The sequence below is a fragment of the Vibrio sp. SCSIO 43155 genome, from assembly GCF_023716605.1.
GTDB lineage: Bacteria > Pseudomonadota > Gammaproteobacteria > Enterobacterales > Vibrionaceae > Vibrio > Vibrio harveyi.
On sequence record NZ_CP071852.1, the window covers coordinates 1,842,790 to 1,900,460 of the forward strand.

At 43.1% G+C, this 57,671-nt stretch carries 53 protein-coding genes and 1 pseudogene (2 of these 54 only partly in view); 18 read left to right on the top strand and 36 right to left on the bottom strand.

Annotation, left to right across the window (positions count from 1 at the left end; genetic code table 11):
- The 3 genes in view from J4N44_RS08250 to J4N44_RS08260 are tightly spaced (at most 11 nt apart) and all read left to right on the top strand, a layout consistent with a single transcriptional unit that may run on beyond the window.
- Window positions 1–783: the 3' portion of a response regulator gene (locus J4N44_RS08250; RefSeq protein WP_252044182.1), read on the top strand. The gene continues 2,379 nt to the left of window position 1, outside the view; only the last 783 of its 3,162 coding nucleotides appear in the window; the start codon falls outside the window, past its left edge; it ends in the stop codon at window positions 781–783.
- An 11-nt stretch (window positions 784–794) separates the two neighbouring features.
- On the top strand, window positions 795–1,274 hold the full coding sequence (locus J4N44_RS08255) for a hypothetical protein (protein ID WP_005445931.1): 480 nt from the start codon (window positions 795–797) through the stop codon (window positions 1,272–1,274).
- A gap of 1 nt (window position 1,275) precedes the next feature.
- Window positions 1,276–2,379 carry a porin gene (locus tag J4N44_RS08260; RefSeq protein WP_252044184.1) on the top strand — a complete coding sequence of 368 codons (1,104 nt, stop codon included), beginning with the start codon at window positions 1,276–1,278 and terminating at the stop codon, window positions 2,377–2,379.
- A 71-nt stretch (window positions 2,380–2,450) separates the two neighbouring features.
- Here J4N44_RS08260 and J4N44_RS08265 read toward each other — a convergent pair whose 3' ends face one another.
- From J4N44_RS08265 to J4N44_RS08290, 6 genes and pseudogenes are all read right to left on the bottom strand, one after another.
- Window positions 2,451–3,065, bottom strand: coding sequence for a sugar O-acetyltransferase (locus tag J4N44_RS08265; protein WP_005445935.1), 615 nt, complete (start codon window positions 3,063–3,065; stop codon window positions 2,451–2,453).
- 342 nt (window positions 3,066–3,407) lie between these two features.
- On the bottom strand, window positions 3,408–3,728 hold the full coding sequence (locus J4N44_RS08270; protein WP_005445937.1) for a hypothetical protein: 321 nt from the start codon (window positions 3,726–3,728) through the stop codon (window positions 3,408–3,410).
- Between the two features lie 152 nt (window positions 3,729–3,880).
- Window positions 3,881–4,429, bottom strand: a complete 549-nt coding sequence (locus J4N44_RS08275) for a class IV adenylate cyclase (RefSeq protein ID WP_047516717.1) — start codon at window positions 4,427–4,429, stop codon at window positions 3,881–3,883.
- 103 nt (window positions 4,430–4,532) lie between these two features.
- On the bottom strand, window positions 4,533–4,967 hold the full coding sequence (locus tag J4N44_RS08280) for an Mpo1 family 2-hydroxy fatty acid dioxygenase (protein WP_005445940.1): 435 nt from the start codon (window positions 4,965–4,967) through the stop codon (window positions 4,533–4,535).
- Between the two features lie 116 nt (window positions 4,968–5,083).
- Window positions 5,084–5,302: pseudogene (locus J4N44_RS08285) on the bottom strand (MmcQ/YjbR family DNA-binding protein).
- A gap of 71 nt (window positions 5,303–5,373) precedes the next feature.
- Window positions 5,374–5,856, bottom strand: a complete 483-nt coding sequence (locus J4N44_RS08290) for a MarR family winged helix-turn-helix transcriptional regulator (RefSeq protein WP_005445949.1) — start codon at window positions 5,854–5,856, stop codon at window positions 5,374–5,376.
- Window positions 5,857–5,977: 121 nt separating this feature from the next.
- Here J4N44_RS08290 and J4N44_RS08295 point away from each other — a divergent pair, with 121 nt between their 5' ends.
- Window positions 5,978–6,883, top strand: a complete 906-nt coding sequence (locus tag J4N44_RS08295) for a DMT family transporter (RefSeq protein ID WP_005445950.1) — start codon at window positions 5,978–5,980, stop codon at window positions 6,881–6,883.
- Window positions 6,884–7,059: 176 nt separating this feature from the next.
- On the opposite strand, the gene J4N44_RS08300 is transcribed toward J4N44_RS08295, so the two are convergent.
- Window positions 7,060–7,620 carry an HdeD family acid-resistance protein gene (locus J4N44_RS08300; protein WP_005445951.1) on the bottom strand — a complete coding sequence of 187 codons (561 nt, stop codon included), beginning with the start codon at window positions 7,618–7,620 and terminating at the stop codon, window positions 7,060–7,062.
- A gap of 292 nt (window positions 7,621–7,912) precedes the next feature.
- Here J4N44_RS08300 and J4N44_RS08305 point away from each other — a divergent pair, with 292 nt between their 5' ends.
- Window positions 7,913–9,196, top strand: a complete 1,284-nt coding sequence (locus J4N44_RS08305; RefSeq protein WP_009697516.1) for a mechanosensitive ion channel family protein — start codon at window positions 7,913–7,915, stop codon at window positions 9,194–9,196.
- Window positions 9,197–9,216: 20 nt separating this feature from the next.
- Here the strand turns inward: J4N44_RS08305 and J4N44_RS08310 are convergent, their stop codons facing one another.
- The 16 genes from J4N44_RS08310 to J4N44_RS08385 all read right to left on the bottom strand — a co-directional run bounded on the left by J4N44_RS08310 (window position 9,217) and on the right by J4N44_RS08385 (window position 23,133).
- Complete coding sequence (locus J4N44_RS08310; protein WP_005445954.1) at window positions 9,217–9,405, bottom strand: hypothetical protein; 189 nt, start codon at window positions 9,403–9,405, stop codon at window positions 9,217–9,219.
- Between the two features lie 424 nt (window positions 9,406–9,829).
- Entirely contained in the window at window positions 9,830–10,921 is a 1,092-nt protein-coding gene (locus J4N44_RS08315) for a linear amide C-N hydrolase (RefSeq protein ID WP_053053435.1), read from the bottom strand.
- A gap of 247 nt (window positions 10,922–11,168) precedes the next feature.
- Window positions 11,169–11,558: a chromosome segregation ATPase gene (locus J4N44_RS08320; protein ID WP_226982087.1), complete on the bottom strand. Its 390-nt coding sequence runs from the start codon at window positions 11,556–11,558 to the stop codon at window positions 11,169–11,171.
- A gap of 336 nt (window positions 11,559–11,894) precedes the next feature.
- Window positions 11,895–12,458 carry an OmpA family protein gene (locus J4N44_RS08325; protein WP_005445957.1) on the bottom strand — a complete coding sequence of 188 codons (564 nt, stop codon included), beginning with the start codon at window positions 12,456–12,458 and terminating at the stop codon, window positions 11,895–11,897.
- A 1-nt stretch (window position 12,459) separates the two neighbouring features.
- The gene (locus tag J4N44_RS08330) at window positions 12,460–13,842 is read right to left on the bottom strand and encodes a TadE/TadG family type IV pilus assembly protein (RefSeq protein ID WP_005445959.1); all 1,383 of its coding nucleotides are present in this window, start codon (window positions 13,840–13,842) and stop codon (window positions 12,460–12,462) included.
- A gap of 1 nt (window position 13,843) precedes the next feature.
- Entirely contained in the window at window positions 13,844–14,422 is a 579-nt protein-coding gene (gene tadF, locus J4N44_RS08335) for a tight adherence pilus pseudopilin TadF (protein WP_017190205.1), read from the bottom strand.
- A complete protein-coding gene (locus J4N44_RS08340) occupies window positions 14,412–14,954 on the bottom strand; it encodes a TadE family protein (protein ID WP_005445962.1) in 543 nt (180 codons plus the stop codon). The genes tadF and J4N44_RS08340 overlap by 11 nt, the downstream gene beginning before the upstream one ends.
- Window positions 14,951–16,039, bottom strand: coding sequence for a tetratricopeptide repeat protein (locus tag J4N44_RS08345; RefSeq protein ID WP_009697510.1), 1,089 nt, complete (start codon window positions 16,037–16,039; stop codon window positions 14,951–14,953). Before J4N44_RS08345 ends, J4N44_RS08340 begins: the two co-directional genes overlap by 4 nt.
- On the bottom strand, window positions 16,039–16,905 hold the full coding sequence (locus tag J4N44_RS08350) for a type II secretion system F family protein (RefSeq protein WP_017818104.1): 867 nt from the start codon (window positions 16,903–16,905) through the stop codon (window positions 16,039–16,041). Before J4N44_RS08350 ends, J4N44_RS08345 begins: the two co-directional genes overlap by 1 nt.
- The gene (locus J4N44_RS08355; protein ID WP_050937460.1) at window positions 16,905–17,819 is read right to left on the bottom strand and encodes a type II secretion system F family protein; all 915 of its coding nucleotides are present in this window, start codon (window positions 17,817–17,819) and stop codon (window positions 16,905–16,907) included. Before J4N44_RS08355 ends, J4N44_RS08350 begins: the two co-directional genes overlap by 1 nt.
- Window positions 17,816–19,081 (bottom strand): TadA family conjugal transfer-associated ATPase, encoded by a 1,266-nt coding sequence (locus tag J4N44_RS08360; RefSeq protein ID WP_005445970.1) that lies wholly within the window; start codon window positions 19,079–19,081, stop codon window positions 17,816–17,818. The genes J4N44_RS08355 and J4N44_RS08360 overlap by 4 nt, the downstream gene beginning before the upstream one ends.
- Complete coding sequence (locus J4N44_RS08365) at window positions 19,078–20,277, bottom strand: CpaE/TadZ family protein (RefSeq protein ID WP_050939132.1); 1,200 nt, start codon at window positions 20,275–20,277, stop codon at window positions 19,078–19,080. Before J4N44_RS08365 ends, J4N44_RS08360 begins: the two co-directional genes overlap by 4 nt.
- A 3-nt stretch (window positions 20,278–20,280) precedes the next feature.
- Window positions 20,281–20,730: a hypothetical protein gene (locus J4N44_RS08370; protein ID WP_005445974.1), complete on the bottom strand. Its 450-nt coding sequence runs from the start codon at window positions 20,728–20,730 to the stop codon at window positions 20,281–20,283.
- Window positions 20,730–22,073 (bottom strand): type II and III secretion system protein family protein, encoded by a 1,344-nt coding sequence (locus J4N44_RS08375; RefSeq protein WP_009697506.1) that lies wholly within the window; start codon window positions 22,071–22,073, stop codon window positions 20,730–20,732. The genes J4N44_RS08370 and J4N44_RS08375 overlap by 1 nt, the downstream gene beginning before the upstream one ends.
- Window positions 22,074–22,075: 2 nt before the next feature.
- Window positions 22,076–22,831 (bottom strand): CpaB family protein, encoded by a 756-nt coding sequence (locus tag J4N44_RS08380; RefSeq protein ID WP_009697505.1) that lies wholly within the window; start codon window positions 22,829–22,831, stop codon window positions 22,076–22,078.
- Between the two features lie 56 nt (window positions 22,832–22,887).
- Entirely contained in the window at window positions 22,888–23,133 is a 246-nt protein-coding gene (locus J4N44_RS08385; protein WP_009697504.1) for a Flp family type IVb pilin, read from the bottom strand.
- A 192-nt stretch (window positions 23,134–23,325) separates the two neighbouring features.
- On the opposite strand from J4N44_RS08385, the gene J4N44_RS08390 reads away from it, so the two are divergent.
- Window positions 23,326–23,772: an A24 family peptidase gene (locus J4N44_RS08390; RefSeq protein WP_017818101.1), complete on the top strand. Its 447-nt coding sequence runs from the start codon at window positions 23,326–23,328 to the stop codon at window positions 23,770–23,772.
- Between the two features lie 47 nt (window positions 23,773–23,819).
- On the opposite strand, the gene J4N44_RS08395 is transcribed toward J4N44_RS08390, so the two are convergent.
- The 3 genes from J4N44_RS08395 to J4N44_RS08405 all read right to left on the bottom strand — a co-directional run bounded on the left by J4N44_RS08395 (window position 23,820) and on the right by J4N44_RS08405 (window position 29,404).
- On the bottom strand, window positions 23,820–24,728 hold the full coding sequence (locus tag J4N44_RS08395) for a LysR family transcriptional regulator (protein WP_009697503.1): 909 nt from the start codon (window positions 24,726–24,728) through the stop codon (window positions 23,820–23,822).
- Window positions 24,729–25,341: 613 nt separating this feature from the next.
- Window positions 25,342–26,322 carry a GlxA family transcriptional regulator gene (locus J4N44_RS08400; RefSeq protein WP_017190213.1) on the bottom strand — a complete coding sequence of 327 codons (981 nt, stop codon included), beginning with the start codon at window positions 26,320–26,322 and terminating at the stop codon, window positions 25,342–25,344.
- A gap of 46 nt (window positions 26,323–26,368) precedes the next feature.
- Complete coding sequence (locus J4N44_RS08405; RefSeq protein ID WP_252044186.1) at window positions 26,369–29,404, bottom strand: M6 family metalloprotease domain-containing protein; 3,036 nt, start codon at window positions 29,402–29,404, stop codon at window positions 26,369–26,371.
- Window positions 29,405–29,669: 265 nt separating this feature from the next.
- On the opposite strand from J4N44_RS08405, the gene J4N44_RS08410 reads away from it, so the two are divergent.
- The 3 genes from J4N44_RS08410 (at window position 29,670) to J4N44_RS08420 (ending at window position 34,067) form a co-directional block, all read left to right on the top strand.
- Complete coding sequence (locus tag J4N44_RS08410) at window positions 29,670–32,015, top strand: M9 family metallopeptidase (protein WP_252045090.1); 2,346 nt, start codon at window positions 29,670–29,672, stop codon at window positions 32,013–32,015.
- Between the two features lie 173 nt (window positions 32,016–32,188).
- A complete protein-coding gene (locus tag J4N44_RS08415; RefSeq protein ID WP_050908520.1) occupies window positions 32,189–32,899 on the top strand; it encodes an EAL domain-containing protein in 711 nt (236 codons plus the stop codon).
- A 229-nt stretch (window positions 32,900–33,128) separates the two neighbouring features.
- On the top strand, window positions 33,129–34,067 hold the full coding sequence (locus J4N44_RS08420) for a universal stress protein (RefSeq protein ID WP_009697497.1): 939 nt from the start codon (window positions 33,129–33,131) through the stop codon (window positions 34,065–34,067).
- Window positions 34,068–34,245: 178 nt separating this feature from the next.
- Here J4N44_RS08420 and gnd read toward each other — a convergent pair whose 3' ends face one another.
- The 3 genes from gnd to zwf are packed head-to-tail and all read right to left on the bottom strand — an operon-like array spanning window position 34,246 to window position 37,950.
- Entirely contained in the window at window positions 34,246–35,694 is a 1,449-nt protein-coding gene (gnd, locus tag J4N44_RS08425; RefSeq protein WP_005445995.1) for a decarboxylating NADP(+)-dependent phosphogluconate dehydrogenase, read from the bottom strand.
- A gap of 40 nt (window positions 35,695–35,734) precedes the next feature.
- Window positions 35,735–36,451, bottom strand: a complete 717-nt coding sequence (pgl, locus tag J4N44_RS08430; RefSeq protein WP_009697496.1) for a 6-phosphogluconolactonase — start codon at window positions 36,449–36,451, stop codon at window positions 35,735–35,737.
- On the bottom strand, window positions 36,448–37,950 hold the full coding sequence (gene zwf / locus J4N44_RS08435) for a glucose-6-phosphate dehydrogenase (RefSeq protein ID WP_005445999.1): 1,503 nt from the start codon (window positions 37,948–37,950) through the stop codon (window positions 36,448–36,450). The genes pgl and zwf overlap by 4 nt, the downstream gene beginning before the upstream one ends.
- Window positions 37,951–38,495: 545 nt before the next feature.
- On the opposite strand from zwf, the gene J4N44_RS08440 reads away from it, so the two are divergent.
- Together J4N44_RS08440 and J4N44_RS08445 are read left to right on the top strand one after the other, a co-directional pair.
- Window positions 38,496–39,434 (top strand): AraC family transcriptional regulator, encoded by a 939-nt coding sequence (locus tag J4N44_RS08440; RefSeq protein ID WP_252044189.1) that lies wholly within the window; start codon window positions 38,496–38,498, stop codon window positions 39,432–39,434.
- Between the two features lie 122 nt (window positions 39,435–39,556).
- A complete protein-coding gene (locus tag J4N44_RS08445; RefSeq protein WP_252044191.1) occupies window positions 39,557–41,692 on the top strand; it encodes a TonB-dependent siderophore receptor in 2,136 nt (711 codons plus the stop codon).
- A 160-nt stretch (window positions 41,693–41,852) separates the two neighbouring features.
- On the opposite strand, the gene J4N44_RS08450 is transcribed toward J4N44_RS08445, so the two are convergent.
- Together J4N44_RS08450 and J4N44_RS08455 are read right to left on the bottom strand one after the other, a co-directional pair.
- Complete coding sequence (locus tag J4N44_RS08450) at window positions 41,853–42,539, bottom strand: response regulator (protein WP_017818094.1); 687 nt, start codon at window positions 42,537–42,539, stop codon at window positions 41,853–41,855.
- Window positions 42,536–44,155, bottom strand: a complete 1,620-nt coding sequence (locus J4N44_RS08455; protein ID WP_252044194.1) for an ATP-binding protein — start codon at window positions 44,153–44,155, stop codon at window positions 42,536–42,538. The genes J4N44_RS08450 and J4N44_RS08455 overlap by 4 nt, the downstream gene beginning before the upstream one ends.
- Before the next feature lie 580 nt (window positions 44,156–44,735).
- Here J4N44_RS08455 and J4N44_RS08460 point away from each other — a divergent pair.
- The 5 genes from J4N44_RS08460 (at window position 44,736) to J4N44_RS08480 (ending at window position 49,867) form a co-directional block, all read left to right on the top strand.
- Window positions 44,736–44,963: a hypothetical protein gene (locus tag J4N44_RS08460; RefSeq protein ID WP_005446009.1), complete on the top strand. Its 228-nt coding sequence runs from the start codon at window positions 44,736–44,738 to the stop codon at window positions 44,961–44,963.
- Between the two features lie 150 nt (window positions 44,964–45,113).
- Window positions 45,114–46,529, top strand: coding sequence for a TolC family protein (locus J4N44_RS08465; RefSeq protein ID WP_252044197.1), 1,416 nt, complete (start codon window positions 45,114–45,116; stop codon window positions 46,527–46,529).
- A gap of 3 nt (window positions 46,530–46,532) precedes the next feature.
- A complete protein-coding gene (locus J4N44_RS08470) occupies window positions 46,533–47,513 on the top strand; it encodes an HlyD family secretion protein (protein WP_005446013.1) in 981 nt (326 codons plus the stop codon).
- 18 nt (window positions 47,514–47,531) lie between these two features.
- On the top strand, window positions 47,532–48,719 hold the full coding sequence (locus J4N44_RS08475; protein ID WP_045489129.1) for an ABC transporter permease: 1,188 nt from the start codon (window positions 47,532–47,534) through the stop codon (window positions 48,717–48,719).
- Window positions 48,716–49,867: an ABC transporter permease gene (locus tag J4N44_RS08480; RefSeq protein WP_252044198.1), complete on the top strand. Its 1,152-nt coding sequence runs from the start codon at window positions 48,716–48,718 to the stop codon at window positions 49,865–49,867. The genes J4N44_RS08475 and J4N44_RS08480 overlap by 4 nt, the downstream gene beginning before the upstream one ends.
- 296 nt (window positions 49,868–50,163) lie before the next feature.
- Here the strand turns inward: J4N44_RS08480 and J4N44_RS08485 are convergent, their stop codons facing one another.
- Window positions 50,164–51,537: an LAGLIDADG family homing endonuclease gene (locus tag J4N44_RS08485; RefSeq protein ID WP_252044199.1), complete on the bottom strand. Its 1,374-nt coding sequence runs from the start codon at window positions 51,535–51,537 to the stop codon at window positions 50,164–50,166.
- Between the two features lie 235 nt (window positions 51,538–51,772).
- Between J4N44_RS08485 and J4N44_RS08490 the strand changes: the two genes are divergently transcribed.
- A complete protein-coding gene (locus tag J4N44_RS08490) occupies window positions 51,773–51,928 on the top strand; it encodes a hypothetical protein (protein WP_155485584.1) in 156 nt (51 codons plus the stop codon).
- 404 nt (window positions 51,929–52,332) lie between these two features.
- On the opposite strand, the gene J4N44_RS08495 is transcribed toward J4N44_RS08490, so the two are convergent.
- Window positions 52,333–53,214, bottom strand: a complete 882-nt coding sequence (locus J4N44_RS08495; RefSeq protein ID WP_005446023.1) for a LysR family transcriptional regulator — start codon at window positions 53,212–53,214, stop codon at window positions 52,333–52,335.
- A 191-nt stretch (window positions 53,215–53,405) separates the two neighbouring features.
- Between J4N44_RS08495 and J4N44_RS08500 the strand changes: the two genes are divergently transcribed.
- On the top strand, window positions 53,406–54,602 hold the full coding sequence (locus J4N44_RS08500) for an MFS transporter (RefSeq protein WP_029788129.1): 1,197 nt from the start codon (window positions 53,406–53,408) through the stop codon (window positions 54,600–54,602).
- Between the two features lie 205 nt (window positions 54,603–54,807).
- Here J4N44_RS08500 and J4N44_RS08505 read toward each other — a convergent pair whose 3' ends face one another.
- From J4N44_RS08505 to msrP, 3 genes are all read right to left on the bottom strand, one after another.
- Window positions 54,808–56,316: a DUF3360 domain-containing protein gene (locus J4N44_RS08505; RefSeq protein ID WP_252044200.1), complete on the bottom strand. Its 1,509-nt coding sequence runs from the start codon at window positions 56,314–56,316 to the stop codon at window positions 54,808–54,810.
- Window positions 56,317–56,732: 416 nt separating this feature from the next.
- On the bottom strand, window positions 56,733–57,350 hold the full coding sequence (gene msrQ, locus J4N44_RS08510; protein ID WP_038897895.1) for a protein-methionine-sulfoxide reductase heme-binding subunit MsrQ: 618 nt from the start codon (window positions 57,348–57,350) through the stop codon (window positions 56,733–56,735).
- A protein-coding gene (gene msrP / locus J4N44_RS08515; RefSeq protein ID WP_252044201.1) for a protein-methionine-sulfoxide reductase catalytic subunit MsrP crosses the window boundary here: on the bottom strand, window positions 57,347–57,671 show its 3' portion. It continues 680 nt past the right edge of the window; only the last 325 of its 1,005 coding nucleotides appear in the window; the start codon falls outside the window, past its right edge; it ends in the stop codon at window positions 57,347–57,349. Before msrP ends, msrQ begins: the two co-directional genes overlap by 4 nt.

The window sequence follows — 57,671 nt, forward strand, 5'->3', positions numbered from 1 at the left end:
TTTACTTTTGACCTAGCAGCAAATGGACTAGAAGCGGTCGAGATGTTCAAAAAGAATCAATACTCCTTGATTCTTATGGATTGCATGATGCCAGTTATGGATGGATTTGAGGCCACGCAGAAAATCCGACAGCTGGAACACGAACAAAATCGCAGTGTGAAGATCCCAATTATCGCGTTAACGGCAAGTGTGGTCGATGACGACATCCAGAAATGTTTTGATGTTGGCATGGATGATTACGTACCGAAACCTTTCAAAGCCAACATATTGAAAGAGAAATTAGCAAAAGCGACGGCTGTTCCAATCGTTGAAGACAACGTATCGTCTGCCTTCTCTGGTACTGGCATTAGCGCGAAATCTAAACCGCAAGATAAACCGGAACCGACCTCTATCAATACGCTTCCAAGTCGTTCTGAGCGCATTTTGCTTGTAGAAGATAATACGGTGAACCAGAAAGTTGCCTCGTTATTGCTGAGTAAAGCTGGGTATCAGTTTGAGATTGCCGAAAATGGTCAGATCGCCGTTGATATGTTTCAACAAGATAACGGTTTCGACATCATTTTGATGGATTGCATGATGCCTGTAATGGACGGCTTCGAAGCGACGAAAGAAATCCGTGCTTACGAAAAAAATTCGGGATTACCCAAAACGCCGATTATTGCACTGACAGCAAGTGTTGTGGACGATGATATCCAGCGTTGCTACGACTCTGGCATGGATGCATACGTACCGAAGCCTGTCAGAAAAGAAAAACTTCTGCACCAGATTGAAAGCGTCATTTAAGGGGTAATAGTATGGATACCCACTTCTCTATAGCTAAAAATAACGTTCTCAAATCGCTCTCTACAGCTTTGATGGCTTTTGCTTTGCTGATGTCGTTCGATAGTGAAGCTCTCGCAGCCGATAGCTATGCGATTTTTTCCCTCGACTCTAATTTTGATGAGCTCAACATAACCAAAGCGAGAAAACTGTATCGTGGTAAAACCAAGCGTTTACAAGGTAAGCGAATCGAGCTGTCTGATTGGCCGGATGCATCATCTGAACGTTCAGAGTTCTACCGTTATTTACTCAATAAAAACGCGGCGCAAATGAATGCGCACTGGGCGAGCTTGTCGTTTTCAGGAAAAGCTCGCCCACCGAAAGTCATTGATAATTCCAGTATGGAAGCCCTTTTAGAATGGATGAAAGAAAAGCCTAACCGCATTGGGTATGCACCAGTGAGTAGCCTTCCTTCAAATGCTCAAATCCTCTACGTTGTAAGTTCGGAGAAATAATATGAAGAAAACACTCATCGCATCCATCACGGCAACAACACTAAGTAGCGTCGCTTTCCCGAGCTTGGCAGCAATCGAACTCACCGATAACTTATCGTTAAGTGGCTTTGGCTCAACCTCATGGGCGACAACAGACAACAAAACGCCAGTATTAGTGAATCGTTTTATCGATGACGAAAACTGTTATGACTGTGACACAACATTAGGTGTTCAACTGGATTTTTACTACGACGCGTTTAAAGCATCCGCGCAGGTGGTGAAAAGACCGCAAGACCATTGGAGTGACCCGCAACTAGAGTGGGCTTACCTCGCCTATACCTATGGCAATATTGAGTTTCGTGGCGGTCGCCTGAGAATGCCCGTGTTCTTAGCCTCTGAATACTACTATGTCGGACACGCATTTACCCCTGCTCGCCCACCTAATGAAGTTTATGACAGTATCTTAGGCATCACCGCGTTTAACGGCATTTCATTCTTGTGGAACTATGACATCAATGACAGCATGACACTGACGACTACACCATTTGTCGGCTTCCACGATGAAAGTACGGTCGACTTCAATGACAGTACTGAGCTCACCTTCAAGACCAATAAAATGTACGGTATTAACTTCATCTTAAGTGGCGATTACTATCGTTGGAATTTCACGTATTTGGATTCGAACTATGACCAAGAAACCAAGTTAACTAACTTCCCGGTTCAATCCCCTGATGGCTCAATCATTATTCTTCCGTCATACACTGATAAGTTGAAAAATGAGAGCATTAAATTGTATTCATTAGGTGCTGAGTACGAGTTTGATGCCTTCACGTTAACCGTCGAAGGTCAAACCAACGATATCGCTTCCGCTTGGTACGCTCAAGGCGCGTATAACCTGAACAAATTTACCCCTTACGTGACTTATGGTCAGCAGTTTGATGACCACGAGCACAAGGTTGGGGACAGCTACCTACTTGGTGTGAGATACGATCTTCACTACAACGTGTCACTCAATGCAGAATGGCAACACTTCAAAGCTTATCGCAATGCATCTGGCGCATTCGTCGATACACCAGAGGATGATAATGCAAACATGTACACCATCATGGTGAACTTTGTCTTTTAGCGCCATGGCGGGTCGAGTAATACCGACCTGCCCGCTTTTCCGAAATGCTCAAACGATGTTCATGTAACGGGCTAACCATTAAACATGTTTTGCTCAATCTTACGATCTCTAAAGTAAAACTCTTTATCGTGCTCGCCGATTTCTCGTAATACTCGACAAGGATTGCCAACCGCAACAACATTAGCTGGGATATCCTTTGTCACGACACTCCCCGCGCCAATTACGGAGTTTTCGCCGATTGTCACGCCCGGTAATACCACCGAGTTCGCCCCTATCCAAACGTTATTACCAATATGAACTGGGATATTAAACTGAGCGATGTCGCGCCTTAGTTCCGGATCAATTGGGTGCCCAGCAGTCGCGATGGTGACATTCGGTCCAATCATGACATGATCGCCGATATAAATATGAGTGTCGTCAACTAAAGTCAGATTAAAGTTAGCGTAAACATTGTCACCTAGGTGGGTATGGCAGCCCCAGTTAGCTCTCAATGGCGGTTCGATGTAGCAATTCTTTCCAACCGATGCGAGCAAGTGATTCAATATGTTAGAGCGCTTCTCTCCCTCCGAAGGACGTGTTTGATTGTAGTCGTATAAGGTCTCTAGACATTCAGTTTGCATTGCTGCCAACGCTTCATCATTGCAGAAGTACACCTGTTGGCTGTGTAGCATGATTTTCTTATCCATTGTCGTTCCTGTTTAGGATGTTCTTTGCAAAAATTTAGCAAAGAGACGCTCAAAGAATCTTGGCAAAAATCATGAAAGTAGCACCGCATCGCAATCAGAAATAAATAATGCCATCAGGCGCACAATTTCACGCGATACGAGCAACAGACAAAAATGGGAGATGGTTAAACACTAATTGAATGGAGATGAGACAAGACGAAAGAATGAAACGTTGAAATGAAAGTTGCCATCAAAAATGCCGCGAAAATCGAATCTTACGGCTTATGCCCAAGTGACTTTGATATGCGGAGTTCAGAGTGTTGTCATTGATTCGAGGTTACTTGGGTATGTTATCAAACGGTCTTATTTCTTCTTTTTGCGGTTTTCTAATCGAGCTTTAAACTTCTTGTTTCGACGCTTTAGAGCACGGAAAAATTTAGACTCTTCGTGATACCAACCTATCACGCTAATCGGAAAGCCCACCAGCATCACGATAAATAAATCCGCAGGAAACTGCTCCGTGATGTCTTTAAAGGTTTGCAGCTCACCGAATATAAACAAGCCAATGACTTTGCCAAGCAGCAACGCACAGCAGATCATCAAGAAAGACTTAATAATATAGTGCCACTTGCCTTTCTTGCGCTCTTCTCGCCAATACACGTATTTGTGCTCGCGGTTGTACATTGCCCCTCCAAGTTCGTGACATTGTCACGGACACTATCGCGAATGGTTACCTATTTTGTTAATGGGCGTAGGCTCATTGCTTACGCACTACTTCTAATCATAGTGCTGTTAGAGGGAGTTGCTTGTCAGACCAATAAGAAATGACGTGAATTTTACCTAGACTGCCACATCTGCTTGTATGAACGGAACTCCTTGTTCGACTCATCCAAACCAAAACGTGCCGCAAGCGCTTCTAACTCTTGCTTATAACGAACAAGTGAACTTTCGTCATCGGTCATAATGGCGAATTCCGCAAAGTGCCCAATGCCTTCTAGATGGTCGAGAGTAATATGGAACGAGCCGATAAAGTAAATGCTGCGTACTTTTTTGGTTTGAAGAATCACTTCGTAGCCCATGTTTCCTAGCATACTTTTGGCAGCATGTGACTTAGTAATATCGGTGGCTTCACAGCGATCCTCTTCCGGTCCTTTGACAATCCAAAGTTTGATACCAGACGGCTCGATTTCTCGGATTACCAGACTTTTTCCTTCATGACTGAGTTTGCGTTCTGGCGTGTCGTAGAACCAATCAGACTCTTGATTGTCTTCAAACATGACTTCATGTTCTAAACCACTCAACACAGCTAAAAAAGCTTGTTTATCTTGTACACGGTATTTCAATTCGACTTCAAACTGACCTTGAAAATGCTGATCTGCACTCATGTGGCAACCTCATTACTGCTCTACACCTCATACCTCTGGGTGTTTCAAAGCAGCAGGATGGTAGCACAGCCTAAGTCGCGAATCTGATAAACAGACCTTTCTTTTAATGTTTACGAAAGACCCAGATTGGTCCTATCAAAAGAAACTGAATATCTTCGAAAAACGAGGGCTTCTTCCCCTCTATCTTGTGCCCGATAAACTGGAATATCCAAAGGATTCCAAATAGCAGCATTGAGATGTGGAGTACCGGCCAACCGAGTATCTCCATTGACCATATCAAGCCAATACACGCAACCGTGTAGCCAATCATCATCATAAATACGCTTAGTGAGAGTCGGAAATAAAAGATCCAAGCTGGTAACGCCGCCAGCCATACCCAATTGAGATTGAACCCAAACAAAGGAATCTGCGGAATGGACCATATCAACCCGACGACAGAAAGAAAGATGCCAGGGACAGCAACTTTATGAATTTTCTGGTTGATTGGATTTTGATGGCTTTCACCGTAAGCTTCTAACCATTCAGAGAGTGCACGCATAACTTCACCTTTAACATCACCATAACATTTATATAGTCGGTGCGAGTTAAAGGTGCGAGTTTTTGTTTATTGATATTGATAATAAGCCGAATATCTGTGAGCAATAACAAACTATCTTACTGATATCCAAATGAAATACGCTGAGCTTTGGTTAATTTGGCGACCACAAGATCATATGAGCGTTCACACAAATTTTGTACTAACCCGTCTTCAGGCGTTACTTTAACGCTTACGTACTCTCTCCCATTTCACTCGGCTAGAATGGCGAGCATCTTCTCTTTGATTTTAAAAACCAACGCATCAGGACCGAACGGAAAGTCACTTTCTGCACACATCAATGTATCGAGAAACTGCGCTAACTATCTAATGCTCGCGATTCATCCCTATCCTAAACCTTTGAATTCATTTATTCATATTGAGGCAATAACAATTTTAATGCCTGATTAACCTGTGCTCTTTCATCACGAGTCAACGACCCCATTAATTCATGCTGAGCCTGTAAATGTTGCTCAATCAGCGCATCGATCAGCTCAAAACCTTTTGAAGTAAGCTGAACACTCACACTGCGGCGATCTTCTTTGCTGTGCTCGCGAGCGATCAATCCTTTTTTTTCCAGCTTGTCGAGTCGATTGGTCATGGCACCAGACGTCAGCATCATCGATGAGATCAACTCCGAAGGGGTTAAACGATAAGGTTCACCACTACGACGCAACGTAGCTAATACATCGAACTCACCCATTTTAAGATCGTAGCGCTTATGCACTTCGGCAACGTGGTTTTCCATATATTTAGCAATCCGCATTAAACGCCCCATGATCGCCATTGGCTCGGTATCGAGATCAGGCTTTTCCTTAGCCCACTGACTTACCACTCTATCAATTGCGTCCATTTATCCTTTTATCTCCAAAGACATTTTGATTGACCAATTTATTTTAACATAAAGATACTTTACAAGAAGCAATAACGAGCGTACCTTTACAACAAATTATCTCAACGTAAAGATATTTAACATGAACATTTTACTCGCGATGATTCCGGCGTTCTTCTGGGGTACAACGTACGCTGTGACACAGTTTACTTTGCCAGACTGGCCGCCAGTGTTACTTGGTGCACTGCGAGCATTGCCAGCTGGTCTATTGCTACTTGCTATCAAACCTTCTTTACCAAAGAAACAAGATTGGAAGATCTTGCTTGTGCTTGGCACGATTAATATTGCCCTCTTTTTTGGTCTCATTTTCGTGATGGCGTTAACCTTACCTTCTGCAATCTCTGGTGTGGGTATGATTTCAGTACCTGTCTTTGCCATGCTGTTTGGGTGGGTGGTTTACAAGCGCCAACCGAGCCTTATTCAAGGAGTCAGCGGGGCCACCCTTATCGCCCTGGCTTGGTTTTTGTTCGACCCAAGCTCGATTACGCTAAACCCGATCGGTCTAGTGGCTATGCTCTCTGCCATTATGTGTATTGTGATCGGCAGCAGCGTAACTAAGTCTCTAGGTTCAAGAATGCATTGGTGGACGGTACTCACTTGGCAACTTATTTTAGGCGGCGTTGTTTTATCTATCGCGGCAGGTGTACTAGCAAGCATTAACCCTGAGCCATACGTTCAAGCAGTCGAAAACATCACTCTAAAAAACCTAAGTGGACTACTGTGGGTAATCATACTCAACACCGCACTCGGCTACGGCATGTACGTGTGGTTATTGCAGCGTATGTCGGTTGTGGACTTTACTTTCGGTGGCATTGCTAACCCTGTTGCGGGCATTGTTTCTGGTTTGGTTTTGATGGGTGAAAGCTTCACGCCTATTCAATACAGCCTAATGATCGGCATGATTACGATGTCACTTGTGCCTCAGTTGGTTCTTTCATTCAAAGAAAAGCGCAATGTCAGCCTCACTAAACCTTGTGAATCCAAATAACACAGAGCGTTAACAGATCTCATTAATTCACAATAAAAGCCCGAGTTGATGATCGGGCTTTTTGTTGTTTCGTTAATCCCTTCACCTTTATCGTTCTATAAAAAATGCCCACCGAATCGGCAGGCACTTTGTACTGTTCTATACCCAAGTAACCTCGAGATAGTAGATGGCACTCTTTAAGAGAGCTTCTTCATTTGCATCCCCATAAAGATAAAGCTAATGCCTTCAATCAATAATGAGATACCAACAAAAGTGCCTAGCAATGTAGTCGAGAACGCAGGATCGTCGAGCAACATAAAGAAGTAGCCACCAATCAGAACAGAAATCACGCCACTGAACACGATCACATTACTGCTTGGTAGACTGCGATTACTTAAGCCGAAAAATACACGGGTTAAACCATTTAGAATCATCACGATCACCATCAACATAGTAATGGTCACCAAACCTGCCAATGGTTTAAACAGAATGAACAGACCGCCGACAATATACAGCACAGCACTTAATACGTACCAAAGCTTCTCTTTCCACACATTAATAGAAAACGTGTGGTATGCCTGAACCAAACCACTGAACAGTAGTACCGCACCTACTATAGTCGATATCGTTACGCCCGCAAGCACTGGCAAACTCATAGCACCAATGCCCATTAAAGAGATAATAACGCCAACGATAACGAAGTATTTCCAGCCTTTAGACAAAAATGTAGGCTGTTGTGATTGATTAGAATTTTCCATTGAATGCCTCTTGAATTAAACGCGAGCCGCCTTTTCAGTCTAGTCTAATAAAACATAGGGAGTTCACAGACTTAACAGAAATACGTGTCCCGTTTGCATAATTGGATGTTAAACCTGTATCACATCATCGGCTATACGCTATTTTTGAATAATAAGTTTCAAGATTGCTGGATTAAACCAGTGCAAAACAAAGAGATGGAGAGTAGGATGAGCGGCTTTCTAACGCCTGTTGCCTGACCTCTTCAAAGAAGTTCTCACTTCTTCATTCAGGTTACATTTTGAGGATGACATTTTGCTCGATCATCACATTCGCACTTTCATAGCAGACAAACTCAGTTCCGTGGGTATCAATAGTGACCCTTATGGCATCGAACTCACAACCGTTTTCATTCTTGCGAGCTTAACCGCAGCAGCGATCAGCTACTTGATAGTGCATCACCTGATCGTGCGGTCAGTCAATAATGTTCTACAAAAAGCCAATAAACCACTCGCTGAAAGCTTGGCGAAGTATGATGTCTTAGAAAAGCTCTCATTACTGATCCCAATCATGGTGTTGGATGTCTTTATCCCTCTCGCCGTAGGTCACTACGATTGGTTAGCGAACATCTTTGACCGGATTCTAAGCATCTCTATTTTAGTCATTTTTATCTGGATGATCTTTGCCCTGCTTGATGCGTTAAATGACATTGCGACGTTTAAAGGCATCACGAGAAGAATGCCGATCAAAAGCTTCGTCCAACTGATAAAACTGTTCACCTTCTTTGTTGGTGTTGTGGTTTCCATGTCGATTCTTGCCAACGAATCACCGGTGATTTTCCTATCAGGTTTAGGCGTTGCGACGGGCTTCGTCATGTTGGTGTTTAAGGATACGATATTGGGCTTTGTTGCAGGCATTCAACTATCTGCAAACCGCATGATCAGCCTAAACGATTGGATTCAAATGGACTCTTACGGTGCGAATGGCACAGTAGAGGAAATCTCACTCACCACAGTAAAAGTTCGAAACTTCGATAACACCGTGAGCATGCTGCCTGCTTACGCATTGGTGCAAAACGCCTTCATTAACTGGCAAGGCATGTCAGATTCTGGCGGTCGCCGTATCAAGCGGTCCGTGAATGTTGATGTCACATCAATTCGCTTCTTATCTGATGAAGAAATTGAAAAGCTAAAAAGCATCCGAATCCTTCGTCAGTACATTTATGAAAAATCGCGTGAAATCAGTGATTACAATCAAGAAATGAGTGAAGAACCTGCCTTCGGTAACCTACGTCAAATGACCAACTTAGGTATGTTTCGCGCTTACATTAATGCTTACTTGAAAGCGAACAAAGACATTCACCAGTACATGCTGATTATGGTGAGGCAGCTAGAGCCGACGCCAGAGGGTATTCCGTTGCAGGTTTACGCTTTTACCAACAATACTGACTGGGCTTACTATGAAGGTGTGCAAGCGGACTTGTTCGATCATATCTACTCAATCATGCCTTTGTTTGGTCTGCGTCCATACCAAATGTTCACAAGTAATGATGCTAAACAAATCGCTTTAGAAAAAGTAACCAGCAAAAGCAATTCATAAGACATCTTAGAGAGTGGAGCTTACTCTTCACTCTCTAAATTTAGGCTAAGACGTTTTCGATCATAACGATGCTCGGCAAGCACGCCCCCTTCTACCTTATATCTCAAGCCATATTTACCAATACAGCCTCGCAACCTTAAACGGGTTAAATCCGACAAATCAGAAGCAGTGCCAGCTTTATCAACCAACTGAATCCAATATCTCTCCATTTTATCCTTCACGCCACTTCCCCAACTAACATTTATATATTTAGGGAGATTCTGGCAAATATCCGAGGAAGTCTGGATAGCATACGCTAGAACATTTCTGAAAGAATGCCTATGAGAATCGCATAAAACCGAATTAAAAGGCTAAAAACAGCACTTTCTGCCTGATTTTCTAATCTTAGCTATATACCTCGAGATACCTGATTCAGCGAGAACGACTGGGTTTAAACACGCGGCGGCGATTTAAAGGTTTAGGTCTAAATCAAGAATCGGCTATAAAGCATGCAAGCCAAGCCCCTTACTATTTGCAAAGAGTGCCCTTTGGGAGCGTGTCGTTGAAAAAGAGAGATTTACGAAAAGAGAAGGGAAAGAAAAGGAAAATGACTGAAAGAGAACAGGCTCTCACCTGCTCTCTTGGGTTTATGAATTAAAGACGGATTTCTTCAACTGTAAACGAGCCGTTATCAAGCTGACGTTTAAGCTCCTGCTTTTGGTTAAAGTCTATCTTTTTCAAATCAACCTTTTTAATTCGGCTGTCATGCATGGTTGTGTAGTAAAGCGCACCATTTCCTTGGTCGATCACTGATGTCCATTGAGTGGCACTTGGCAAATTTGGGATATGTTCACGATATTCGGCGTTAAACTCAGTACCAATTGGAATATCGAAGTTGTTTAGAATATGGAACGCTTGAGAGACCGCTTCTTGCGAGTTTTTTGATTCTGGCGCGGTATTAATAAAGAACGCAGCACGAACAAAACGTGATGGCGGCGTAATGTCTCCCGGCAAACCTAAGAAACCAGAGCCAATACCAAAAGATTTCGCTTCAACGTCACCAAACTTGGTCGGCGCACTGGTGCCAGGTTGCAGATGGATGTAGTTGTTCAAGTTCGTTACTTGCCATGGGAAGGTTGGCGAATTAGTCAGTACACCCACCTCATTGTCGTAAATATGTACCTGACCACCATCCATAATTTCAATTACGATGTTGTTGCCTGCTTTATCAGTAACACGCCAATGTCCGGTTGGTGATGGCTGCCCTTTTTCATCGATATACACTGGCACAATATCGATGTTTTTCATTGCGGTTTTCACTTCTTCAACGGTTTTAAATTGTGACAACATCCAACGGACAAAGTCCATATCAGCGATACTATTTGCGCGATCTTTCGGGTTGTAAGCCTTTAAAGAACCGTACCCTTTAAAGTAGAACAAACCAGCTGTTAGCCCTTCTTCGTTAATACCTTCGCCAATAAAGCGGTCATCACTCACTGAAATACCAACAAATCCATATTTGCTCTTCCAGCTTAAACCGTGCTTTTGGTCTGGCATGGTTGATGTGAACGTATAGTCACGCGGGGCGACAATCAGTTTACTATTGAGATCGCTCTCGCCCCACTCAATCGTTCGAGCGTGAATATGGTCATTTGCAGTAGTTGAAAGAGAGATGCCAGTACAAGCGATTGCAGGCGCAATAATACTGGCAGAAAGTGCCATAGCTAGGAGGGTTTTCTTTATCATTTTTAGATCCACCAAGGAGGGGTAACATTTCGCGATTGTATTCCTTTTTAAGTAACTTACAATCGAAAACATATAAAATCGGTAGAATATAGAGGATGAACAACTAAAGCGCTCAAAGTGATTAGCTTTGAGCGGATACCTAGCTAAGACAAAAGACTATAAGTAAAAAGTGACACTGTCATTGATTTCCAAGGTATAAGAAATCGTCCTCTAACCCAGTCCCTCCCAATTGAAATCACAACAACCCCTAGTTATTACAATCGTAACTAATGCCCTCATACATGGTACTTATGTCGATGTACTTTTCGTAGTTCAGGTACGCGACAATTCGAGCATCGGTATTGAACATCAGCCGATTTACCGCGTGTATCGCATCATAAAGATCTTTACCGTCCACCCCGGCTTCCTTAAAGCAATGTCTGACATAACGGTAATCTTTGTAGATCTCGTATGCCAAGAGCTGATTATTCGCATCGTTACTCGAGAAGTCGTGTTGCAAAATGCTTGAAGAATATTGTACGTAACGCAAAAGAAAATCGTGATTAATTTCACTGATTTTGAGTGCTTTCAACACTGCTTCCACGTCGTCACGGATGTGATTGTGATTCTTGTCGATTCCTAACAATGAATCGGACACGTCCTTCTTAATAGAAGGATTTGATATCACCCTCTCTAACTGCGAACTCATACTTGGTCCAATAATGAGCTCCGCTGAATATACTGGGTGGCTAATGAATAGAAAAAAGGTAGAAGCGATAACGCATCGAGAAATAGACATTTTAATTATCGTTGTATAAAAACAAAATTAAATGCTATCGATTAATGATTGAAAAATGAAATAGACATTTATTATTCCATAATAAATATCAGTAATAAAAGAGCTTGGTAAGTACCAAGCTCTTTTACTAAACAACCCCACTTAATAGTGAGCACATAAAAATTATAATGACAACAGCAAACAGTGGATTACACATTAGTCTATCGTTAATACAACTCGACGGTTACAGCCAGATACTTTGTTTTCATTTACCTTACAAATCGGCGCAGACTCACCGAATGCTTTTTCAACAATCCTGTTGCCTAGACCTAACCCTTGTTTCAGGTATGTTGTTGCGGCATTCGCGCGACGAGCAGACAAGCCTTTGTTATAAGCCTGAGATCCGACTTCATCAGTATGCCCTTCAACAAGAACACGAGTACCTTCATCAACCAGTTCCAAGTATTGCGAAATCGCTTGTTTGTGAGTGTCTGTTAAACGATATTTATCAGTATCATAGTTGAGGATCAACGACATCGAGTTCTTATCAAAGGTGCAGCTGTCGGTCGCATTCAACCCTTCAACCTTAACTACTCTCTTATCCTGTACAATAGAGCGTTCTTCATTTACCGTCACCGCTAACTTACCAACAACCTGAGTGACTTTTGTTTCGGAACTTTTAAGAATTTTAGAGCTCACGTAGTTTTCATCATGATTAATACAATTAGCGAGTGCGACATTTGAAGTAAAAATAATCGCGATTGATAATAATTTTTTCATTTTAATCTTTTAATCGTCCTGTCTCTTCGTTAATCAGATTTAATATGTATTTGTAGACATCTTTACCATTTTTTGCGTGATAAATATTTTTCTCGCCAACACAATCACCGAATCCATCGTCCTTTTGTACGTTGTAGTTAACACCTATAACACCCATAGTGACTTTTGTTTTTTCACCTTCTAACTTCGCGTGTTCACTTTGAAACTTATTTTCTTTGCTAGAAATTCTTTTCTTGAGCTGTTCACAAAGGTTGTGTTCACGCACTAATGACTTCAAGAACTTGTCGTAAACTTGTTGATACTGAATATAACCATAACTGTCTCGATAACTTTTTGTGACCACGTCGTATTTGTTTCTATACGTACTGTTTCGATGGAGATAGTCAGGGAATCGTACGTCTGTATCTGCACCATCAGAAAGGAAGATAAACACCTGTTCTGGGTTACGCTCTTCTTTCTTAACTTTGTCTGCCTCTTTCGCTGCTGCAATCAGACCTAACCAAGAATTGGTGCCGCCACCCCTAGCAGGCATTACCTTGTTCGAATTCAAGATATTGATAAATTCCTGATAGTTGTCTGTTATTGGAATATCTCGTGCCTGATTGTAATAACTAGAGTGGTACACGTTTTGTTCATCCACAGACTGGTCAAACATATCATCGACAATGCTTTGGAAAGATGCTTCTGTGTGAGAAAACTCACTTGCATAGTCGTAGAATTTTAGTCTGCGATCTTTTTTATCGTATTTCACGTTGTAGGCGTTGTAAGTCAACAAGGCAACGCGACTCTTCTTATTCTCACCGGTTTTGAAGTCCTTCAAATCTTCGACAACTTTGGTGATCGTTTCCTTCACCACCTGCATCTGGGTTTTGTTGTTTTGCCCATACCACAGGTTACTCATCGATTGACTGGTATCCAGTATGAAGTAGATATCCACTGGTTGAGGTAAGTATTTCCGGGTGATCGAATCGCCAGACACTTTGAATTTTGGCTCTACGCCGATTTCATTATGTGAAATCCATGAATCATGCTCAGAGGTGGCAACCACGGTGAAGTCTGCAAATGGCGATAACTCATTGGCTTTCTGAACACAACCGTCTTTGTACTCACACTTCTTGGTCGATACGTTGATCTGAATGTCGCTAATATTGTCGGTAATATATAAGTCGACAATTCTCTGCGCATAGTCTTTGTCTTCTTGATTGTCTTTGCCTGGACTTGCAATCAAGGCAAGACTCGCAACTTCAGCCGCCTCCTCTATTTTTGAGTGCGCAAGCAAACGTTGCGTATAGCCAACAGAAAACGAGAAAGTGATGATTAATATAGGGAGAAACGAAAGAAATATGATCCCAGCAACCCCTTTTTGCTTAGTGAAGCGCTTCATATTAAATCCTTGCAAATGAATAGGAACTGGTCACGACTTTGATCGGCTCACCGCTCATAAGACCGATAATGTTAAACGGCGTTTTGTAGCAAAGAGACACATGATAAAGAGGAAGGCGTCGGTTCTGCGTAGTCAAAGGCAATAGTTTTGTTGCTTTTTCCACTGTAATTTCCTCTAGATCCGGAAAATTACACCCTGCCGTCATGCCTTTTAAGGCGGTGGTTCTAACAAGCTTCTTATCTTTATCAATCAAAGATAGCTCTATGACTCGCATCCCCAACTCATTTTCGTCAAAATCTGGTAGTGTGCGTTTCAACATGCCTTTCGCCATATCGAACGAATTGTTCATGTGTGTCTCGCACTGCTTACCTCCTGCGCCACAAATATCGAGCTCATTGGCAAACAACTGTCGGCGTTCACTAATAACACTGACGATCGAATACACAACCCTATCCAACTGCCCTTTTTTATTAACGGCGATGGTGTAGTTGATATGCATGGCAATAATGGAGCCAAAAAAGAGTAAGACCAATGCAAGCTCAACAATAAAAGCACCGGTTTGCTTTGACTTAGTTACCACAACTGATCTCCTCTCCTAACTTGAACGTACAGCGCTCGTACTCCTGAACCGCGACCATCTCACGACTAATGTTCATGCTTGGCATAACAAAGTTAAACAGAGGCTGATAGGTGAAGCTCAATTGGTATATGGCAATTGGCATGTTGACTGAGTTTTCAGCAGTGTCGCCTTTCTTGATGTTTGGGCATTCACTCAACGCTTTTCCACTGCGATTACAATGGATAAAGTCAGTTAGGTTTTTAAAGTAATAAACTGATGCCGAAACCGTTGAGTGATCAACAACTTTTGACCATAGTGCACCACCACTTGATTCAAGCTTGGTTTTAATTACGTCTTGGTAGTCGACCTTTTCAGTACTGTGAGAGCTGCCTTGCTTTTTACTGCTCATCACTGCTGTGGTTAATGCATGATCCGTCACACCCATTGAGTACGTTAAAACCGACAAGTCAAACCAAGTAAACAGAACCATTAGTAAAACTGGCAAGCCCATTGCGGTCTCAACCGTCAAACTTCCCTTTTGAAACTTGATCATAGCTCGACGTACCTTTTCTTCGTGTAATCAACAACAAAGGCACCTTTGATATCCATATTTTCAAGAAATTTCTTTGCGTCATTGATGTCACTGAACTCACCAATGCAGTAACGCTTCCATAAGCCGTGCGTGTAGGAATACACACTTCCATAATTGCCTTTCAGATAGTTTAAGTAATCTGAAGGAATCACCTTATAGGTTGCCAAAACTTGAATTCGGTAAATTGAAGGTGCTTTAGGGCGTAAGTTTTTTGGATCTAGAACTGAGCGTGCTACGTACTTTGGTTTCAAATCGACTGATTTCGTTTCCATTTCCATATTTTTCTTTTCCTTTACTTTAGCGACCTGCTTTGGTGGAACTGTTTTCGTTACTTTTTTAGGAAGCGGTTTAACGCTCTGCATGAGTTTTTTCAGTTTGACTCGCGCTTCCTGTTCACTGCTGTCGTGCTTTAACACTTCCAGTGCTACGTCAGGCCGGTGTGAGCGAGTCGAAGCTAATAGTAGATTTGAGCGGACCTTTTCATCGTTCGGATTAGCCGCAAACAAGCTGTAGAGCAGTTCCATCGCAGGTTCCGGACGACCTTGCAACATCATCACGACGGCAATATTGTTATTCGCTTCTCGGTCCGATGCGCCATTTTTCTTGCTGTCGTTGAAGTTGGCGATTGCACCGTTGTAATCTTTCTTACGCGCTAAAATCTTGCCTTTTAAAAGATAATAATTACCCTTCGGACCACCGTTTTCTAAATAGTCATCTAGATAGCGCTCACTTGCGTCATAATTACGTTTTAGATATTCCAACTTAGCTAAGATGTAAATAATCTCTGGATCTTCGAGGTCTTTCTTCTCAAGAGTATTTATGTATAACTCGGCAGACTTTTGGTCTTTATTATCGAGATATAAATTGATCAGCTTTATCTTATAGCTTGGAACTTCAACCAAATTTGCTTTATAAAACTCGATCAGTTGTTCAGTTTGTCCAGAATTAGTTAGTAGTTTTTCTTTGGTTACTAATTCCTGATTGATGGTTGAACAACCACTTAAAAGCAGTAAAACAAAAAGGGAAATATAGTTTTTTACATTCATTATCCTAGCATCCTCATTATCCCTGGCGCTGCGATTAGAACAACAATAGGAACCATGATAAAAGCGATCATTGGTATGGACATTTTTGCCCCCATCTTTCCTATTTTTTCTTCCAAATCGAGCATGTTTATTTCTCGAATATCAGAAGCGAGGGAAGCTAATACCGCACCTACTGATGAGCCGTACTTCAAGCTTTGAGTAAGAGTCATGACAAAGCTTTGCGCTTCTGTGGTTGGAACCAGATCATAGAACTCAGTAAGCGCTCGATCCAAACCAACAATTTTGGCTCGTTCTGACGTTTTTTTAACAACATAAGCCAGGTTTTCATCGACTGTTTTTAGCTCGTTCGACAGATATTCCAAGCTCGCTTCGAGCGTCATCCCGGTATGCACACACACGTTCATTAAGTCGAGCAAGAAAGGCAGTCGACTACTGACGTGACGAACGTTCGCATTCCCTTTCGATGAAATGTACATATCTGGCGCAATCAAACACACAAGCATCGAAAGCGAGAATGAAATAAACGCAGATGAAAACTCCATGTCTCCCTGCATGTAAGAATAACCAATAAATGCTAAGCAAAATAACAGTGGTATAATCTTCAGCAGGTAATAAGCTTGCGCAATAAAATCACTATGAATCCCTGCTCTAACTAAGTTGTTTTTCGTTTCTTCTTTATTAAAAGACAGGCGCGAAAGTTGTACTGCCAACTTATCCGCAAAAGGCGTCTTTTCTTGGGTTGAGTCAATGATCTTCTTTGTCGAAATATTCGCTTTAGTTTTATCAAACACTTTTAACGAGTAATACGCGACAGATAGTGAAATAAACAACCCTAATGCTAAAAAGATTAATTTTATATCGACCACTACTTCACCCCTCTTAATATCATATAGATAAAGAAGAATCCGATAGCTTCACTGATCAACACGTAATAGAAAATAGGCTTCCCCCCTTCTTCAAACATCACGAAGTTATAATTTTCAGGGCTGGTTACTTTCAAAATCATGATAAAGATTACCGGCAGAGCCGCGATGATTTTTGCTGAAGCACGCGCCTCTGACGTCAGTGCATTTTTCTTCTTCTCGATTGCCCTTGCTTCAAACATGATTCGGTTGATGCGGTTAATGACATCTTTTAGTTGACCACCTCGACTCAAGTTGATTCGAATCGTCGCCGCAAAGAAAAAGTACTCAACATAAGGGAACGACGCAGCACTTCGCGCCAAGACATCATCTGGGTCTTCACCGATAAGTAAGCGCTCTGACATCTTCTTGAACTCTTCGCCTACTTCATTATCAAGCTGAGTGCCCACATATTCGAACGCATGGACAATACTCTGACCCGAGGAGAGTGCACCAGAAAGAATGTTCAGCGCATCCGGGAAGTTATCCTTGAATCGCTGCGCTTGAATGCCACTAAGTTTGAGAATAAACATCACAAATAGTATTGGCTCCAAAGCAAGCAACACTTTCCAATACTCAAACATGAAGAACCAATCGTTAACGAAGTAAACCGCTAATGAAGAGCCCGCAAAAAAGCCAATTAATTTGATTCCTGCATTAGGACTCAACAGCTTTTTCAACTGCTTAAATTTATCCTTAATCTTTTTTCGGTAGCTGATATCAAAGCTTTCTGAATCGATAACCGCTCGAGAGCCAGAAACGCCCTCGAACGTATTAGATTGCTCAATGATCGATGTGATTTCTTTCTGTTTTTTCGAATGCCCAATAAACAGAAACAACGCAATTACAACCCATAGCAAAATGACAATCAGCATCATGAGAACAGCTCCTGCAGCGCCCCATCCAAGCCAAAGAACTTCGCACGCTCATAAATTACAGAGCGCTTAGAAAGACCTGGCGTTCGAAATTCGCCCGAGATTTTGCCTTCATCACCCATTCCGTTGTTTTCAAACCGGAAGATATCTTCCATAACAACGTTGTCACCTTCGAGACCAACAATTTCACTGATAAACAAGATCTTACGACTACCATCATGGAGTCGTCGTACTTGGACTATCAGGTCAACCGCACTCACGATGGTTCGACGAATCGCCTCAAGCGGTAGACTGGCTGTCGCCATCATTACCATACTCTCCACACGAGCAATCGCATCACGAGGGGTGTTCGCGTGAAGCGTAGACATTGAGCCATCGTGACCAGTGTTCATTGCTTGAAGCATTTCAAACGCTTCACCACCACGACACTCACCAACAATGATTCTATCTGGTCGCATACGCAGGGCGTTGATTACCAAATCTCGCGCAGTGATTTCACCCGTCCCTTCAACACTTGCTTGACGAGTTTCCAATCGAACAATGTGTGGTTGTTGCAATTGAAGTTCGGCCGCATCTTCAATGGTAACGATACGTTCACCACTACCAATGAAACCGGACAATGCGTTCAACAAGGTTGTTTTACCTGACCCCGTACCCCCAGAGATAAGGATGTTGCACTTACAATGGCTGGCAATCGAAAGCAGCTTTGCCATTTCAACCGATAGCGCGCCAAACTGAACCAAGTTTTCTAGCTTGATTTTTTGCTCTTTGAACTTACGAATCGAAATGGATGTCCCATCGATTGCAAGAGGCGGAATAACAATGTTTACACGACTTCCATCTTCCAAACGAGCATCACAAAGCGGTTTTGATTCATCAATTCGACGCCCCACATTTGAGGCAATACGCTTAGCAATGGTGTTGAGCTGTTTCTCGTTGACGAACTGAATTGGTGACTTTTCTACCTTACCGTTCAATTCGATAAAAATGTCTGAGGGACCATTGATCATGATGTCCGAGATTTCATCGTTATCGACCAACGCTTGAAGGGGTCCAAGACCTTTCAACTCGTCAAGCAGTGCTTTAACCAGCTCTAAACGCTTTAAGCTACTGATTTGAAGTTGCTTCTTCTCAATCAGAATATTAACGGAGTCTTTTAGTTGGCTCTCAAGCTCCAACGGTTCAACGTCAACTAACGAGGCTGCATCTAAGGCGTCAAAGATTTCGTCCCGGATCTCGATATAAACTTCTTTCAAGTGATTCATTTCTTAAACCACGCGAACTTTTTCTGTACTTTGACTTTTTTACCCGTCAACAAATTCACAATATTGGCAATGGCAGGTGCAAACTTAAGCTTTGCCGTGTTTTGAATGCCTTGTTGAATAATGAGCTTTTCGAGATTGGCTTCATAAGCAAAATCAATCGCGTCTTTTGCTTTGATTTTCTCTTTCGCCCCTTGAAGCGGCATCATGTAGTCCTTCTGAGATCGCGTCATCGAGAAAATCACTCGATGCTCAGACTTACCCAACTTCTTCTTGATCGAGTGGTACGCTCTTAGTGACGCCACGGAAGGTTCACAAACAATAAAAATACGGTTGTATCGGTCACTGATGTCTTCTGCTGTCAGCTCATCAATCGCACTAAGCGGCATGGAATCAATGATAAAGTTGTATTGATCAACCAGTTCGTTAGAGATGCGAAACAGCGAATCTACATGATCGCTCAAGCAAGCAACGTTCTTTTCTAGTGTGAGGAAGTTGAGCCTATCTTTGACAGGTTTCACGTAGCTTCCGGCAATCGCGGCATCCAGTTCAGACTGGTTCAAATCAATGCTGTTTTGCTGCGCTTTTAGCCCTTTTAAGCCTAGAAATATGTCTGAGTTAAGTGCGATGGTGTCATGCTCAACAAGCAAGGTTTTTAAGTTCGCTTGTTGACTCAAACTATGTGAAAGAAAAGCACTGATCGTGGACACACCCACCCCGCCTTTGCTACCAAGCATTAAGACTCGCTTGGCAATACGAGACTTCTTCTTAACTGTTGGTGAGAATGTCGCTGCACTTGACTCTTTAAGCGCCCCTAATAGACCATCGAGTTCAGGGTCCCAAAGAATGTAGTTGGCTCCCAATGACAAGACTTTATCTCGCATCAGTATTGAGTCCATGTTACTCACTACAATAAGAGAAATGCTGACGTCTAATCTTGAAGAGATCTCCGCAACTTCTGAAATCAACTCGCCACATGCTCTTAAGTCAAGAATGACATGCTTTATTTCAGCGTTAGTTTTATGCCAACTTTCGTCATCAATATCGTCGACTTTTAAAGGTGAAGAGAAACCTTCGATTGCGTAGAGCTCGTCGATTGCTTGAAGAAAAGCCAAATCATCTGAAACAACCAGATCAATGGTGTTGTTCTTCTTATCTTTGCTTGATGAAGTCGTTTTGAATAGGTTATCTAAATCCATTTTTTACTCCGCCACAGGATTCGTCATACTCAAGCGTCTGTTGTATTCCAAGCTGCACCCAAATGGATGATGTTTAAGGGTGTTGAATGAAACAGCATCACAAGTTTGCTCTTGCATCTTGTGGTATTTCGCAACGATTTTTACGCCTTTGCTTTCGCTGTTTGCGTTTAGGGTATAACGCAACTTGTTTACGCCTTTGGCTTTGATTTCTTTCACAAAGCCATCAACAAACTGACTTTCTTTGGCGTCGTAATTGATTGCAAATGTCGACTTCGGATACTGAAGATTGATTTGATTGACGAAGTTAACCGATTTATCCATCGCCACTTCTTTGTTTGTGACTCGAAACTCAAAGGTTTCTACAATTGTGTCTACGGTTGTTTTGTTTGGTGTTACCGATACCGAGCAACCCGAGAGTAATACAGAAACCACCAACAATAGGTTTGCCTTCATTAGTTAAAGCCTCCCGCCTTTATCGTATTTTCCAGCTCTTCGTCATCAACATTTGAAAGATCAAGTTTCAACAAACGCTCAAGATCACTTGTTCGTTTAAACTTCGGCAGTTTAATATCGGTTTCTTTAACAGGATCGACGAGGTTAACTGTCGCTACGATGATCAGCTCAGTCTTTCTTCTTTCAGTATTGGTTTTACTAAACAGCGCACCCAAAATCGGGATATCACCCAGGTAAGGGATTTTGGCTAGTGATTCTTGCTCTTCTGATGTCAACAGACCTGCTAGAACAAAGCTTTGACCATCTTTCAATTGTACGGTCGTTTGGGCTTTGCGAGTCCTCAAAGAAGGCACACTGATGAGTCCAGAATTCACACCATTGGTCTTATCAATAGAGCTCACTTCAGGTAGCAGTGACAAACGAATGTTTTCAGAATCCGTTACCTTAGCCACCATAGACAGCTTTACCCCGTACTCTTTATAAGTAACAGAGATACCATCGTTATCGCGAACTGTAATAGGGATTTCACCACCAACTAGAAAGCTTGCAGACTCACCGGAAATCACAGATAGATTTGGTTCGGCAAGCACTTGTCCAATGCTGTCATTACCACTCGCTGAAATAACCGCAACGATATCCTCAGCAGTAAAGTCCAAAATCTTATTGACGAACTGGCCAGCACCACCAATGGACTTACCGTTTGTTTCAGCGTATGAAACCCCTAGCTCGGTCAAGAATGAACTTGAAACTTCTGCAACCGTCAGCTTTACGTTGATTTGATCTGTGGTGAGAACTTTCAGATTGTTGATGATGTCTTCAAACACATAAGTCGCTGTATAGTCGAGAGCATCGCCAGATTCTCCGTTTGCATTAGTAAGCTCAAAAGTATTCCTTTGTTTGCTCTTTTTCAGCATTTCACCTACGTGGCGATACACCTTGTTTTTGATTTCTTCGCTGCTCACGACACCATCAATAACAACCTGCTCACCAATATTGGTCAGCTTAATGTCTTCATCGGGATATCTTGCAATAAGCGTTTGTTTTAAAAGCCTTAAGCTTTTATTTACGACCACTTCTGCGTTGTAAATTTCGTTTCCTGCTCGGTCGTAAGCGATAATGGAAGTGGCACCACGGCCAATGCCGTAAATCACTAATTTCCCGTTTGCGATGACCTTGTAATCCGCAATTTGAGTATCCGCGACAAACACGGTATCAATGTTGCGTTTTACATTAATCGTCTTCGCTGCACCTTTATCAAGGCTTAATAGATCCCCAGCTGACGCGGAAGCTGGGAGAAGCAAAACCAATCCCAGCGTGACTGATAATATATTTTTATTGAACACCCTTAATTCCCTCTCAGCTGTCGAACGCCAAATCGATGCTCAATCAAATCGCTACTTTTTACAGATAAGTATTTATGAACCATCTTTGCTGGAACCAGAGTTATGGCTCCAATTTTCTGTGCCATTTCTAGCTTAAGTACCTGTTTAACGGTCAACGCGATAATCAAGCCATATTCTTCATTTGACGAATCATCATCTTCAGAAACGTTCATCGATTGCAAAACCAAAGCCCCGTCAATGATGACGTTGCTTGTTAAGCTATCGATATCGGAATAGCCACTTTCTAATAAATTGGATTGAGATGAGGTTGTGGCAACAAAACTGACGCGATCGCCAGGTTGAATTGGTAGCGCTTCTACAATGCTACTGCCTTGCGACAAGTAGTAATAAGGCACTTGGTCTTTTTTAAGTGAAAGATACATGTAATCTTTTTCACCAGGATTAGAAACCAAGTCTGGTGTTAATTGCATACCTTCTTTGACGTCTTTCGCCCATAGCGCACCTGAATCAATCTTGATGCTCGCGTAAGGAACGTATGAATGCTGTTTTGCTTCCGACTCGGGAAACTCACGAATATCTATTGCATTGGCGTTAACCGGCTCAGCTTTGTTTACAGCTCGATTAACGAATGCGACCTCTACAAACACTTCATTTTCGACCACTGCCACTGGCTCAGGCTGATCAAAAAAATCGCTGACGTAGAAAAAAGCCAAAAACATAGTGATGGCAACAAATACAAAAACTAATGCTCTACTCATAGAATAAAAACCTTAAAAGAGAGGGTTTCCCCTCTCTAAATTTATAACTGGTTAACTTATCCTTGTTTACCGTCAGCTTTATTGCCAGAACCTCCAGCAGAGTTAGCACTTTCCATTGAAGTAGAAATTTTGCCCATCGCGTCATTTAGCGTTGTTTTCAAAGTGCCATCTTTAAATACAAACAGAATAATTGAAGACATTGCTACAGCGATGATTGCGTATTCCACTGCAGTTACACCACGTTTATCTGACTTAAATTTGTTACGGATATTACGAAGTTTAGAATTGATGTTTAAAAGCATGTTTACCTCTATTTCCTTGAATTAATCACTCATTTCGTGAACGTAGAAAATCTACCTCAATAGAAACAATCACACCAATTAAGCTTTTTTATTCATTTATAAATAGTTGTTATAAACACATGTAATCCGTTACATAATAATTTATTATTAGGAAGCAATTGAATTCCAATCTCCCTCCATTAAAATAGTAAAATGAATTATATAAAATTTATCTTTTGGCTAACCTGCCTTACCAGCGTGATGTGTATTTTTTATGGTGATATTCGCTATAGGATTGTGAAGCATCGATTCATTTTTCTTATCAGTGTTACCTCACTAGCTAGCTTGTATTATTCTCCAGCTCCTTTTAATCAAGTTCTGGTGAGTACATGTATTTTTATTGCATTCTTTTTGCTTTGGATGATGAACGTAGTTGGAGGTGGGGATGTAAAATTAATCGGTGCACTATTTTTAGGTGTACATAGTGAATATATGTTATTAGCAATGATTGCTATTGGATTATTGGGCGGAATTCAAATTCTTTTGATGTGGATGACGGCCATTTTTCGTCAAACTCCTCCTTTTAAAAATGGCATTCCTTACACAATACCGATCGGTATTAGTGGACTTTTTTTCTTTTATCTATCCCTTTTTTCTTGACTATAAATACAAACGCCATGCCTATTTATAATAGGCATGGCGTTTTACTACATTACTTCACAACTGGTCAGTAAGGAAGTGGGAGGTTTTCTACTTACCACTCCTTTAGATGTGAGTCGGAAAGTTTCGGTAATCAAACTTCTTAAACGTTCTTGATCAATTTTCTTGGCTGCCGAATCGTTGCACCAAACATACATCTCAATGTATTTTGGTAATAAATATTGGCTACATTTGTGATCACCTAAGGTCCAACTTGGACAAACGACAAACGTGTTTGCTGCTTGTAGTTCGTTAATCATCAGTCGTGATGATGAGGTCGTAAGCCAATGTTTTACCTTAGAAATATCTACACCAAAAGAATCAAGAAGCACCTCGGCATCTCGCCTAGAAAGAGAGTTACAAAAGACGATTCGCTCGGGATAGCACTCTTCAGGATCAACCGCGCAGTCACAAGCTAAAATGTATTGTTCTCTGTTTAGGGGAAATACACGCCCTTCCACAGATGTGGTATCACCGATGGCAAACACCAAATCGTGGTTTTCTTTATCGACACAATTAAGGTCGCTATAACTTGTCACAGCCAACTCGACGTCGTTATATACTCTGAAAGAACTGATTACTTTTGCGACTAACTCAGGGGCGAATGAATCAGAAATCGCAATAGAATACCGATCAAACATATCAACTTGAGCCAACTCATCAAATAATTGATCATATAACGACATCGTCTGATCCGTATAATCTAGTAATATTTGACCATGTTTAGTCAAGTTAAAACCATCCTTTCGGTCAAAGACTTCTGCGCCTATAGTACATTCAAGTTTTTTAATATGTTGTGAAACGGCTGGTTGGGTTAAATATAGACTTTCTGCAGCTGCAGTAAAACTTCTATGTCTTGCAACATGTGAAAAAGTGCGTAAGTACTTTACATCAATGGTTCGTTTATTAGCTTTCATTTAATTAACACCAAGACCCAATAATTATCCGATAGTTATAATTGTTATACATCCATAAAGCTACACATTGAGCCAGTTAATAATTGGCTTCCCGCTATAACTCAGCGTCTTATTCTACGTCTAACTATTCAACAGTTGTATAAGAAACACGTTGCTTATTTCTCAAATTTGCAACTGATCAGAGGAGATTTATTTTGGTGTAAATGACTGTTTTATTTATTATTTCGCGTTGCGAAATAATTAGTTAAAAAAAGATAATTTTATAATATTGTGTCTTAATCACCCCCTTTATGAGGCCTAAACCCCCCCTTTATATTTCGAGTGACTACTTAATAATATGCATACAGTTTTAATTTATAACAAACGATATACATTATAAGAACGACAATATTATTAATGGAAATTAAGTCATTATAAGTATCCATGTATGTGAGTATAAGCTAACGTTATTAAAAATCAATCTAAAACCAACTCATTTATATTCGAACGAAAATAGCAAACGTTTGCCATTTTCGTTCGAATGACCGAGCAAGCATTAAACGACTAAAGAAATGATAATCTTATTAATAACATTACATGTAGAGTGGCTATAGGTCATAAGATAAATTTATAATTAGACTTTTGCTTGCTTTTTCTTGCGATATTCAAGTGGTGAGCAATCATTTTCTCTCTTGAATATCTGCCTGAAAAATTGTGTATCCACATAACCAGAACGACTAGCGACCTCATCAATGGACAGTTTTGTTGATCTCAACAACTCTTTAGCGAAAGACAAACGACCTAGTTGAATAAACTTAAGTGGACTAATAGAGGTCGCATCTTTAAAACGGCGCTTTAATTGCCTCTCTGACAAACAAGCTTCATTCGCTAGGTCGCTGATGGTAACGATGTCCAAGTCCATAGTAAGAATCCATTTTTGGATTTTAAGAATTAGCTCATCCTTGTGTTGCATGTAGCGAAAGACATCACAATATGAATGCGAGTTTCCACTCCCTTCTATTGTGCTTAAGAATTGGTTACCTAGGTTTCTAGTCTGTTTTCCGAAGTACTCTTCGACAATCTCCAACATGACGTTTGAGTGAGAGTACGGTCCTGAAGATAAGTAGAGATTCCCATCGATGAGCGCTTTCTGCTCAGTCACTAACATGATCTCTGGGAAAAGCTCTCTAAAAAGGTGGGCGAAGTATGAGTGCATTACCGCTTTGTTCTGCTGCAAAAGCCCCGCCTTCGCAACGACAAAAATACCGGTATCAATGGCGACTATTTTGCTGCCTTTTTTATGTAATTTTTTGATCCAATCAACCAGTGCAGGATCAATCTTATCAAGCGATTCTAAGGGGTCTCCTATGGAGCCAATAATTAGTATGTTAGTAAAATCAAAAGATTGCCATTGGGAAGTTGGTTGAACGCTTATCCCTCCTCGACCGCTCAATGGCCGGTTGTTTGGCGTTACGATATGTGTCATGAAACCCGGGAACTCAGCAAACTCAGCCGCTGTTTCTAGGATCTCTAATGAGCTTATTATTGACGCAAAATACCTCCCTGTCGGAGCTAATGCTACGACACGGAGGTTTTTCTTATTGTTTTCCTTCAATCTGCATTCATCCTGTGCATATAAGGCAATGAATTATAATGCTTTTCTACGGAATATCATTCCTTATTATGAATCTGTACAAATTATTACTCTTTGTTCTTAGGCTAATTAGCATCATACACAAAGTAATCCACAAGCCCATTGAGCCACCTTCTTCACTTTTACCAGGATCGGTTTCCGACACAACAGCTTGCTTAACGACCACTTCAACGGTTTTGGTAATGATCGCGCCATCTTTGTCGTTTACCGCCACTTCAAACGTCAGCTTTTCACTTTTCTTGCTGACTTTCGGTAAAGTCACTTCCACATTTGGAGTCTCTGTGGTGGTAAACTTAGCGGTGGTTCCTGAAACTTGGCGCCATTTGAACGAGTGATCAGCTGAGTCAACATCTTTTAGATCAAGGGCTGATAATGTAACTTTGTCGTTTTCTAGGCCCTCTTTACGGCTTGCTTTTACCGCAAACGTTGGTTCATCATTGACCGCTTCAATCGTTATTACAGCCGTTGCAGTGTTAGATTCACGCCCGTTTTCTTTCACAATTACAAATTCAAACTGGTCGTTACCAAAATAGTTTTCATCACTTTGGTAGGTATCGCCATCTAACTTACCATGCTTAGGCGCGGTTTTAATCACGATGGTGTCACCCTTCTCCAATCCTTGCTGCTGACGCAATTCAAGTGCTAAAGGCTTGTCTTCTTGGGTTTTGTATTGAAGGTTGCTCGCTGTGACAACTGGAGAATTGACGGTGATAACAACTTCACCTTCAGCCGTCGTACCAAAATCGTCAGACACTTGATACTTCATCACTGTTCTCTGCTCAGGAATATCTGAAACAGGTACTGAGTAACGAATTTTCTGCCCAGCAATTTCTGCACTGCCAATCGCTGGTTTTGTTGTGATTTTGTCCAACTTAATGGTGTTATTTGCATCAGAAGAACGATCGTTCGCTAGTACATCAATCGTAACGCTTTCACCACTCATCAACGTCACAGAGTCTCTCTGGGCAGTGATGCTCGGTTTTGCTTGAGGTTTCTCTAACAAAGCAGCAAATGGATAGTTACGACCACGACCTTCGCTTAAACCATTCGTCTTGTACGTATTTGTAGTACCGAAAAACTGTTTCTTTTTCTGTCCGTTAGACAAGTAAGCATCCAAGAATGAGTAGCTGTACTCTGGCTTCGCGTTTTCTAACTCAATCACCAACAGCTGTTCGCCGTCATCAATCTCAAATGGTGCAGCAAACATCACTCGACCGCCCGAATCAGGAATCGCACCCGATGACACTTCAACTTGTGTATCAACGTTGATAGATGCATTCCCCCAGCGGTTAGTCGTTAAGTCATACTTAAACATGCGGTAGCGCATATCGGCATTTGGCTGAATTGGTTTCGCATACAAGTAGAAACCTACCAATGTCTTGTAACCTTCGTTGTTATCTAACCCAAACCCTATTGTGTTATTGCGTGAGTCTTCATAAACGTAAGTTCTTGACAGTGAGGTGATCCACGCCGATTTATTGTTTGAAGAAGGAATTGACGCTCGTAGCGATCCATTTTGCGCTGTGCTCGCAATATCATTAATTGAGATATTGGTTTCGCGCCCGCCAGTGATTGTTTTTAGCGAAGGCGATGTATCGTCCGTAACTGTCACTACATTGCTTGAACCAGGGAACACGTCCCCCTGATCAGACCAACCACGCGTTTGTAATTCATCAAGCCCATCCGCTTGGAAAACCTGTACTTGCATTGGACCATTGTCGTTAAAGCGATTGTCCACGCTCACTGCTGTGATTAGTAGCCCTTCACCAGATAACGCACGGTCATATTGGTTTTTGCGGCGGTTTTCGAAGTACGCTCTAGGTCCTTGTTGCTTCAAGTAAGGGTCGAGATACATCACTCCCTCGCCTTGTGCCGTTTCAATGGTCGCGGAACCAGAAGTATCAATGACCTTAGGTTTAATGAAACCAGCAGCTTCCTTACTCCACGCCAGCATGTTGACCGGAGTTTCCCCTGCGTAGCTATCGCCTTGTTTTCTTGCCCAGCTTCCTCCGCCCATAAGACCCCATTGGCCCACAGAACCAGAATGCTTGTAGGAGTATAAATCCGGAAGTCCAAGCATCAAGTGTCCAAGCTCATGGGCAATGACCCCCATCGTAGACTGATGATTGCCTTGGAAGTCCGCAAACAAACAGTAATCACGGATCGTCTTACCATCGATCTCAACTGTATTGTGACTGAAGCGGTGAGGCCAGATATATGGTGTGTTAATTGAGCCCGCAGATTTATCGTATCCTGCAAATACAAACATCACCGACAGCTCATCAGGGCTAATTTTGTCATCGTTGTTATCGTCGTAAGTCGACAAATCTACGTAACGATCTAACTTATCGTAAGCCGCCTTGAACGCCGCTTTTAGCTTACCATCACACGTCGAATCATTTTTTGAATGGCAATTCGGATGTGCAATGTCCAGCGTAATATCGATAACACCATCATTCGCTGTGCCTTGTGTTTCTCTCGCCGGTTCAACGATATAACGTCCGTAACTGTTCTTGTGGAAGTAGTCTTTGACGCTTTGTTGGTTGTCACCAAAAATCACATCGGTAAAGTCGTTCACAAACGCTTCATCATTGAAGCTTACTTGGACAACCAACAAAGGTTGATGCTTTGGGTCATCTGTCGCGTTAACCGCTCGAAGTGGCGTTTGCTCAAAATAGGCCTCACTTAGCGGATCAATACGACTAGAAGGTACTAAAGAGGACGTCGGACTGACTTTTTCTTTTAACAGTGCTTTCACTGATTGTGGTGTTTCTAATTTGGCTTCCACACCAATTGAAGTCGCAACAAAGCGACCATCAACCACTTCGTGTTGACCATAAAACCATCCTGTATCTTCGTCATAGACGTAGATAATGCCTTCCCGGTCTTGATACCAAAAAGATTCTTGGTCGCCATAAAGTTTTAGCTCTTTCCTAGAGCCGTCATTTAATTGGAATTCATGCCAAGTAGGTGCAGGTAACGTATTAGCATGGGCAAAAGAAGCCATCAGTGTACTGATGATCGGAAAATATATTTTTTTCATATACTCGTCGACTAAGGTTAAAAAGTGACGTTATGTATATCAAAATCAATTTTTCCTTCCCAATTAACAATTCTACTAACGTTATAAAAAATGGTTATCTGATTAATATCACATTTAAATATCCTCAAGGATCATAAGACATATTTATTTTCTTATTAAATCCTATTATTTAACTATGGATTAGTAAAAATATATATTTAAATCCCATTTTAATTACAATACTAATTCTATGAAAAATATTACAACCGCATGTCTTCTTTTATCCATGCTTGGTGTTTTAACTGGATGTGGTGGCGATGATTCTTCCGGTGGTGTCACGACAGTTCCTATCGCTGATGTGGATTCCGGCGATAAAAATGATGACACCACTGACGCAGATTCAGATTCAGATTCAGATTCAGATTCAGATTCAGATTCAGATTCAGATTCAGATTCAGATTCAGATTCTACAGCAGATGATGACGATACGGATACTGTCAACGATGACGACACCGTTACCGATGATGATACAACATCAGACGATGATAAAGACTCAGATGATGACACTACGGGTGATGATGACTCTACCAAAGACGACGGAACCACTGACGACGATACTGACGTAGATGACGATACCGAGCTTTTCCCACACAAAGGAAAATGTACTGTTACGGAACTTAACCTTGACCGAGTTAATATCGAATCACGTGTCGCCAACAGCGACTACGAGTGTATGAGAACTTGGTTCTCCCCTTCTGCTGAACAAGCAGATACCGTTTTTAGCACATTGAGTGTCACACGAATTAACGCTGGCTTAAAAAAAGCAATTGAAGCTTATAAAGGGAAAAAGGAACAAGCTCAGCAGATTTATTACTTGGGCGAGTTTATCAAAGCAGCGTATAAGAACCGACACGACACGTTTGCACGAGACTTACAGCCTTTCCCTTCGGAATTGGGCGCAGAGATCGCCGCTACGATCCAAGAGTTTTTACGCTCACCACACGCATTAACAAATGGACGTGAACAACAAGAAGCACTGGCATCCATGTTGATTGTTGTTGATAGCATTAGACAACTTGCCATTGCCGCTCCCGATGTTTTCGCTGTTCTCGATACCTTTTCTGAAGACAAAAGCGAGAGCTACTATTATCGCAAAGCGATCAACAATGTTTTTATCGCTATGGCAGGGCATTCCCAAACCAAAGCGTTTTACGATCTTATCGAGTCTGACCCACGTTATATTCATCGTTTGAGTGCTTTTATAACCAACAACGAATGGGCGATCGGAACGGATTCTGAACAATTACTCGGCAACGCCGCCCGTGAGCTCGCTAGACTTGTCAAAACCCAAGATGCGAGCACAAAACAAGTCGTCATCGATACTTTACGTAGCTTGTTGGCACGTTACCCACTCGGTGGCAAATCGGACCGAATATGGGTTGGTATTGCTGAAATGGTCAATGCTTATGCGCCGGATTACCTAGAACAACTCGGGCTTGGTAATGCGAAGCAAGATCTAAAACAGAAAATCATGACATTCAGTTACGACTGTCGTGGACCTGCGCAAATACTCGCTCAGGAAATGACTGAAGCTCAAGCAGTGACAAGCTGCGAAACATTGAACCTGAAAGAAGATGACTTCCACCAAATTGTTAACACGGGATATCAGCCTGTCGCTGATGATCATAGCGACAGTGTTGACGTTATTGTTTTTAAAACCAAAAACGACTATTCAACCTACTCTAGCTTCCTATTCGGCAACACGACCAACAACGGCGGACAATTCCTCGAGCGAGACCCTTCCAAGCAAGGAAATGTACCTCGATTCGTCGCTTATCAAAACGGATGGGATGACGACTTTTCGATTCTAAACTTAGAGCATGAATACATTCACTATTTGGACGGACGATTTAACCAATACGGTGACTTCCACGAGACAATGCGCGAAGGTAGCATCGTTTGGTGGTTAGAAGGCTTCGCTGAATACATGCACTACAAAGACGGCTATACCGCGGCATTAGTACTTGGTAAAGACAAAACTCATACTTTAGATGAAGTGTTCCGTACCAACTACAGCGACGGTTTGAATCGTGTTTACCGTTGGGGCTACCTAGCCGTACGCTTTATGTTAGAAAAGCATCCTGAAGACGTAACCGAGCTTTTGGGATATTCACGCACCGGACAATACAAAGAGTGGGTTAAACTCCTTGAACGACTCGGTCCTACCTACAATACAGAGTTTCACTCATGGCTAGATGAAGTAACCAAAGACATCGATGACACGGACATTTCTAAGCCGAAGCCAAAAGAAAAACCGAAGAAAATTGAGCTCAATACCAGCGTTCAAGTTAGTGGTGAAAAGTTCGCAGAGAAACTTTTCTTTGTCGACGTGACGCAGAGCTTCAATCAATTGGAAGTATCGATTACCGGTAGCGGTGACGCCGATTTATATGCTTGTTATGACAAAGTCTGTCACTACTTTGAGTACGAGTGGACCAACTTTACTCATGGCAGTAACGAATCCATTTCGATTCCAAAGAATGAAGACGGCACCATAAAAACGGGTCAATACTATTTCAGTATCAGTGGTCGTGACGAGTTCGACGTAGAGCTATCAGTGGTCGCGAAATAAGCCACTCTCAACCTTCATTAAGCACCTGCTTTCCTCACGGTGCTTAATGAACATTAAATATAATTTATAGCGCTATTATAATTCTTAATTTCCTGAAGTAATTACTTTGGATATAAAATGCAAAACAATGCTTAAGTGTAACGTCGTAATATTAAATTGAAAAAGTGAATAATATGCAAAGGAATAAGCCTTACCTGCCTAACTTCAAATTGACTGACTTTGATATAGAAACATTAGTACAACCTATCATTTGCCCTAAAAGTCAAGAAATTCAATATTACGAAACGTTATCGAAGATTTGTACTTTTGACAAAAATAACATTAATAACGACGTCTTCTTTTCAATTGTAGATAATTCGTTTATTCAAACGCTCGCTTTACAGCAAATTCAATTTTCTCTCGCCCAATACCCACACCAGCGACACTCATTTAATATTAAGCTTTCATGTTTGGCTGACGAGCACTTTGTACAAAAGCTCTTAAGCTTCAACGGAGCCAAGTTCGCATTAGAAATCAGTGAGCTTGATTGCTATACCGAATCGAAAGAAATACACCATAACTTGTCGCAGTTACAGGCAAACAACATCGAAATTTGGTTGGATGATTATCATAGCAACAACAAACTCGCCAATATGTCGCTCGACACCATCTTTTGGGACCGTATTAAAATCGACAAAAGCTTCCTCAAGTACGCGGATCTAGAGTCTATACAAGCGTTAGAGTACTTCTTAGCACCATTTTGTTCTCGTGGTTTGATTTTTGAAGGTGTCGAAGACACTCAACATCATGAGATGCTTAAAGAGTGCCACTCTTTGGTCCAAGGCTACCACTATTCGCGCCCTTACCCATTGCAGTCTGAACAAGCTGTTTCGTTGTGTTCTTAACAAACGTCTTTCTTTTCCTAGCCATTCCTCCAGATAACGAAACGCCCAAAGATTCCCTCTTTGGGCGTTTTCATTTTCAAGCCACGTTCAAACTCCATCATCCGTAATCTAGCTAAGGTATTGATCTCAGTTTGCACATCCAATTTATGTTGTTTCAGGTCAAGTAACCACACTATAAACATGGAAATATTACCTTTCTGATACAACACTTAATAAAAAGGAGGTGCGTATGAAAAGATTCAAAAACATCTTGTTCGTTAGCCAAGGATTGGCTGGCAAAAGTGACTCACTGGAACAAGCAATGAAACTTGCCACAATCCATGACGCTCGCTTATCTGGGCTTATCGTGTGCCCTGAGATGCCATCCAATATGCGCGAATACCAACAGACCTACGAAAATTCTCTGATAGACTCACTATTTACTGACATTAAAACCGCACAGTTGAACGATCCTTTCTCTGACGATGTAGAGCCGTTCCCAATAAGCGTTGAGAGCGGTGACAAACCTGTTGTATCTATCATTCAACAAGTTAATAAACACCACTACGATCTGGTAATCAAAGATGCTGAGCCACTGGACGAGGGAACAAAAGGGTTTAAAGCGCTCGATATGAAATTATTGCGTAAGTGCCCTTGCCCTGTATGGCTAAACCGAGCAGCAAAACATGTAACGGTATCGAAACGAGTGGCGGTGGCTATCGATCCCATCATTTCCAGTGAAGAGCAACAAGAATTAACAGTTCATCTTCTCCAGTTAGCCCACTCCATCGCAGACTCCTACAACCAACAATTGCACATCGTGTCTTGTTGGGAGTATCAGATGGAAAGCTATCTAAGGCATCATATTTGGATTCAGATTGAAGATGAAGTGCTCGATCAACAAATCGATGCTCACCGAATCGCACACCGTGAAGCATTGGATTCCATCATCCAAATTTCTGAAATTGATGGAGAGTTCTTTATCCATCACTTGCACGGTTCCGCTGATGAGCAGATACCAAACTGGGTCAATAAAGAGGATGTAGATGTGCTTGTAATGGGCACCATTGCTCGAACGGGCATTCAAGGTATGGTCATTGGTAATACTGCAGAGAATGTATTGCAGTCACTCGACTGTTCTTTGGTGGCGTTAAAACCAAAGAGTTTCGTTTCTCCCCTTTCGGTTTGAGTCAAAACACCAACACCTGGAGGGAATATAAGGACGAAATATGCCTATATGCCCAAGTGACTTCAAGGTATGGATTCTGAGCGTTACGTTAGATTTGAACCCAAGGAACACTGGTTGCAACAGTCATTAAAAAAGGATGCCACTTGGCATCCTTTTGTTTTAAATCACTAAAGCGCAATTAAACGTCGTAAGTTGTCGACGCTGTGTTACCGCCTGTACCAGTCCAGTTTGTGTGGAAGAATTCACCACGTGGACGATCCGTACGCTCGTAAGTGTGAGCACCGAAGTAGTCACGTTGAGCTTGAAGCAGGTTAGCTGGTAGACGAGCAGTTGTGTAACCATCTAGGAAAGATAGCGCAGAAATCGTACATGGCATTGGGATACCAGACTCTAGAGATTTCGCTGCTACTTTACGCCATGCCGCTAGGCTACCTTGTAGGATGTTTTTGAAGTACTCATCAGAACCTAGGAATGCGATATCTGGGTTCGCTTCGTACGCATCACGAATATTGCCTAGGAACGCAGAACGGATGATACAACCACCACGCCACATTAGTGCTACGTTACCGTAGTTTAGGTCCCAACCATTTTCGTTCGATGCTTCTCGCATTAGCATGAAGCCTTGAGCGTAAGAGATGATTTTAGATGCTAGTAGTGCTTGACGTAGTGCATCAACCCACTCTTGCTTGTCGCCTTCAACTGGTGTGATTGTCTTACCGAATAGAGACTCAGCTTCAACACGTTGGTCTTTCAATGCAGATAGGCAACGAGAGAATACAGACTCAGAGATAAGAGTCAGTGGAATACCTAAGTCTAGTGCGTTGATACCAGTCCATTTACCAGTACCTTTTTGGCCTGCTGTATCTAGGATCTTCTCTACTAGTGGTTCACCGTCTTCATCTTTGTAGCCAAGGATGTCAGCAGTGATTTCAACAAGGTAGCTATCTAGCTCGGTTTTGTTCCAATCTGCGAATACAGCTTGCATCTCATCTGCAGACATACCAAGACCGTCTTTCATGAACTGGTAAGCTTCAGTGATAAGCTGCATGTCGCCGTATTCGATACCGTTGTGTACCATCTTAACGAAGTGACCTGCACCATCGTTACCAACCCAGTCACAACAAGGCTCACCAGCGTCAGTTTTCGCTGCAATACCTTGGAAGATAGGCTTAACAGCTTCCCATGCTTCAGCAGAACCACCAGGCATAATAGATGGACCAAAACGAGCACCTTCTTCACCACCAGATACACCAGTGCCGATGAAGTGGATGCCTTTTTCACGTAGTGCAGCAACGCGACGGTTTGTATCTGGGTAATTAGTGTTACCACCGTCAATAATGATGTCGCCTTTGTCTAGTAGAGGTACTAGAGCTTCGATGAACTTGTCTACAACTTCACCTGCGCGAACCATCAACATCACTTTACGTGGCGCTTCTAGCTTCTCTACTAGTTCTTCTAGAGAGTATGCACCGATGATGTTTGTGCCTTTCGCCGGACCTTCCAGGAACTCGTCTACTTTAGCAGCAGTACGGTTGTGAGCCACAACTTTGAAGCCGTGGTCGTTCATGTTTAGGATAAGGTTTTGACCCATTACAGCAAGGCCGATTACACCGATATCACCTTTCATTGTTTCTCTCCAATTGTCTTTTATTCGACCAGCGACCGTCTTAAACGATTTTCGCCGCTGCGTCTAAATCTAAATACCATTCCGTCAGACCCGATGTCGCTTGGATCTTCGCCGCCGGATATGGAAGTACGCGTGCTGGTGAGCTGTTAATCTCTTCAATGATATCTGCTTTACCAGCACCAAGTACTAAGTAACTGATGCGCTTCGCTGCTTCTAATACGCGTGCCGTCTTTGATACGCGAATCTGACCAGACTCAGGATGAGACGCCAACACTGATAGGTTCTCATCATCGTAGTTTGTCTGACCTGGGAACAGTGATGCAGTATGACCATCTGCGCCAACACCAAGCAAGATCCAATCAAACACAGGAGTGCCATTTTCAGTTGGAATCACTTCTGCCATCTCTTTCGCAAAACGTTCTGCTTCTACTTTTGGCTCTTCTTCACCACGGATACGGTGAATGTTCTCAGCAGGAATATTGACCTGCGTAAAGAGTAGAGCATTTGCTTCGCCATAGTTGCTTTCTGCATCATCAGGCGCAACGCAGCGCTCATCACCCCACCAAAAGTGGAGGTTTTGCCACTGAATTGACGTCGCGTAAGCCTCTGTTGCCAGAAGCTTAAACAGCATTTTAGGTGTGCTGCCGCCAGAAAGAGAGATGTGAACAGGTCGGCCCATTTCGCTAAACGCTTTCATATCGTTAGCAAGGCTTTCTACTACCTGCTCTGCTGTTTGGTAGATCTTGTGGTTGATCATAGTTCGCAGTAGTCCGTATCTGTTAGGTTTTTACAAGGGAAACGCCATGCGCGGTTAGCTCGCTGTAGCAAGTCGTCCGCTTCTTTTGGTCCCCATGTACCACATGCGTATCCGAATAGCGCTTGTGGGTCTTGCTTGAAATCTAGAATTGGTTGCACGTATTTCCAACACGCTTCAACCGCATCGCTACGAGCAAATAGCGTCGCATCACCGTTTAGGGCATCAAGAAGTAGACGCTCATAAGCAGTTAGCATTTGGGTTTCTTGCAGGTCAGCGTAATGGAAGTTCATTTTCACTTCCTTCGCTTTAAAGCCTGCGCCCGGCTCTTTCAGACCAAAGCTCATTTGGATGCCTTCGTCTGGCTGAATACGAATAATCAGCTTGTTCTCTGGTGCGTTTTGTCCAAACACTGGGTGTGGTGTTTGTTTAAAGTGGATAACCACTTCTGTCACGCGAGTCGGTAGACGCTTACCTGTACGTACGTAGAAAGGCACGCCATTCCAACGCCAGTTGTTGATGTAAGCTTTCAGACCGATGTAAGTCTCAGTACGAGAATCGTCTGCTACGCCGTTCTCTTCACGGTAACCTGGGAGTTGTTGACCACGAACTTCAGACGCCGTGTACTGACCCAATACTAAATCGTTGCGAAGTGCGTCTTCATCCAGTGGTTTAAGACACTGAAGCACTTTCACGACTTCATCACGCATCGCGTCAGCATTGATTTGTGCAGGTGGCTCCATACCAACCATTGCCAGTACTTGTAGCAAGTGGTTTTGGAACATGTCGCGAACCGCACCTGAGCCATCGTAGTAACCGCCACGCTCTTCTACGCCTAAGAATTCTGCGCCTGTGATTTCCACGTAATCAATAAAGTTACGGTTCCAAAGCGGCTCAAACATCGCGTTAGAGAAGCGAAGAACAAGCAGGTTTTGAACCGTTTCTTTGCCTAGGTAGTGGTCGATGCGGTAGATCTGATGCTCTTGGAAGTGTTCGTGGATCTCTTTATCCAGTGAACGCGCTGATTCAAGGTCGTAACCGAATGGTTTTTCAATGATCAGACGCTTCCAACCATCTTCCTCATTGTTCAGACCGTGAGCTGCAAGGCTTGCAGGAATCACGCTGTATAGGCTTGGTGGCGTTGCAAGATAGAAAAGCGTATTACGTTGTTCGAATTGGTATTCGTTTGCCAGTTGGTCTAAGCGTGTCGCCAACTTGCTGTAATCTTGTGTGTCAGAAGTATTGATTGCTTGGTAATGCAGGTGATTGATAAATGCATTAAGCGTTTCTGGCTCAGTTTTCTCCATTTCCTGAAGCGATTTTTTCAGCTTTTCACGGTAAGAATCGTCGCTGTACTCAGTACGACTTACGCCAAGAATGGCAAAATTCTCTGGAAGCTGTTTGTTCGCATAGAGGTGGTAGAGAGCAGGAATTAACTTACGGTACGTAAGGTCACCTGAAGCACCAAAAATAACGATGCTGCTGTTTTCTGGTATTACCATCATCTTTCCCTTAAAAACGAGGTACTTATTGTGTGCCCGGATACGGCTAAAGGATTGAGCCAACCCTATCAATGGCACTCAAAAATAGAAAATTGGTCTTACCTATTACGTTGATAGGTAAAGCCTATAGTCTCAAATCACTACAACTACTGAGCCCCTTAAACATAGTCTGGTTCTCAACATTTGGAGGTCATATAAGACGCTTATGTCTCTCGAGTACAACCTTGCACTCTTCGGAGGAGATTTCCGACACGGGGGCGTATTGTCTACGACTATTTGATTTACATCAACACTTGGCGGTGCAAACGTTTAAATAATTTACACAAATCATCATAATTAATTGAATTAAAAGAAATAAATACCCTGCCCGGTCTAGTGATAAAATTTAAGCAAAAACTCTAAAAAGATTATTTATTGTTCAATTTTGCAATCCATTACATAAGCTCTGTGCACTATGCAGAATTTACAACTCTACTTCATAGTTGTTGATAATGATACTTAATTAAAGATAATGGCGTATTCTATCAACACACGTTAGGACTGCTATGAATCAGGGCTCAGCAAAACAGCAATCGACGCATCGTATTCAAGGCGTATTGGATTACATTCATAGTAATCTTGATTCCCCTTTGAGCGTTGATGACATTTCGCAACAAAGTTGCTGGTCTCGCTGGCAGTTGCAGCGCGTGTTTCAGCAGCAAACAGGACTTTCGGTTGCAAACTACGTTAGAGAGCTTAAGTTAAGCTACGCAGCAGAGCGATTAGTCGGCGGAAGTGAGCGCTCTTTGGATATTGCGCTGGAAATGGGGTTTGCCTCCGAGCACGCATTCAGCCGCGCATTCAAGCAGATGTTTTCTGTCAGCCCTCGCGAATATAGAAAGAACCAACAGTTATCAGGGTTACGTAAACCATTTACGTTACGCCACCTTCCAGAAGCGTCGCACAATGACGGGCACTTTATCGAAGTAAAGATAGAAACGAAACCAAGCTTTTATCTACAGGGGCTTTCTCAACCAATCAGCGGTTTGTTCTCCCCTTCTCCAAACTTCCATTACAAAGTCCCGCAGTTGTGGCTTCAGCTTTCTCTTATTGCCGATCAAGTCGAAGAGCCACCAGTTCGCCATCTCGGTGTTATTGATGTTACCCACCCTCACTTTGATGGTTCGAATCTTCAATATTGGGCAGGTTATGAACTCGACGACAATGTCCATTTACCAAGCATTCCAAATGCAGTGTCCGATCAACTAGAGACATTATTCGTACCACAGCAAACTTATGCCGTGATCACTCACATCGGTAAGGCAGCGAAACTTGCGCAAACCCTTGAGTGGTTCATCATGTGTTGGTTACCTGCTTCAAATTATCGCGGTGTCGATGGGTATGAGCTTGAAAATTATCCGGCAGACTACCAGCCAAACAGTGATAACGCCCAAATGCAATACTGGTTACCCGTAGAGCGTTGTTACAGCCGACACTCGAAGTAAGAGAAAAGTCCTATCCTTTAGAGCGAGTTGCACCAAATTGTTAACTTTTCTATTTTTCCTATCTATAAAATACAAATGACAATCATTATCAATAACTAGAAAAAGTAGTGGAATTAGGAAAAATGGAAACCCCGATTAAATTTCATCGCTCAACACTTGCAGTTGTTGTTTCTGCGCTGATCGCAGGACACGCTGTTGCTGACGAAGACGTAACTCAACTCGAAACAATGACCGTATTAGGTGAAACTTACCGAAATACGGCAACAAAAACGTCATTAGAACCAGAAGAAACCCCACAGGCAATCACCATCATTACGAAGGATGAGATGGATTTACGCGGAGTGAGCACGGTCAGCGAAGCACTTCGTTACTCATCTGGTGTAAATACCGAACTACGCGGTGGTGCCGTTACGCGTCTAGACCTATTCAATATCCGTGGTTTCATTAACTACACCAACTTCTACGATGGTCTCCCTCTCCTATTCAACGGTTGGAACTTACAGCCACAAATTGATGCGGCTGCGGTTGAGCAAGTTGAAGTGTTCAAAGGACCTACGTCTGTTTTATATGGAAACATTCCACCAGGCGGCATGGTCAACATCATCGCAAAGACTCCGCAATCTGAGCCAGCTAACACGGTATCAGTCAGTACTGGCACCAACAGCCTGAAAGAAGTGAACTTCGACACTACGGGGCAAATTGGTGATTCAAACGTGAACTACCGCATCGTAGGGATGGCGAAACAGCGAGATGGTCAAGCAGAAACATCAGAAGACGAACGTTATCTGATTGCGCCGTCATTCGACTGGCAAGCGACAGACAACACGCTTGTTAATATCAACGTGTACTACCAAAACGATCCTTCGGCAGGTATTTACACCACAGTTCCAGCTGCGGGCTCCGTTCTCGATAACCCACTCGGTTCGTTGTCTCCTGATACTTACTTGGGCGACAAAAACTGGAACACCTATGAACGTGAAGTGTTGATGATTGGCTACAAAATTCTGCACGACTTCAACAACAACTGGCAGTTCTTGCAAAATGCACGCTACATGACAGCTAACTCGTACCAAGAAAACACGTACAACAGCCCATTAGCCGCTGATAATCGTACGATTGGTCGTAATGCTTACCTCACGGATGAAGATTCAACTTCATTTGTGATTGATAACCAATTATCAGGTTACGTTGCCCATGGCAATTTCGAGCATAACTTGCTACTTGGGTTAGATTACCAATACCTAGATTCTGATGTGAAATACAAAGACACCTTAGGTGACTCACTTACGCAAGACATCTTTAATCCTAATCACAATCAGATTGACCGCGACGCTCTAAAGTTCGCTTACCAGCAGGCACTGGATATCAAGACGAAACAGCTTGGCGTTTACTTCCAAGACCAACTTCGCTACAACAACCTTGTGATGATTGCCGGACTTCGCTGGGATAAATACGAATCCGACACCAACACTGTGAGTGATTACCTAGGCACAGTCACACCGAGCAAGGAAAAGCTTGATGAAAACAACGTATCTTTCCGAGTTGGTGCGTTATACGAGCTTGATTTTGGTCTGTCTCCTTACCTGACTTACTCAGAGAGTTTTGAACCAATCGCGGGGGCTGATGCATCAGGTAAAGCGTTCGACCCTTCTACTGGTCATCAATGGGAGCTGGGCTTCAAATACGCCCCTCTGGGTGGTGACGTATCAGGCAACCTAGCGCTGTTCCATATCACCAAGAAAAACGCGATCTTGACCGATCCTAACAACCCATACGCACCGCAATACCAAGCTGGTGAAGTGGTTTCTCAAGGTGCAGAGCTAGAAGCGAAATGGCAAGCAACGCCGCAAGCTGACCTAACGCTAAACTACACCTATATCAATATGGAAATTAAAGAAGACAGCTATTACCACCAAGAAGGCAAAACGCCAGTGTGGGTACCAGAACAAACCGCTTCTTTATGGGCAAATTACTACTATGAAGGTACTTTAACAGGGCTTCGCACTAGTGCTGGGGTTCGTTACGTAGGTAAAACAGAAATGGATGCACAAAATAGTGACCAAGTGCCAGATTACACCTTGGTTGACCTAGCGGCGAGCTATGACTTATCGGCGGCTTCACAATCACTCGACGGCGCAAGCGTCACGCTGTCTGCGAGCAATATCTTTGATGAGGAATACTACAGCTGTTACGACAAGAACAACTGTTGGTTTGGTGCTGAACGATCTATCGAAGCGAAGCTTGAGTACAAGTTCTAACGCCTAACAAGCCGCTCAAACGAGTTCTTTTTCGAGAACATAAAAACAAACTGTATATTTCACAAATCAAAAGCGGTGGCTACCAATAAGCCACCGCTTTTCATTTCTCTTAGCTTTTACTACAGAGCGCTTCTGAACAGTATTTAAAGTTCGAGTTGAGTTACCTTGTCACTTTTCTGTAGCAACGCTCAGGTCGCCCTACCGTGCCATAATTTAAGTCTGCCTCTAATTCACCAGAACTGATCAAGTATTCCAAATAACGTCTGGCCGTTGTTCGGCTGGCACCAATTTGCTCTCCAGCTTCATCCGCCGTATACATCTCTTCACCGACGAACAATCCTCGAATTTTATCCAAAGTTACCCCATCAATCCCTTTGGGCAATCTGTGCGACGACGTGTCTGGTACCACATTTGATTGCAGCATCTTATCAACTAAATTCTGGTCCAAGCTTTCTGCGACATGGAGTTGTTGGCGTTGCGAAATGTACTTTTGCAATGCAGCCTCCAACCTTGGAAACATCACTGGCTTAAGCAGATAATCAACTACACCACCTCGCATCGCTTGTTGCAGTGTATCTACGTCTCTTGCCGCGGTAATTAAAATCACATCACAAGTTTGATTGTTCGCACGAAGCGTATTGAGGATCTCTAATCCTGTTCCATCGGGTAAATACACATCCATGAGCAGCAAATCAGGCTTGAGCACCTCAAGCTGTAATTCTGCTTCCATCCGTGTCGTTGCAATGCCCACCACTTCCAAGCCAGAGAGTTGGCTCAGATATTTATGATGTAGCTCTGCAATGGCAATATCATCCTCGATGATCATGACTCGCGTTGCCGTATTCATACTTGTTCTTCCTTAGGCAAATACACGGTAATTCTCGTTCCATGTTCTGTATTTGGTAGCATCTCAACATAACCGTGATAACGCGTCGCCAGTTGATTAACAAGATGCAATCCCACACCTCGATTCTGACGCGACTTGGTTGAAATGCCCTTTTTCAAAAGCTCTTGTGGCTCAATGTTTTCCGGTAGTCCACACCCTTGGTCGACAACCTCTAAAATCACTTCGTTGCCATAATCACCAATCGACACATCAATGCTGCGGCGCTCTAATGCGAACGCAGATTCAACACGAACGGCAGACAGCGTCGCATCGAAAGCGTTGTCGATTAGGTTGCCAAGTACCGTGACCAAATCTTCTGCATTTAACCATTCAGGTAATGGCTCCAATCGACTGCCTTCTTCTACCACTAACTGTAATCCCAACTCACGTGCACGCTCGGTTTTTCCCAGTAACATGCCAGCAATAAGCGGGTCTTTGATGGTATCGCGTAAAAATTCTATCATCGCTTGATAGTGCGCTGTCTCTTGCCCAATCAATTGTTGAACCGCTTCGAGTTCCCCCATCTGAACCAATCCGCTGATCGTATTGAGCTTATTTCTGTGCTCGTGAGTCTGAGAACGAAGCAAATCAGCGTATTCTTTAGTTTGCGAAAGCTGTTCAGTAAGTTCGTTTATTTCATCACGCAGACGGAAACTGGAAACCGCACCGACGATTTTTCCTTCGACGTAGATTGGCGAACGGTTGGCAATTAAACGCTTGTGATTAAGGAAGATCTCGATATCGTGATCTTCTTGCCCTGTTTCCAGCACGGTATACAAATCGCTGTCTCGCAGGGTATCTGTCAGCGGTTTATTCAGAGCCGATTCCCTTTCAATACCTAAAATCTGACACGCACTTCGGTTGATGGAACGCAATACACCTTGGGCATCAATACTTAATACCCCTTCTTTAATAGTGCTCATGGTGACGTCGAGTTCACCGTACAAACGTCCAATTTCCTCTGGTTCAAAACCCAAAATGGCACGCTGAAATTTTCGGGATGCATAGTTGGAAACAATCGCGTTGGCAGCAACAACGATCAATGCCATTAAGATAAGGAAGGCAAAGAAAGGCTCGATGCGGTCTTGTAAGCGTTCCAGCAAATAACCGACCGAAACCACACCAATGATGTTGCCTTGTTGATCGAAAATTGCTGCTTTACCACGGACGGAATAACCCAATGATCCTTGAGCTGTCGAGATGTATGACTTACCTTCCACCAGCGCTCGTTGGTTGTCGCCGCCTTTCATTGGCTTACCGATGCGCTCGTCGATAGGGTGAATCAAACGCACACCATTTTTATCCCCAATCACAATGAACGCAGCACCAAGTGCCTCAGTCATTTCACGAAACCGCTGTTGATAAGGATCGGTATTCTGAGACTCAATCATTTCACGAACAATATGAGAAGTAGACAAGAAACGAGCAACGCCAAGCGCTTTCTCCCCCATCTCTTGTTCTTGGTCGAATTTTAGGTAGGTAAAGCCCGCAGCCACCAGAATAAGAAGTTCGATCAAACCCGACAGCGTCATAATAATAAGCATGCGCTTACGAAAGCTGATCCGACTCCAACTCATTGATATTTCCTTTATCTTCGCCAGTTTTCCACGTCACTGTGGCACACTTGCCTAAGTTAACACTGAGTTAACATGCTCGCTCTAATCAAATGACAAATCTGTGAACAGACGAAACGTTCTGAACGGTTTACGGTTAATTTATAGGCGTGCCGTGCTTTCTTCAGTTCGAACAAACCCGTTCCAACACTTAGCTTTGTCACTCATGGCTCATTTAGCGCATTTATAGCCGCCGTGAAATATCAAAATTCAATCATAATGCTAACGAAATAATGTTGTAATTTATTCAACATCATACATAAATTGCCATCTAAATCTTGAACATGATCACACCAAATTTAGCGGTTTTTGAGGCGTTTTTAGACTTTCGATCGTATAATCTTTAGTCAAGAAGCCTAGCAGAGCTTCGAACAAAGAAAGCAGCCAACTGGAAGTCTATTTAACGCTCAACACTTGCGTCAGTAAATTGAAGATACATTGATAAAAATACAAATACTGACCGTAGGACAACCACTTAGACACCATCTGCAATTGCAATAACTATAAACAGAGGTGCTTTTATAGTTAGAAGGAACACCAAAACATGGAACGCGATACATTTGGAATTTGCCTGAATAAGGCTATGCTGTCAGAGAATATGTATTCAACGTTTACGCACGTCAGGGCTTATGAAAAGAGTGACACCAGTTCTTCTGATCTCAAGGTGCTGCTTTCATTCCCACAGATGAGTGGTAAAGACTTACTGAATACTATGCGAGGCTCTCGTCAGCTTGAGTGGAGAGCAGAATTTCACTGCCCTTCGATGAAGTGAATCAGTACAAGTCACACAACAACGGTGCGTCCAGCTAAGCCCCACTTAACTGGGCGCAACATTTAACCAACATTTCTTTTGCCCAATCACTTAACACTTTGTAGTGAATACTTTATATTAGAGCTTATACTCTAAAGCAAAGTAGCCACTATGAAACAAACCGGAAAGTTCTGGATTTTGGGTCTTCTCAGCAGCTCAATTTCTCTTGCCTGTCACTCGGCTCCCATCACATTCGATGATGCATGGAATTTGTTGTTAGAAAACAACTATTCCCTTAAAGCACAACGTGCCAATGTTGAAAGCTACGAATACCAACAAAGCGCAACTGATAACCTCAATTTGCCGCAAGTCAGTATTGGTGCGAACTACACACGCTTAGATACCGACGTAACACTGTCTGGTCAGCAAATTCTCGACAGCACTGGGCAACACATTAGCGTGCCACCTGTTTTCCAACCTATTTTTAGCGCTCTTGCGAATACCACATCGACGATCACCGAACGCGACATCTTCTCTTCTTCGATTCGTGCTATCTGGCCGATATTTACTGGCGGTCGCATCAATGCAGCTCAAACCGCCGCAGAAGGTAAAACGGACGAGGCAAAAAGCCAACTCGCAATGGAGCAGCAAGCTCGCTTTGAAGATCTCTCCAAATACTACTTCTCGGTCGTGCTCGCCAAAGAAGTATTAGCAACACGTCAAGCCGTAGAAAAAGGCTTAACCAAGCACCGTGATTTTGCGATTAAAATGGAAGAGCAAGGTCAAATCGCCCGTGTTGAGCGCCTTCAAGCCGAAGCGTCATTAGACAAGGCTAAGGTCGAGACGCGCAAAGCTGCCAGTGACCTGAGTATTGCTCAAGCGGCTTTGGGCAAGATCTTAGCGCAGAGCGATTCAGTAGAACCTTCAGAAACGCTGTTTATCAACAACAACCTTCCACCGTTGAGTGCGTTTGTTGATCAAACACTACTGACCTACCCCGGCTTAGATTTGTTGGATGCCAAGCACAAACAAGCGTCGAGCTTAATCAAAGCCGAGAGAGGCAAATACTATCCGGAAGTTTACCTATACGGTGATTACAGCCTATATGAAGACGATTCCCTTGCCAGCCAAATGAAACCGGATTGGCTAGTGGGTGTTGGCGTTAACATCCCTCTAGTTGAGTCCACTGGTCGTAGCGAGAAAGTAAAAGCAGCACAAAGCATGGTCACCCAAGTGGATGCGCTGAAATCACAAGCGAAGCAAGACTTGTCGCTTCTAGTACAAAAGACCTACCTAGAAGCACAACAAGCCATTGATGAAGTGCAAGGTCTAGAATCTAGTATCGCCCTTGCGGACGAGAACCTACGCTTGCGCGAAAAAGCATTCACTCAGGGCTTATCGTCCTCTTTGGATGTCGTGGACGCGCAACTGTATGTCGCCAGCGTAGAAACACAGCAATCAGCGGCACGTTTCCGTTATCTGATTTCATTAACCAAACTATTAGCACTGAGCAGCGAAATGAACAGCTTCGCTCAATACCAACATACTGCTTACGTTCCAGCATCAGCATCCAAAGAGGCAAAATAAGTCATGGCAGCAAAATCTCTAAAACCCGCTCTACTATCACTTTGTGCTTTGGGTGTCGCTTCTTGGGTTGGTTATCAGTTCTACCAAGCGTATCAACCAGAACCGGCACGTTTACAGGGGTTGATTGAAGCGCAGCAATACAGCATCTCTTCTAAAGTTCCTGGTCGTATTGATGAAGTCATGGTGCGCAAAGGCGATGATGTCGAAAAAGGTCAGTTGATCTTTACCCTTCACAGTCCAGAAATCGAAGCAAAATTGGAGCAAGCCAAGGCAGGTGAAAAAGCCGCTGGCGCACTGGCATTAGAAGCAGAAAAAGGTGCACGTGAGCAACAAATTCAAGCCGCAAAAGACCAATGGTTGAAAGCGAAAGCGGCTGCAGATTTGATGGAAAAGACCTACCAACGTGTAAACAACCTTTATAAAGATGGCGTAGTCGCGGAGCAAAAACGCGACGAAGCCATGACGCAATGGCAAGCATCTAAATACACCGAAAGCGCAGCGTTCCAAATGTACAACATGGCGAAAGAAGGCGCGCGTAGCGAAACCAAAGTCGCAGCAGCAGAAAAAGCACGCATGGCGGCTGGCGCAGTAGCGGAAGTAGAAGCGTATGCCAAAGACACGCAAATCTACAGCTGGTTTGATGGTGAAGTCTCTCAAGTTTTACTGCAAAGCGGCGAACTTGCACCTCAAGGCTTCCCGGTTGTGACGGTTATTGATACCCAAGATTCTTGGGCAACACTGAACGTACGCGAAGATTTGCTCAAACACTTCACCAAAGGCACGACCTTTAAAGCTTACCTACCAGCATTGGATAAAGACGTTGAGTTTAAAGTCACCCATGTTGCCGTAATGGGCGATTTCGCTACATGGCGCGCGACAGACGCATCGAAAGGTTTTGATCTTCGCACATTCGAAGTGGAAGCTCGCCCTACCCAACCAGAGCCTGAGCTACGCATGGGCATGAGTGTTGTGGTTGAGCTGTAATCGCGTTGGCTTAAGACTATGACGATTCAAATCTCACAACGACAAATCCTGCGGCGCGATAAGTGGTTATTATCTTGCCTGACATGGGTGCCGATCTTATTGGCCGTCACTATTTGGGGTGTTTTCTCTGCAGGTATTGCAAGAGATCTCCCGATTGGTGTGGTTGATTTGCAGCACTCGCAGTTGTCACGCAAGATGATTCAATCTCTTGATGCCTCTTCCACTCTTTCTGTTGATTATCACTACACTAGTTCAACAGAAGCGAAGAACGCGATGATCGAGGGTGATATCTACGCTTATGCTGTGATTCCACCTAAATTTGACCAAGACATTCTTTTGCATCGACAACCGCAGTTATCGGTCTTCTTTAACAGCCAATACATTTTGGTTGCCAAGTTGATCAACTCGGCAGTCGCTCAGTCTCAAGGGTATTTTGATGCGCAGCTAGAAACCATGGGTAACTTAGCAAAGGGGAATACCACAACGCTTGCTGCCGTTGGTCAAGCCGTGCCGATTTCGACTCAGATTACGGCTCTGTTTAACCGCAACACCAACTACGCTCAGTTTTTGGTGACAGCGATTGTTCCGGCGATCTGGCAGATCTGTGTCGTAGTCAGCACCATTTTGATCCTCGCGGCGCATTTTCGCCTTTATGGTAACGGCAACAATAGTTTTGCTTTCTTAGGCGAGCGCCCTTTCACTCGACTAAGCAAAATTCTAAGCCAGTACATTCCTGTCTTTATGGCACAAGGCGCGCTGTTCTTAGTCTGGTTCTACATGGTGCTTGATTGGCCGATGGAAGGCAGTTATCTGGTGATGCTATTAGCGCAGTTCGTAACGACTATCGCATGCATCATCATGGGGGCATTGTTCTTCTTCCTATCGATGGACCCAGCTCGCGCGATGAGCTTTGCTGGCGCATTTACCGCGCCTAGCTTCGCGTTTATGGGTATTACTTTCCCCGTTTCAGACATGAATGCTCTTGCCCATGCATGGAGAGGATTGCTGCCAATTACGCATTACATCGAAGTTCAAGTGGACCAAGCAAGCTACGGCGCAAGTGCGGCACAATCTATCGGCTCACTCTGGCCGATGGTTGGGTACATTATCCCGCTACTGATGACGGCAGCTTTATTAGCAAAACATCGCAACACAGCTTTGCTAAACAGCGCATCTTCAACAGATAGCAAGCAGGAGGTTGTATGACACTGTGGCAACTGATTAAAACAGAACTTCGCTCAGTGATGACCAACCCTGTCGTGGTACTGACGGTCTTTGGTGGCGTGGTATTTTACTCCTTCTTATACCCGCTTCCATACGCACAACAAACACCGAGGGAACAGTCAATAGCGATTGTGAATCTCGATGGAAGCCAAACCAGTTTAACCTTAGAACGCATGGTCGATGCGACGCCTCAGGTTAAGGTAGTGACGCGTTTACATACTATTGCCGATGCGAAACAAGCATTCTTAAACCGAGAGATAACTGGCTTCTTGGTGATTCCAGAACACTTCTACAAAGATTTGATGCTTGGCAGCAGCCCTACTCTGGCTTATGCCGCCGACGCTTCTTACTTCTTAGTGTACGGCACAGTCGTCGAAGGTTTAGCACAAGCTGGTGGTACGCTTGGCGCTCAAGTTAAAGTAAGCAAGATGGTAATCGATGGAGTGCCACTAAGCATGGCGAGCCATGATTACTCCGCGATTAAGCTGAACATGAAGCCAACCTTCAACCCAACCATGGGCTACATCGAATACGTGGTGCCAGCGGTGTTTGTATTGATCCTTCAACAAACGTTGATCATGGCAGTCGGGTTGCAAACCGGTACTCAGCGCCATGGTCGTGGGTATTGGTCACAAGTGCCAACAGGGGCTCTGTTGCTGGCCAGAACCTTGGTCTTCGTTGCTATCTACTACTTACTCAGCGCCTATTATTTTGGCTTCAGTTTTGAACGCTTGAACGTCAATCATGTTGCCAATGCCGGTGAATTGTTGACCTTGCTGTTGCCGTTCTTGCTCGGCTGTTGTGGCTTAGGTTTATGGCTCGGTTACTTGTTACCAAGACGCGAGTTGGTGACATTGGTCGTGCTGGTTAGCTCAATGCCATTAATCTTCTTAGCAGGCTTTATTTGGCCGGTTGAATCGATTCCTGCCCCACTACTTTGGTTTGCAGACTTGAGCCCGAGCACTTGGGCAATCAAAGGCTTTTTAGCACTCAACCAAATGGGCGCAACGTGGCAGCAAGTTGCAAAGCACTGGACTGCTCTTTGGGTGCTTACAGTACTTTGGGGCGGCGTTGCTTACTGGATCGCCAAACGCAACACCAAACCAGTAGTAACAGAAAGCTTAGGTTAACGGCTGTTTATCCAATTAAGAAAGGGGCTCATGTAGCCCCTTTTTGTTTGTGTGGGTGTTCTAGTGACTGAGCTGAGCTGAAGAGTCATTGACTTACTTCTGGACAGAAGTGAGTTTGCCAACATTACCATAATTGGATTTATATCAGTAAAAAGAACACTACTTCTTAAGCTCTTTTAGTTTGCTATCATAACTTTAGATATTACCAATTAAGGATTCTGTTACATTTCTAGGGACACAGAACATTTGCATACCCAATCATTGCGTTTTTGACCATATTTCACCCTTTTAACTTTCTATTTTTCAGTCTTCGACGCAGCCATTCGACGCAAAAATACGAGTTGGTTGTTTAGCTCATCCAGAGAGTATTGCCCAGACTCAAGTCCACTCAATGTTAACGTCAGCATCGAATATGATGGCACGTTGTCAATGACCTCTCGAATTAACTGATCGCCCTTTTGGGTCTTTCGTTCAAGATGGAACGGTGCGTAGTAATACATGACAAACAGTAGCGATAGGGCTCGCCAAGTCGTCGTTGCCGATACTTTGAAATGCTCTTTGTTGTTTTTCGTTTTGTGAGAATACACCTTCATTGGTATGCCGAGTCTCGACTTAATCTGCGTTTTCACATCGTTACAAAACTGCTCACAATGTAGATCGAAGCTCAAATGCAATCGACCTTTCCCACCTCGAGTAATGCAACCATCTCCGGCAAACAATCCTGCCAGATAGCTGAAAAAATACTTGTCAGGCAGTGATAATATTTTGTCAGATAGTTGTATAACGTCCTGCTCTTTGTTTTCTGGTATTCCTAGTTCTGATAAAAATGCCGCAAGGTAGGAGTCCTCGAGATGCGCTCGTGCGACCGGCTTTGAGTTTTCATAGGCAGTATCATTATGATCGGAGTGAGCAATAATTAGTTTCGGTCCAACGTTACCTTCTATGCTGTGATTGAGTAGCGATGGTATACAATAATCTGATAGGTAGAATCCATCAGTTTGGGTTATCACTAGAACTGTTGAACCATCACTTATCGAACCGTCAGCAAATGTGAACCCTATGGTAGTCCAAATGCGCGATAGGCTCGCCTCATCAGATGAGAGCAGGATATAGTCCTTCAGATTGAGGTATTGGTGCAATCTGTCTTTACGCCGAGTCTTACGGGTCTCCCTCTCATCTCCGTTATGGGTATCGATAAACCAAGATTTTGCCCGTTTTTCTCTGTGGGCAGACAAATCACTTTCATTAACAGCATAGATGTATGAATGTCCCTGTGCAATTACGTTTTTGAATTGCTCAAAACTTGTATTCGTATGATGCTGGCGAACGCTGAGGTTCATCTCTTGTAGTAGATCACGAACAGTCTTATATTTGAGCTCATGCTGTGCGAGATCACTCTGAATGACACTAATAATATGATCTTTGGATAGGACATCAACATCATCAATCCTCGCATAAGCATCTTTGATCAAACTCTTAGTGTAACGTTTTTTATTAAACCCAATCTTACCCAATTTTTTACTAACTGCGGACTTCATCGAATCTAGGCTAGCGTAACCCAACTCGTTATAGCTATACTCATCGCATAAGGTTTTCACGTCCGCCATACTGACATTTTGTTCACATTGGTTGATATAGCGTTTAACGATGATATCTATAATCTCGCTCATATATGCCTCTCTCTACACGTTATGCTTTAACAGCATAATATGATTTCTTCCGTTACTCACGGCACTTATCACGAGCGAGGACTGCTTTTGACCAATTTGGTATGATTTTCTTGATAACTCATTAATTATAAGTAAAAAATAGACTGCACCCAAGGCCACTCCCCCCGTTTTAACTTCCAGTCGCAACATCTCCAACCAAACTTATTTACCCTAAATGTAGCCATTGAAGCTGCCCGTGCCGGAGAAGTGGATCGCGTTTGCGGTTGTCTCTGATGAGTTAAGAAAGTGGGCTACTCGAATTCAAGACTCGATCAGTGAAGTTAACGCCATGACAACCATGATTGATTCACTATCAATGGAAGCACAGCAAAGCTTGCAGACCGTTTTGTAGCACATCGGCGCGACCAATAGGGAAACTCAAAGTATTGCTGCAGTCAAAGCGGCCAACCTAAAGACGTATCATATTCGGGTTATACCTGAGCGTGGATAGCCAGAGTAACTCGCTTTGGCGAGCAAATTCCTTGCAACTCATAATGGGGCAATTTCGTGTTACATACCTCGTCAGCACGCCTTTGGACAAAGATACGTTACTAAGAATTGACCATTAGCAATTCATGAAGAACATAGTGATTGGAAGAGCAGTTCTTATAAGAGTCTAATCTGTCTGATAAGATCTACACACTAGAGGAAGACGGTGAAACAATATATTTCATCAGAGGCATCAAGCTCATACAATGACTCCAACCTCACCGATACAGTAATAATGAGTTCAGTGATGGTCTCGCTTTGAACAAGCTACAGATCCAACTTCGGCTGAATAAAATCAATGAACGCAGAAATCCTCTTGGCAACAGAAGAAGATTTATAATAAACCGCATTGATTTGCTCTCGACCGGAATGACTGATTTTCTCTCCCTCTAATAAAGAAATTAATCTTCCCTCAGCAATGTCTTTCTTAACCATAAACCCAGACAGACAGGCGATACCATTTCCCATCAAAGCAAGTTGTCTTACTGTTTCACCATTACTTGAAGTTAGCGTTGGTATTAGTCCAGAAAAACCTTTCAAAGGCCATTCATTAAGCGTTTTCGGCGTTGAAAACCCTATCGTACTATGATGCTCTAAATCACTACTTTGGCTCGGAAAGCCACGCTTTGCTAAATAATCAGGTGAAGCCACAATGTAAAGTAAACTTCTACCCAAAGGCTTCGCATGTAACGTTGAGTCACTTAATGCACCGATTCGAATAGCGACATCGGTTTTCTTCTCTAGCAAATCTACGAACCCTTCGTTGGAGGTCAGCTCCAAATCAATATCAGGGTAAGCTTGATTAAACGACTGTACCAAAGGCACTAACTGATGAAAGACAAATGGACTGGCGGCATCGACGCGTAACTTCCCTTTGGGTAATTCACCACGGGATATGATCTCATCTTCTGCCAACTGCAACTGCATTAATCCTATTCGTACCGAATCAACAAATTGTCGCCCCTCATCCGTTAATTCAATCCGCCTTGTCGTTCTGTTTAATATCGTCACACCAAGTTGGCTTTCCACCTTACTTACCGCTCGCGATGCCCGTGCCACCTGTATATTTAAACTGTCTGCTGCCGCTGTAAATCCGCCAGTATCGATCACAGAAAGTAGAATTTCTAAATCATCCGATTTTGTACGCATTTTTGCCTACCATTTTCTGAACCGTTTAATTTTAATTATTGCATTTATAACAAATATCATTTGTTAAATAACCTATTTTTTGCAATGGAATTTCAACGCAGAATCTCTCCACCAAATCAGGACTCAGCAACATCTTGATAAACACATTCGTTGCTATGTACCTGAACCTAACAAACAAGAGAGTAAATGAAATGCCATTAGCACTACTCGCATTGACGCTTAGCGCCTTTGCCATTGGAACAACAGAATTTGTGATCGTAGGGTTGATCCCAACGATGGCTTCTGACTTAAATGTCTCACTACCATCCGCAGGACTGTTGGTGAGCCTTTATGCACTGGGTGTTGCAGTAGGCGCACCTGTATTGACAGCCTTAACAGGTAAAATGAACCGTAAACACGTGTTACTTGCGGTTATGTCACTATTTGTGATCGGCAATCTATTAGCCTGGCAAGCACCTGGTTATAACACTCTTATCTTTGCTCGCATTTTGACTGGTTTAGCCCATGGTGTATTTTTCTCTATCGGTTCTACGATCGCTACAGGTCTTGTGACTAAAGAAAAAGCAGCAAGTGCGATTGCGATTATGTTTACAGGATTAACTGTTGCGCTAGTGACAGGCGTACCACTTGGGACTTACATCGGTCAAACCTTTGGTTGGCAATCGACTTTTCTGATTGTTGCGTTATTGGGGCTAATTGCGTTGGTTGGTAGTGCTTTCTTAGTTCCCAGCAACCTAAAACAGCCTCCTGCAGCTAAACTGTCATCACAGTTAAAAGTGTTAACTCAGCCAAGACTTCTACTCGTTTATGCGATTACAGCGCTAGGTTACGGTGGTACATTTACTGCTTTCACTTTCCTTGCTCCAATTTTGCAACAGGAGACAGGATTCAACGCCAATGCTATCAGCCTTATTATGCTGGTATACGGTGTATCCGTGGCGATTGGTAACATTTGGGGCGGTAAAATGGCCGATAAGATGGGACCAATTAAAGCGCTGACAATTATTTTTTCTGGGCTCGCCGCTATCCTAGTTATATTTAACTTTACTGCAGTTAACCCTATCACAGCGGTAGCGACCATTTTAGTTTGGGGGGCTTTTGCATTCGGTAATGTACCTGGTCTACAAGTTTATGTAGTGAAACTAGCTGAAAAATACACTCCTGATGCGGTAGACGTCGCATCTGGTCTAAACATTGCGGCGTTTAACGTTGGTATTGCTCTTGGTTCTTGGGGAGGCGGTATGATCGTGTCTGAAATGGGGCTGATGCATACCCCTTGGATTGGTGCCGTGATAGTTCTCGTTGCGCTGGCTCTGACTCAAGTCAGTGGTAGTCTTGATAGACGTACAACAATTCATTTGTCAGAAAAAAGCGTACTTGTGAAATAAGCCTTGTAATGTCCACTAGAAGCTGGTCAATGCTCTGTATTGACCAGTTCATTCTTAATTTGAATGAATTTAGGTACTACACAATGAAAACCATTTTATCTCCGGAGCAATTCGGGACCAAAAACGGTTTAGTTCAACAGAACTAAACCGTTTCTATCAGGTTAGAAAAATGTTCTTCAAACCATAAATCGTACGATGAGCCTATCTAACGAAAACTTGGGATAATTGCTGGAATCCCCGGAAGTAAGCCAACCAATGCCATTACGCTCGTTAGCACAACAAACATAATGCCAGGCAATACCCAACGACTCATTTTACTGAGTTCCCCGCTACGTTCTTTACAGCCGACTAAGCCTAAATTATCTAGCAGCATGGTGAGAGACCAGCCAAATGCAGGGTTAACGAGCGCTGAAGAAAATACAACAATCGCCGCCGATTGAGTGGTTTTCCCTTCACGCGTCATTTCCATTCCTGCTTCTAGCAATGGAACAAATACCCCAACAATAAGCGCAACACACAGTACAGGTTGCCAGATCGCTAAGTCCATTGGGTAGCCCCAAACCGCGGCGATGATACAGAACAGTGCCGTCAGTAAAGCGCCAGCAGGAATTGGACGTTTAGCGATAGCCGCCGGAACGATGTAAGTTCCCCAAGAAGACGTAAAGTTAGTACCACCGAGCAGAGAACCGAACGTCTGACGAATTGACGCAGTGGTCATGGTATCGTCGATGTTCATATGTACTTTCTCTGTACGTTCTGGATAGCTTATTTTTTGAAACACTTGATGCCCTAAGAAATCTGGCGACCACATAGCTACGGCCAAAATAGCAAAAGGCAATACCACCATGAAATGCTCAATCGTAGGTAAACCTAGCATCCAACCCGTATCTTCCCCCCACCAATACATAGGATTCATATTGGGTAAGCCGGGCTCGGTTTGAAAAGAAAACGGAGCACCCATAGCAAAAGCTAACGTACCGCCTAGCAAGCAACTAAGAGGAACCGCTAGCCAACGCTTACGAAAGTGTTCCAGTAATGCATATAAAATAATGGTGCAAAAGATCACAACAAAAGCGATGTGACTCATCCCTATTCCCTCAGCCCAAGCGAACAGCTTTTTGACTTGAGAGACGGTTCCAACAAAGCCAAGGTAGAGCAATAAACCACCACACACGCCTTTACTGGTGAGATTTGCCAACATGCTGCCACCTTTACTGATGGCTAACAGTATGCCAAAAGCGCCAATCAGCAGACCAAAGGCCATTGGGTGCCCGCCTGCTGCAACGACGATAGGAATTAATGGGATGAGCGGGCCGTGTGTACCCGCGAGGTTTGCGGTCGGCAACAGAAAGCCTGAGAAAAGAATAATGAAAACAGAGGCGATGAGTAGTTCATAACGTACATTTTCTAAAATAAAGCCTTCATTCAACCCTAGCGCTCCGGCAAAGGTTGCGGCAATAGCTCCCACCATAACAACTTTACCAATGGTCGCGGCCATCGCTGGAATGGTGTCTTCTACCTCGAATCGATAATCTTTAAACAGCAAATTAGGACGCCAACGTTTAGGCGCCATGATTTGCAACTCGTGCTCTAAATATTGTTCTCGGGACTCAAACTCCGAGCTAGGTTTATGTTGTTGTTCATAAGTGAGTTCATCCTCACTGGCTTTAGGCTTATCTGTTCGAATATGTACGGACTCTAAAGTGCTGCTCATTGTGATTCCTTTCGTTCACACTCTAAGGTGTGTTTTTCCAACCAACGTTGTTTGCTCAATAAACGAAGATTAAGCAAGTCGTTGTCTCTATATTCTCTGCGACAAGATCTCGATAACTGACGTTTATGAACCCTTTAAATTAAGTTGCTAGTACCTTATACCAAACGAAAAAGTACAAATAGTCTCAGATGGTTAGACATTAGTCGTAGGGTTCGGCCTAACGGTATGAGCGTTGTGATGGGATCTGATAGACCTAGCTCAAGGTCTTTAGTGAAAGCGAACGAAAGGTGTGGAAGCCTGGTGAGCCAACAGCAACAGAAAGCTTGGGTTAGCGGCTTTTTATCCAATGAAGAAAGGGGCTCATGTAGCCCCTTTTAATTTATCGATTCATGTGTCGCAATTAGTCTAACAGCGCATCAACTGGATAATAGTTTTCGAAACACTCGCTGTTTTAATGTCTTCCATCGAGCAAAAAGCAAACCAATAGCGATTAAAATATAGATCGTCGGCTCTGCAACCTCAGACTTCACCGACCAATAAAAATGAATCGGTGCCAATATCGCAGCTAAGTAAACCCAGTTATGCAGCTTTTGCCATTTGGAACCCATCTTGCGTTGCATGGATTGAGTCGAAGTCACCGCCAGAAGTAACAAGATCACCCACACTGCCGCACCAACGGTCAAATAAGGGCGTTTGACGATTTCAGAGGCAAGCAAACTCCAATCTAACCCTAAATCAAGAACAGCAAACGCAACCAAATGAAGCACTGCCCAGAAAAAGCTGTAGAGCCCGAGTAGTCGTCTAACTCGAACTAACAATCCCTGCTTGGTCCAACGCGCAAGCGGAGAAACCAACAAGGTAATAAACAGCGTATTCAGCGCGCTAATACCCGTATAATGGATAATGCCTTGAACAGGGTCGCCACCTAAGTTGTCGGTATTAATCGCAATAACCAGCAGACCTAAAAAGCCTAAAGAGACAAGATGGATAAGGACCTTAAGCGCAATGATGTGTTTTGGCGTCAGCTTTCTCAATAGAACTTCCTCAGGTCCATATTCTTATAGAGATGCGCCACCTCTTCCTCGTAACCGTTGAACATCAATGTTGGCTGTCTGCGAGTACTGAGCACACTGCCCTCACCGATGAAACGCTCGCTAGCTTGGCTCCAACGTGGGTGGTCAACATTTGGGTTCACATTAGCGTAAAAACCGTATTCATTTGGTGCTAAACGATTCCACGTTGTTGGCGGCTCTCGGTCAGTTAAACGAATTCGAACAATAGACTTAATGCTTTTGAAACCATACTTCCACGGTACAACTAAGCGAAGTGGCGCACCGTTTTGTGGTGCAAGCGTC

Excerpts from the sequence above, each read along its gene's own strand:
- J4N44_RS08445 (WP_252044191.1), top strand. The coding sequence starts at position 39,557 with ATGGAAACCCCGATTAAATTTCATCGCTCAACACTTGCAGTTGTTGTT.
- J4N44_RS08345 (WP_009697510.1), bottom strand. The coding sequence starts at position 16,039 with ATGAATGTAAAAAACTATATTTCCCTTTTTGTTTTACTGCTTTTAAGT.
- J4N44_RS08260 (WP_252044184.1), top strand. The coding sequence starts at position 1,276 with ATGAAGAAAACACTCATCGCATCCATCACGGCAACAACACTAAGTAGC.
- J4N44_RS08270 (WP_005445937.1), bottom strand. The coding sequence starts at position 3,728 with ATGTACAACCGCGAGCACAAATACGTGTATTGGCGAGAAGAGCGCAAG.
- J4N44_RS08460 (WP_005446009.1), top strand. The coding sequence starts at position 44,736 with ATGGAACGCGATACATTTGGAATTTGCCTGAATAAGGCTATGCTGTCA.
- J4N44_RS08440 (WP_252044189.1), top strand. The coding sequence starts at position 38,496 with ATGAATCAGGGCTCAGCAAAACAGCAATCGACGCATCGTATTCAAGGC.
- J4N44_RS08475 (WP_045489129.1), top strand. The coding sequence starts at position 47,532 with ATGACGATTCAAATCTCACAACGACAAATCCTGCGGCGCGATAAGTGG.
- J4N44_RS08415 (WP_050908520.1), top strand. The coding sequence starts at position 32,189 with ATGCAAAGGAATAAGCCTTACCTGCCTAACTTCAAATTGACTGACTTT.
- J4N44_RS08405 (WP_252044186.1), bottom strand. The coding sequence starts at position 29,404 with ATGAAAAAAATATATTTTCCGATCATCAGTACACTGATGGCTTCTTTT.
- J4N44_RS08255 (WP_005445931.1), top strand. The coding sequence starts at position 795 with ATGGATACCCACTTCTCTATAGCTAAAAATAACGTTCTCAAATCGCTC.
- J4N44_RS08410 (WP_252045090.1), top strand. The coding sequence starts at position 29,670 with ATGCTTGGTGTTTTAACTGGATGTGGTGGCGATGATTCTTCCGGTGGT.
- J4N44_RS08290 (WP_005445949.1), bottom strand. The coding sequence starts at position 5,856 with ATGGACGCAATTGATAGAGTGGTAAGTCAGTGGGCTAAGGAAAAGCCT.
- J4N44_RS08355 (WP_050937460.1), bottom strand. The coding sequence starts at position 17,819 with ATGATGCTGATTGTCATTTTGCTATGGGTTGTAATTGCGTTGTTTCTG.
- J4N44_RS08480 (WP_252044198.1), top strand. The coding sequence starts at position 48,716 with ATGACACTGTGGCAACTGATTAAAACAGAACTTCGCTCAGTGATGACC.
- J4N44_RS08370 (WP_005445974.1), bottom strand. The coding sequence starts at position 20,730 with ATGAAGGCAAACCTATTGTTGGTGGTTTCTGTATTACTCTCGGGTTGC.
- J4N44_RS08300 (WP_005445951.1), bottom strand. The coding sequence starts at position 7,620 with ATGGAAAATTCTAATCAATCACAACAGCCTACATTTTTGTCTAAAGGC.
- J4N44_RS08295 (WP_005445950.1), top strand. The coding sequence starts at position 5,978 with ATGAACATTTTACTCGCGATGATTCCGGCGTTCTTCTGGGGTACAACG.
- J4N44_RS08280 (WP_005445940.1), bottom strand. The coding sequence starts at position 4,967 with ATGCGTGCACTCTCTGAATGGTTAGAAGCTTACGGTGAAAGCCATCAA.
- J4N44_RS08495 (WP_005446023.1), bottom strand. The coding sequence starts at position 53,214 with ATGCGTACAAAATCGGATGATTTAGAAATTCTACTTTCTGTGATCGAT.
- J4N44_RS08385 (WP_009697504.1), bottom strand. The coding sequence starts at position 23,133 with ATGCTTTTAAACATCAATTCTAAACTTCGTAATATCCGTAACAAATTT.
- J4N44_RS08470 (WP_005446013.1), top strand. The coding sequence starts at position 46,533 with ATGGCAGCAAAATCTCTAAAACCCGCTCTACTATCACTTTGTGCTTTG.
- J4N44_RS08380 (WP_009697505.1), bottom strand. The coding sequence starts at position 22,831 with ATGAGTAGAGCATTAGTTTTTGTATTTGTTGCCATCACTATGTTTTTG.
- J4N44_RS08485 (WP_252044199.1), bottom strand. The coding sequence starts at position 51,537 with ATGAGCGAGATTATAGATATCATCGTTAAACGCTATATCAACCAATGT.
- J4N44_RS08310 (WP_005445954.1), bottom strand. The coding sequence starts at position 9,405 with ATGGAGAGATATTGGATTCAGTTGGTTGATAAAGCTGGCACTGCTTCT.
- J4N44_RS08395 (WP_009697503.1), bottom strand. The coding sequence starts at position 24,728 with ATGAAAGCTAATAAACGAACCATTGATGTAAAGTACTTACGCACTTTT.
- J4N44_RS08505 (WP_252044200.1), bottom strand. The coding sequence starts at position 56,316 with ATGAGCAGCACTTTAGAGTCCGTACATATTCGAACAGATAAGCCTAAA.
- J4N44_RS08455 (WP_252044194.1), bottom strand. The coding sequence starts at position 44,155 with ATGAGTTGGAGTCGGATCAGCTTTCGTAAGCGCATGCTTATTATTATG.
- gnd (WP_005445995.1), bottom strand. The coding sequence starts at position 35,694 with ATGAAAGGTGATATCGGTGTAATCGGCCTTGCTGTAATGGGTCAAAAC.
- J4N44_RS08315 (WP_053053435.1), bottom strand. The coding sequence starts at position 10,921 with ATGATAAAGAAAACCCTCCTAGCTATGGCACTTTCTGCCAGTATTATT.
- pgl (WP_009697496.1), bottom strand. The coding sequence starts at position 36,451 with ATGATCAACCACAAGATCTACCAAACAGCAGAGCAGGTAGTAGAAAGC.
- J4N44_RS08360 (WP_005445970.1), bottom strand. The coding sequence starts at position 19,081 with ATGAATCACTTGAAAGAAGTTTATATCGAGATCCGGGACGAAATCTTT.
- J4N44_RS08265 (WP_005445935.1), bottom strand. The coding sequence starts at position 3,065 with ATGGATAAGAAAATCATGCTACACAGCCAACAGGTGTACTTCTGCAAT.
- J4N44_RS08330 (WP_005445959.1), bottom strand. The coding sequence starts at position 13,842 with ATGAAGCGCTTCACTAAGCAAAAAGGGGTTGCTGGGATCATATTTCTT.
- zwf (WP_005445999.1), bottom strand. The coding sequence starts at position 37,950 with ATGGTAATACCAGAAAACAGCAGCATCGTTATTTTTGGTGCTTCAGGT.
- J4N44_RS08450 (WP_017818094.1), bottom strand. The coding sequence starts at position 42,539 with ATGAATACGGCAACGCGAGTCATGATCATCGAGGATGATATTGCCATT.
- J4N44_RS08465 (WP_252044197.1), top strand. The coding sequence starts at position 45,114 with ATGAAACAAACCGGAAAGTTCTGGATTTTGGGTCTTCTCAGCAGCTCA.
- J4N44_RS08325 (WP_005445957.1), bottom strand. The coding sequence starts at position 12,458 with ATGAAAAAATTATTATCAATCGCGATTATTTTTACTTCAAATGTCGCA.
- J4N44_RS08390 (WP_017818101.1), top strand. The coding sequence starts at position 23,326 with ATGAATTATATAAAATTTATCTTTTGGCTAACCTGCCTTACCAGCGTG.
- J4N44_RS08500 (WP_029788129.1), top strand. The coding sequence starts at position 53,406 with ATGCCATTAGCACTACTCGCATTGACGCTTAGCGCCTTTGCCATTGGA.
- J4N44_RS08365 (WP_050939132.1), bottom strand. The coding sequence starts at position 20,277 with ATGGATTTAGATAACCTATTCAAAACGACTTCATCAAGCAAAGATAAG.
- J4N44_RS08340 (WP_005445962.1), bottom strand. The coding sequence starts at position 14,954 with ATGATCAAGTTTCAAAAGGGAAGTTTGACGGTTGAGACCGCAATGGGC.
- J4N44_RS08420 (WP_009697497.1), top strand. The coding sequence starts at position 33,129 with ATGAAAAGATTCAAAAACATCTTGTTCGTTAGCCAAGGATTGGCTGGC.
- J4N44_RS08275 (WP_047516717.1), bottom strand. The coding sequence starts at position 4,429 with ATGAGTGCAGATCAGCATTTTCAAGGTCAGTTTGAAGTCGAATTGAAA.